At 39.0% G+C, this 57671-nt stretch carries 47 protein-coding genes (2 of these 47 running past the window's edge); 32 read left to right on the plus strand and 15 right to left on the minus strand.

What is annotated here, in order from left to right:
- The 16 genes from H8692_RS04350 to tyrS all read left to right on the plus strand — a co-directional run.
- Window positions 1-6212: the 3' portion of a Spy0128 family protein gene (locus H8692_RS04350; protein WP_187525057.1), read on the plus strand. The gene continues 901 nt to the left of window position 1, outside the view; only the last 6212 of its 7113 coding nucleotides appear in the window; the start codon falls outside the window, past its left edge; its stop codon occupies window positions 6210-6212.
- A 90-nt stretch (window positions 6213-6302) separates the two neighbouring features.
- Window positions 6303-6557, plus strand: a complete 255-nt coding sequence (locus H8692_RS04355) for an HTH domain-containing protein (protein ID WP_187525058.1) — start codon at window positions 6303-6305, stop codon at window positions 6555-6557.
- 102 nt (window positions 6558-6659) lie between these two features.
- The gene (locus tag H8692_RS04360) at window positions 6660-7610 is read left to right on the plus strand and encodes a helix-turn-helix domain-containing protein (protein ID WP_177267538.1); all 951 of its coding nucleotides are present in this window, start codon (window positions 6660-6662) and stop codon (window positions 7608-7610) included.
- A 238-nt stretch (window positions 7611-7848) separates the two neighbouring features.
- Window positions 7849-9606, plus strand: coding sequence for an ABC transporter ATP-binding protein (locus H8692_RS04365; protein ID WP_187525059.1), 1758 nt, complete (start codon window positions 7849-7851; stop codon window positions 9604-9606).
- A complete protein-coding gene (locus tag H8692_RS04370; RefSeq protein WP_465250886.1) occupies window positions 9554-11347 on the plus strand; it encodes an ABC transporter ATP-binding protein in 1794 nt (597 codons plus the stop codon). The genes H8692_RS04365 and H8692_RS04370 overlap by 53 nt, the downstream gene beginning before the upstream one ends.
- 164 nt (window positions 11348-11511) lie before the next feature.
- Window positions 11512-12588, plus strand: coding sequence for a bifunctional glycosyltransferase family 2/GtrA family protein (locus H8692_RS04375; RefSeq protein ID WP_187525060.1), 1077 nt, complete (start codon window positions 11512-11514; stop codon window positions 12586-12588).
- On the plus strand, window positions 12585-13250 hold the full coding sequence (locus H8692_RS04380; RefSeq protein ID WP_187525061.1) for a zinc dependent phospholipase C family protein: 666 nt from the start codon (window positions 12585-12587) through the stop codon (window positions 13248-13250). Before H8692_RS04375 ends, H8692_RS04380 begins: the two co-directional genes overlap by 4 nt.
- Complete coding sequence (locus tag H8692_RS04385) at window positions 13162-15492, plus strand: HAD-IC family P-type ATPase (RefSeq protein WP_187525062.1); 2331 nt, start codon at window positions 13162-13164, stop codon at window positions 15490-15492. Before H8692_RS04380 ends, H8692_RS04385 begins: the two co-directional genes overlap by 89 nt.
- Window positions 15443-15994: a phosphatase PAP2 family protein gene (locus tag H8692_RS04390; RefSeq protein ID WP_187525063.1), complete on the plus strand. Its 552-nt coding sequence runs from the start codon at window positions 15443-15445 to the stop codon at window positions 15992-15994. The genes H8692_RS04385 and H8692_RS04390 overlap by 50 nt, the downstream gene beginning before the upstream one ends.
- 29 nt (window positions 15995-16023) lie before the next feature.
- Entirely contained in the window at window positions 16024-17448 is a 1425-nt protein-coding gene (locus H8692_RS04395) for a sensor histidine kinase (RefSeq protein ID WP_187525064.1), read from the plus strand.
- On the plus strand, window positions 17441-18145 hold the full coding sequence (locus H8692_RS04400) for a response regulator transcription factor (RefSeq protein WP_177267531.1): 705 nt from the start codon (window positions 17441-17443) through the stop codon (window positions 18143-18145). Before H8692_RS04395 ends, H8692_RS04400 begins: the two co-directional genes overlap by 8 nt.
- Before the next feature lie 273 nt (window positions 18146-18418).
- On the plus strand, window positions 18419-19480 hold the full coding sequence (prfA, locus tag H8692_RS04405) for a peptide chain release factor 1 (protein ID WP_177267530.1): 1062 nt from the start codon (window positions 18419-18421) through the stop codon (window positions 19478-19480).
- Window positions 19481-19491: 11 nt separating this feature from the next.
- Window positions 19492-20532: an L-threonylcarbamoyladenylate synthase gene (locus H8692_RS04410; protein ID WP_177267529.1), complete on the plus strand. Its 1041-nt coding sequence runs from the start codon at window positions 19492-19494 to the stop codon at window positions 20530-20532.
- A 58-nt stretch (window positions 20533-20590) separates the two neighbouring features.
- Window positions 20591-21022 carry a ribose 5-phosphate isomerase B gene (gene rpiB / locus H8692_RS04415; protein WP_177267528.1) on the plus strand — a complete coding sequence of 144 codons (432 nt, stop codon included), beginning with the start codon at window positions 20591-20593 and terminating at the stop codon, window positions 21020-21022.
- Between the two features lie 44 nt (window positions 21023-21066).
- Window positions 21067-21696, plus strand: a complete 630-nt coding sequence (upp, locus tag H8692_RS04420) for a uracil phosphoribosyltransferase (protein ID WP_177267527.1) — start codon at window positions 21067-21069, stop codon at window positions 21694-21696.
- Between the two features lie 115 nt (window positions 21697-21811).
- Window positions 21812-23149, plus strand: a complete 1338-nt coding sequence (gene tyrS / locus H8692_RS04425; protein WP_187525065.1) for a tyrosine--tRNA ligase — start codon at window positions 21812-21814, stop codon at window positions 23147-23149.
- A gap of 166 nt (window positions 23150-23315) precedes the next feature.
- Here the strand turns inward: tyrS and H8692_RS04430 are convergent, their stop codons facing one another.
- The 3 genes from H8692_RS04430 to H8692_RS04440 all read right to left on the minus strand — a co-directional run bounded on the left by H8692_RS04430 (window position 23316) and on the right by H8692_RS04440 (window position 25929).
- Window positions 23316-24509 carry a site-specific integrase gene (locus H8692_RS04430; protein ID WP_021361840.1) on the minus strand — a complete coding sequence of 398 codons (1194 nt, stop codon included), beginning with the start codon at window positions 24507-24509 and terminating at the stop codon, window positions 23316-23318.
- A gap of 78 nt (window positions 24510-24587) precedes the next feature.
- On the minus strand, window positions 24588-24794 hold the full coding sequence (locus H8692_RS04435) for an excisionase (protein ID WP_002341493.1): 207 nt from the start codon (window positions 24792-24794) through the stop codon (window positions 24588-24590).
- Window positions 24787-25929, minus strand: a complete 1143-nt coding sequence (locus H8692_RS04440) for an XRE family transcriptional regulator (protein ID WP_021361841.1) — start codon at window positions 25927-25929, stop codon at window positions 24787-24789. Before H8692_RS04440 ends, H8692_RS04435 begins: the two co-directional genes overlap by 8 nt.
- Before the next feature lie 511 nt (window positions 25930-26440).
- Between H8692_RS04440 and H8692_RS04450 the strand changes: the two genes are divergently transcribed.
- The 3 genes from H8692_RS04450 (at window position 26441) to H8692_RS04460 (ending at window position 30817) form a co-directional block, all read left to right on the plus strand.
- On the plus strand, window positions 26441-27076 hold the full coding sequence (locus tag H8692_RS04450) for a helix-turn-helix domain-containing protein (protein ID WP_004610984.1): 636 nt from the start codon (window positions 26441-26443) through the stop codon (window positions 27074-27076).
- A gap of 458 nt (window positions 27077-27534) precedes the next feature.
- Window positions 27535-29697 (plus strand): immunoglobulin-like domain-containing protein, encoded by a 2163-nt coding sequence (locus H8692_RS04455; protein ID WP_021361842.1) that lies wholly within the window; start codon window positions 27535-27537, stop codon window positions 29695-29697.
- A complete protein-coding gene (locus tag H8692_RS04460; RefSeq protein WP_000195429.1) occupies window positions 29645-30817 on the plus strand; it encodes an IS256-like element IS256 family transposase in 1173 nt (390 codons plus the stop codon). Before H8692_RS04455 ends, H8692_RS04460 begins: the two co-directional genes overlap by 53 nt.
- A 129-nt stretch (window positions 30818-30946) precedes the next feature.
- Here the strand turns inward: H8692_RS04460 and H8692_RS04465 are convergent, their stop codons facing one another.
- The 8 genes from H8692_RS04465 to H8692_RS10745 form a co-directional block, all read right to left on the minus strand.
- On the minus strand, window positions 30947-32386 hold the full coding sequence (locus H8692_RS04465; RefSeq protein WP_001028144.1) for a bifunctional aminoglycoside N-acetyltransferase AAC(6')-Ie/aminoglycoside O-phosphotransferase APH(2'')-Ia: 1440 nt from the start codon (window positions 32384-32386) through the stop codon (window positions 30947-30949).
- Window positions 32387-32779: a GNAT family N-acetyltransferase gene (locus H8692_RS04470; RefSeq protein ID WP_000393259.1), complete on the minus strand. Its 393-nt coding sequence runs from the start codon at window positions 32777-32779 to the stop codon at window positions 32387-32389.
- A 2-nt stretch (window positions 32780-32781) separates the two neighbouring features.
- The gene (locus H8692_RS04475; RefSeq protein WP_002380753.1) at window positions 32782-34272 is read right to left on the minus strand and encodes a primase C-terminal domain-containing protein; all 1491 of its coding nucleotides are present in this window, start codon (window positions 34270-34272) and stop codon (window positions 32782-32784) included.
- Between the two features lie 394 nt (window positions 34273-34666).
- A complete protein-coding gene (locus H8692_RS04480; RefSeq protein ID WP_002380754.1) occupies window positions 34667-34906 on the minus strand; it encodes a helix-turn-helix transcriptional regulator in 240 nt (79 codons plus the stop codon).
- Window positions 34907-35267: 361 nt separating this feature from the next.
- The gene (erm(B), locus tag H8692_RS04490) at window positions 35268-36005 is read right to left on the minus strand and encodes a 23S rRNA (adenine(2058)-N(6))-methyltransferase Erm(B) (protein WP_001038790.1); all 738 of its coding nucleotides are present in this window, start codon (window positions 36003-36005) and stop codon (window positions 35268-35270) included.
- A 124-nt stretch (window positions 36006-36129) separates the two neighbouring features.
- A complete protein-coding gene (locus tag H8692_RS04495) occupies window positions 36130-36213 on the minus strand; it encodes a 23S rRNA methyltransferase attenuation leader peptide (protein WP_001814874.1) in 84 nt (27 codons plus the stop codon).
- A 151-nt stretch (window positions 36214-36364) separates the two neighbouring features.
- Window positions 36365-37225 carry an IS3 family transposase gene (locus H8692_RS04500; RefSeq protein WP_009246074.1) on the minus strand — a complete coding sequence of 287 codons (861 nt, stop codon included), beginning with the start codon at window positions 37223-37225 and terminating at the stop codon, window positions 36365-36367.
- Window positions 37176-37523 carry a transposase gene (locus H8692_RS10745; RefSeq protein WP_004615306.1) on the minus strand — a complete coding sequence of 116 codons (348 nt, stop codon included), beginning with the start codon at window positions 37521-37523 and terminating at the stop codon, window positions 37176-37178. Before H8692_RS10745 ends, H8692_RS04500 begins: the two co-directional genes overlap by 50 nt.
- Before the next feature lie 750 nt (window positions 37524-38273).
- On the opposite strand from H8692_RS10745, the gene H8692_RS04505 reads away from it, so the two are divergent.
- From H8692_RS04505 to H8692_RS04535, 7 genes are all read left to right on the plus strand, one after another.
- Window positions 38274-38864, plus strand: a complete 591-nt coding sequence (locus H8692_RS04505) for an MptD family putative ECF transporter S component (protein WP_177267525.1) — start codon at window positions 38274-38276, stop codon at window positions 38862-38864.
- Window positions 38864-39577 (plus strand): energy-coupling factor transporter transmembrane component T family protein, encoded by a 714-nt coding sequence (locus H8692_RS04510; protein ID WP_177267524.1) that lies wholly within the window; start codon window positions 38864-38866, stop codon window positions 39575-39577. Before H8692_RS04505 ends, H8692_RS04510 begins: the two co-directional genes overlap by 1 nt.
- Window positions 39574-41043: an ABC transporter ATP-binding protein gene (locus tag H8692_RS04515; RefSeq protein ID WP_187525066.1), complete on the plus strand. Its 1470-nt coding sequence runs from the start codon at window positions 39574-39576 to the stop codon at window positions 41041-41043. The genes H8692_RS04510 and H8692_RS04515 overlap by 4 nt, the downstream gene beginning before the upstream one ends.
- A gap of 21 nt (window positions 41044-41064) precedes the next feature.
- Complete coding sequence (locus tag H8692_RS04520; RefSeq protein ID WP_412265464.1) at window positions 41065-42873, plus strand: ABC transporter ATP-binding protein; 1809 nt, start codon at window positions 41065-41067, stop codon at window positions 42871-42873.
- Window positions 42866-44620, plus strand: a complete 1755-nt coding sequence (locus tag H8692_RS04525; RefSeq protein ID WP_177267521.1) for an ABC transporter ATP-binding protein — start codon at window positions 42866-42868, stop codon at window positions 44618-44620. The genes H8692_RS04520 and H8692_RS04525 overlap by 8 nt, the downstream gene beginning before the upstream one ends.
- 142 nt (window positions 44621-44762) lie before the next feature.
- On the plus strand, window positions 44763-46418 hold the full coding sequence (locus tag H8692_RS04530) for a class I adenylate-forming enzyme family protein (RefSeq protein ID WP_207722942.1): 1656 nt from the start codon (window positions 44763-44765) through the stop codon (window positions 46416-46418).
- Window positions 46419-46432: 14 nt separating this feature from the next.
- Window positions 46433-46846 (plus strand): acyl-CoA thioesterase, encoded by a 414-nt coding sequence (locus H8692_RS04535; protein WP_187525067.1) that lies wholly within the window; start codon window positions 46433-46435, stop codon window positions 46844-46846.
- A gap of 57 nt (window positions 46847-46903) precedes the next feature.
- Here H8692_RS04535 and ftsH read toward each other — a convergent pair whose 3' ends face one another.
- Both ftsH and H8692_RS04545 read right to left on the minus strand, forming a co-directional pair.
- Complete coding sequence (ftsH, locus tag H8692_RS04540) at window positions 46904-48745, minus strand: ATP-dependent zinc metalloprotease FtsH (RefSeq protein WP_187525068.1); 1842 nt, start codon at window positions 48743-48745, stop codon at window positions 46904-46906.
- 64 nt (window positions 48746-48809) lie between these two features.
- On the minus strand, window positions 48810-49694 hold the full coding sequence (locus H8692_RS04545) for a LysR family transcriptional regulator (RefSeq protein WP_187525069.1): 885 nt from the start codon (window positions 49692-49694) through the stop codon (window positions 48810-48812).
- A 155-nt stretch (window positions 49695-49849) separates the two neighbouring features.
- Here H8692_RS04545 and H8692_RS04550 point away from each other — a divergent pair, with 155 nt between their 5' ends.
- The 3 genes from H8692_RS04550 (at window position 49850) to rpsI (ending at window position 52192) form a co-directional block, all read left to right on the plus strand.
- Window positions 49850-51076 (plus strand): beta-ketoacyl-[acyl-carrier-protein] synthase family protein, encoded by a 1227-nt coding sequence (locus H8692_RS04550; RefSeq protein ID WP_177267517.1) that lies wholly within the window; start codon window positions 49850-49852, stop codon window positions 51074-51076.
- Window positions 51077-51348: 272 nt separating this feature from the next.
- The gene (gene rplM / locus H8692_RS04555; protein ID WP_177267516.1) at window positions 51349-51777 is read left to right on the plus strand and encodes a 50S ribosomal protein L13; all 429 of its coding nucleotides are present in this window, start codon (window positions 51349-51351) and stop codon (window positions 51775-51777) included.
- A 19-nt stretch (window positions 51778-51796) separates the two neighbouring features.
- Complete coding sequence (gene rpsI / locus H8692_RS04560; protein WP_177267515.1) at window positions 51797-52192, plus strand: 30S ribosomal protein S9; 396 nt, start codon at window positions 51797-51799, stop codon at window positions 52190-52192.
- Between the two features lie 181 nt (window positions 52193-52373).
- Here rpsI and H8692_RS04565 read toward each other — a convergent pair whose 3' ends face one another.
- Window positions 52374-53135, minus strand: coding sequence for a helix-turn-helix domain-containing protein (locus H8692_RS04565; protein WP_187525070.1), 762 nt, complete (start codon window positions 53133-53135; stop codon window positions 52374-52376).
- A 218-nt stretch (window positions 53136-53353) separates the two neighbouring features.
- Between H8692_RS04565 and H8692_RS04570 the strand changes: the two genes are divergently transcribed.
- Window positions 53354-54646: an MFS transporter gene (locus H8692_RS04570; protein ID WP_177267513.1), complete on the plus strand. Its 1293-nt coding sequence runs from the start codon at window positions 53354-53356 to the stop codon at window positions 54644-54646.
- Window positions 54647-54662: 16 nt separating this feature from the next.
- Window positions 54663-56195: an amidohydrolase gene (locus H8692_RS04575; RefSeq protein WP_187525071.1), complete on the plus strand. Its 1533-nt coding sequence runs from the start codon at window positions 54663-54665 to the stop codon at window positions 56193-56195.
- A 25-nt stretch (window positions 56196-56220) separates the two neighbouring features.
- On the opposite strand, the gene H8692_RS04580 is transcribed toward H8692_RS04575, so the two are convergent.
- Window positions 56221-57042, minus strand: coding sequence for a MerR family transcriptional regulator (locus H8692_RS04580; protein ID WP_177267511.1), 822 nt, complete (start codon window positions 57040-57042; stop codon window positions 56221-56223).
- A gap of 78 nt (window positions 57043-57120) precedes the next feature.
- Here H8692_RS04580 and speB point away from each other — a divergent pair, with 78 nt between their 5' ends.
- On the plus strand, window positions 57121-57671 hold the 5' portion of the coding sequence (speB, locus tag H8692_RS04585) for an agmatinase (RefSeq protein WP_187525072.1). Its footprint extends 361 nt past the window's final position; the window shows 551 of its 912 coding nt (coding positions 1-551); it begins with the start codon at window positions 57121-57123; its stop codon lies off the right edge, out of view.

The raw sequence follows: 57671 nt of genomic DNA on the forward strand, positions 1-57671 counted from the left end.
CTCGCGCCGATGCTCAGCAGATCGTGATATTTTTTACTGACGGAGAACCGGGCGGAGGAAACGGCGTGGATGCAGGGACAGCCAATGCTACTATCAGTGCCGCAGGGGACCTGAAGACAGAAAATAATGCTTTTATATATTCCGTGGGAATATTTTCCGGAGCAGATGAGGATGATTTAACTATGGACACTAACCGTTTTATGCAGGCTGTGTCCAGCAATTATCCGGATGCTACCGGATATAACATAGGGAACATGGGAAATCCGGTTGAAGAAAGCAAAAGAAATTATTATAAGACCACTAAAGAGAGTGGTTCACTTGAAGATGTCTTCAATTCTATTTTTGCAGAAATTACTGAAGGGACAGGCTTCCCTACACAGGTAAAGGGAGATGATCCGGCAGAGGATGGCTATGTGACTTTTACAGATAAGCTGGGGAATTATATGCAGGTAGATGATTTTAATACTATCATTTACGCTGATCAGGTATTTGAGCAAGTAAGCGATTCTCAGAGCGGAGATACTGTCACTTATGTGTTTAGAGGAGAGAATACACATGGAGTGGGTAATCCTCTTTATCCGGAAGCTGATCTGTCCGATATTAAAATTACGGTGACCAAAGGTGACGGTATAGAAGGCGATACGGTGGAGGTTAAGATTCCTGCTGCGCTTATTCCTCTTCGTCAGTTTAATGTAGAGGAAAATGATGAAGACGGTACGATTTCCACTGAGGTGACTAATGCGTGGCCAATGCGTATTTTTTACGATGTAAGTGTGAAGCAGGAGGCGCTGGACAATCTTGCAGATCCGGACAGTGATTTGCAAGGATATATTGATGCTAATAGCAATGATGAAGGCAAAGTCAGCTTTTATTCCAACGATTATACAAAGGGTGAGGCATCAGGTAATACGACTGTTAACTTTACGCCGGCATCTACCAACAGATTTTACTTCTATACAGAAGATACATATCTGTATACAGATAGAGACTGCAAGACTAAACTTGACAAAGAACCGCTGAGCGGAGAAACATATTGGTATCAGAGAACTTATTATGACAGTACGAAGGATACTTTGCAGACAGAAGCAATTCAGGTGTCGGGAGCAAATCTTACAAAGTATTCGGAGGCAGTGAAATCAGATATCTCAGGAAAATATTATATTGAAAAAGGCACGCCGAGAATTCACGAAGCGACAGATACGGTTCTTGATAAAACAGCTGTAGGCGGAAATAAGACAAATACCGCCACCCAGATCATAAATCCTAAATGGGATAAAGACGATGTGCTGAATGCCGAAGATATTAACGTGTATCTCGGAAATAACGGGCGTCTGGATGTAGAGCTTCCTGGACAGCTTACAGTAAAAAAAGAAGTGACTGCAGATGACGGACTTACTGCCCCGGAGGATGCGGAATTCACCTTCAAGCTGGAGTTTACAGGCGGAGATTCCGATAAAGAATATGCGGCGAAGATCTTTGACAGTAAAGGTCAGCAAACAGCAGGCTCACTTAATAAGATTAAATCAGGAGAAACCTTTAAGCTAAAGGCAGGAGAAAGCCTGAGCGTATATGGTCTTGATAAAGGCATGGGTTATACGGTTGAAGAGGTAAAAGGGGAGATTCCGGAAGGATTTACCCAAGTATCTCCGGTAAATGACAGCGGAGCGGCGTCTTCCGCAGCAGGAACTATAGCTGCCGGTGATAATAATGAGGCAGTATTTGTAAATAATTATTCTGTGGAAGAAAAGACCGTCAGACTGATAGATTTAGGTCTGACAGGAACAAAAACTTTAAACGGACGTCTTTTTAAAGAGGGAGACAGCTTTACGTTTAAACTGCAGCAGCAGGATAAGGATGATTCTTTGATAGGCAAACCTTTGGAATGCGAGATCAAAGGCGAGGATCATCTGGGAAAAAATAAAGCCAATATTTCTTTCGGAACTGACATAGAGCTTACCTTTACAGAAGAAGGAAGTTATAAATATATGGCTTATGAGGAGCTGCCAAGCAGCTTGCAGCCGGGGATTACCTATGACAATACTAACTACCGGCTGACCTTTGATGTCAAAGATGACGGTAGCGGTCATCTTCAGATAAGAAATCTGAAGATTGAAAAGGGTCATGAAGGAAAAGACTGGGAGACAATGTATTTTAAAGAAGATGGTACATATCCCGGGGCAGAGGAGCATTTTCTGAATTTTACCAATACTTATGCTGCCGGCGAACAGTCAATCACAATAGCCGGACAGAAAAACATGAACAATAAGAACCTTCAGGATTACACAGAAAGCGAACAGTTTGCATTTTCCATAGAAGCGGCAGGAGTGCGTGATATAGATACACAGGGTGCTTTTGATACATCTGATTTAGGTAAGCAGCCGATGCCGGCAGAGGGCGCAGGAGGAAAGTATATATACCGCAACCTGACAAACGGCGATATTACGATACCCGGAACTACATTTAAAACAGAAAATATAGATAAAGAATATAAATATGTGATTCGTGAGCTGCAGCCGACAAAGGATGGAACTTATGAAGGCGAAGGTTTGACGAATGCTGATAAGAACAGTAATGGAGAATGGGTATACAACGGTGTTACATTTGATAAATCAGAAAAAATAGTTATAGTGAAGGTAAAAGCCGAAACAGATCCTGAAGATTCTGCTAAGCTGTTAATTAAGACAGAGCTGGTGGATGAAAATGGAGATTTATACCAGTATTTCCGATTTAATAATACATATAATGCTTCCACCGCGCTTAGTCTTGAAGGCGAAAAGAATATTACAGGACGTGATTTCAAAACCGGAGACAGCTTCACTTTCGAAGTGGAAGGCGTAAACGGAGCGCCGCTTCCTTCGGGAGTAACGAAAACATCGGGCAACAAGGGAACGATTTCCATTGATCCGTCAGCCGGAAAGAGCGAAGATATTATTTTCGGCGATATAACCTTCACCCAGAAAGACGTTGCGGATGGAACCCGTAAAGAGGAAATAAAAGACGGCAAAAAAATCTATACCTTTACAAAAACTTTCACGTACAAAGTGAAAGAGTTGGGAACGGATGCTAACGGTATGACTTATGATAAGAGTGAGAAGACTGTGAAAATCACCGTTACTGATGATTCCCACGGAAATATGGAGGCTAAGCTTTCGGACGATTCTCAGGAGCTTCAGTGGACCAATGAATACAGATCTTCCATGGATTACGGAAATGAGGCAGGAGGTCTGGAGGTGACAAAGACGCTGACCGGACGAAGTATGAAGGCAGGAGAATTTGGATTTGCCATAACAGCGTCGGATTCCCAGGATGGCAATGTGAGCAAAGAAGATGCAGACAAACTGCTGTCAAACTCGGATAAAATATTCAATAATACCAGTGATCGCAATTCCGGAGTTTCGGAAACTATGAAAAAGCTCAGCGGCATTAAATTTACCCATGAAAATGCAGGAAAGACATATAAGTTTACCGTTAAGGAGAGCATAGGAGATAGCGGCGGAGTTAAATATGATAAGTCTGAGTTTGAAGTGGCAATAGCAGTAAAAGACGATGGCGACGGATCTATGCATACTATAACCACCGTTACTAAAGTCAAGGATGCAGACGGAAACGAGATCCAGAATCCTAAAGGAACAGAATATGATAGCTCCAAAGATCAAACACCTCGTGTGGATTTCAATAACAGTTACAGTGTAGACCCTGTATCTTTAAATCTTGATACAAGATTTACGAAGTCTTTATTAGGACGAGACTGGACCGATACAGACAGTTTCAATTTTAAACTGGAGGGAGCGACCGGAAACGAGCCGATGCCGCAGAAGAGCAGCGTAACGGTGGATTATCAGATGGCGAAAGATCAGGATAAAACAGAAGCTGAGGATAGGGTAAGTTTTGGTTTCGGAGAAATAGAGTTTACGACTGCCGGGACCTATACTTATAAGGTGACTGAGGATCAGACGGGTTCGGGAACAAACGGACTGACATATGATTCAAAAGAAGCCACTATTACAGTTAACGTATCGGATAAAGATGGAATCGGAAAACTGACTGCTACTCCGCAGGTTACACACAGTAATTTTGAGAATATTTATAGTGCAAACATGGATTATGCAGCTGTCGGCGGTATTCAGGTAACCAAGACTTTGAATAATCAGCCTCTTGAAGCAGATAAATTTGAATTTACAATTACTGCGGAAGACAATGCGACTATGAAGAAGCTTGGGATGAAAGAGATGACCGGTTCATTTGCAAACGAAGCAGGCGCAGATGCAGGTGTCCCTGCAGTGGTTGCGCAGTTCAGCAATCTTACTTTTGATGAATCGGATATAGATGAAACATACAGCTTCTCAGTTAAGGAAAATACCCCAGAGGGCAGTGGTTATGAGGATTACGACAAGGCTGAATATAATGTAAGTATCACTGTTTCTGACAATAAGGATGGTACGCTGAAAACAGTCACTATTGTAGAAAAAGACGCAGCGGTAGTAAAGACGGTTGAGTGGGACAGCAATACTCAGGTTGGTCAGGAACCTATTAAACTGGCATTTACCAATAAATATAATGCGAAAACACCGGACGATAACGCTGTGAGTCTATCCGGAACGAAGACGCTGAACGGCAGAAAGATGGCTGATAAAGAGTTCAGCTTCCGGGTTCGCTATCAGGGAACTTCCGGGGATGATGGTATCGTAGCCAAAGGCACTAATAATGCTGAAGGAAAAATAACATTTGACAAATCCTTGAGTTATTCCAGCGAACAGCTTACAAAGCTAACCCAAGAGGGAAGAGCAACATTTAACCCGACTGATGATACGTATACTGTAAGCTATACAGCAGAAGAGCTCACAGAGGGACTTTCAGATAAGAAGATTACAGTAAATAAAGGAAGCGTTGATTTTACAGTAAAAGTCAAAGATAATAAAGACGGTACTCTGACGGCGACTGCTTATGGAGCGGATAAGCTTGATTTCGAAAACACTTACGGAGCCAATGCAGACAAGATATCTGTAAATATCAACGGAAGCAAAATATTGGATGCTGATGCAGCGCTTACAAAACCGGATATCAAAGAGGCCTTTACATTTACCCTCAAAGGAGAGGATGGAGCGCCGATGCCTGAAGATACAACAGTCAAAAATGATAAAAACGGCAACGTGGACTTTGGTACTGTGAACTTTGAGGCAGATGATCTGGAGGAAGTTGAACCGGATTCAGACGGTGCAAGAAGTAAAACCTTCACTTATACAGTGAGTGAATCGGGCAAGGTTGATGGTGTTACTAATGACAGTCAAAGCAAAACTTTAAAAATAACGTTGAAGGATGATGGAAAGGGAGGTCTGACTGCAGAAAGAGAACCGAAAGACGGCGCAGCCTTTACTTTTACCAATATCTATAGTGTGACTCCAACTGATTCCAGTCTTACAGGTGATGGGGGAATCAAAATTACCAAAAATATTGATGGAAGAGACCTTAATAAAGGAGAATTTATCTTTGAATTGGTAGATGCAAATAATAAAGTTGTTGCAAAGGCGGTAAACGATGAGAATGGCAATGTGTCATTCCCTAAAATCACTTATGACAGGCCGGGAGACATTTCATACACTGTCAGAGAGCAGAATAATAATCTCGGAGGCGTGTCTTATGATGATAAGATAGTTACTGTTATAGCGCATGTAAAGGATGACGCGAAGGGAGGCTTGTCCGTAACCTTTGAAACCGCAGATGGGGAAAATAAAATAGAATTCAATAATACCTATGAGGCCAAGGGAACGTCAGCTGCATTTGGAGCTTCCAAACAGTTTGTCAACGGAACACTTCAGGACGGACAGTTTGAATTTGTTCTGAAAGATAAAGAAGGCAATATTGTTTCAAGCGCTAAAAATGACAGCAATGGACAGATCTTATTCGAGGCGATCGACTATGACAAGGCTGATACGTATGAATACACTATCGCGGAGATAAAAGGTGATGAAGAAAATGTTCAGTACGATGATACGGTATATAATATAAAAGCAGAGGTCACTGATAATAAAAACGGAAGTCTGGAAGTAAAAGTAACGGGTGCAGATGAAGCTGTGTTTGTTAATACTTATGATAAGACAAGCGGTTCAGGGACTAAAACCGGGGACGATATGCCTATAGCAGTAATTGGAGCGGTGATGATAGCGGCTGCGGGAGCAGGAGTTGTCACCATCAGAAGAAAGATAAGACGTTAATTCAGTAAGAAAATGAACATCAGCGGGAATCGATCATTGCGACGATCCCGCTTTGTTCATTGTAAAAAATATTGAGAACGGGAGAATGTTATGGGACGAAGAGAATTCACAGAAGCCGAAATTCAAGAATTAGAAAAGAATCCATATGTAGATGATGTTAATTCCGTACGAATTATATATTCTGAAGGATTCAAGCAACATTTTGTCAGGGAATATATGAAAGGAATCAAACCCACGCAGATATTCAGAGAGGCAGGATTTGATGTGGAACTTATAGGGTATAAAAGAATAGAAAGAGCTACGGCCAGATGGAAGCCATATGGTGATAAAAACACTTTGAAGTAAAACTTCAAGTGCTTTTTATTTTACCATAAAATAACAGCACTTGTTTGAGGTGGTTGACATGTGCATCTGGTTAGTATATTCTTACTAAATAAGGAGGAAATCATGGCAATATCAAATCCCGACAAGTATATAAATGAGATGTTTGAAAAAACAGGCGGAGAACCGATACAGAAATTTATAAACAAAATTCCTGCTGAGTTGGGAGAGTTTTCTGTCAGAGAACAGAAATCGAGACAAGGAATATCTTTTACTGACTGGAGAATGAAATGGACACATGATATACGTGTGAAAAAAAACTCAGGCAGAGGAACAGATACAATACAGATTGTATTTTTTATTAACAATGGCATGGACTGGCAAATGGAGGGAGAGAAACATGTATATATGAAGCAGGGAGAGCTTTGTATGTATAGAGATAAGTCTGCGGTCAGTGAAGGCAACTATGAGGGTGGCAGAGAACTGAGATTTAAGAGTATTCAGATACCTACTTGCAGATTTATGCGCATCATGGAAGACTGTATGGATGAGAGAATAAAATCTGAAGTGAAATGTTTGCTGAGATCCACGTCAAAATTACAGGCCACTGCTTATACGAAACGTTTGCTGACTGAAATCGAGGAAACGAAAAAATATAATGGAGTTCTTGCAGATCTTCACATGGAAGGTAAGGTTTGGGAGCTGGTCGCTGTATGCTTTGAAGAAGTAATGAACGGACAGAGAAATAATATTATATCAAGAACTGACAAAGCAGCAGCGCTTCAAGTGAGGCAGAGAATTATAGAAGATTGCGTAAATGTGCCTGATGGAGAAGGACTGGCTAAGGAAGCAGGAATAAGTCTTTCAAAACTAAGCAGAGATTTTAAAGAAATAACAGGAATGTCAGTCCATTCTTTTGTAATAGAACAGAGGCTGGAACATGCAGCATATCTTTTGGCAGGAAACAGACTGAATGTGACTCAGACAGCTGCTTTGTGCGGTTATTCAAATATGAGTCATTTTTCATCAGCCTTCAAAAAAAAATACGGAGTTCTTCCTAAGGACTACAGGCCTTGATTGCAAAAAGTATAGAGAAGTTTACTTAAAATTATTAAAAACAAACAGAATTTTGGTAGAAACCAGTATAATATGGAATTAAAATATAACGCATAAAGTTAGCTACGCATAACTATATGCGTTTTTTTATGCCTGCCTGTATCTCATGCTCTGAATTGAGGGTATGATTGTGTGAAGAAAGTGAGGCGTAAATTTTCAGATAACCGATATAGTAATTTGGATGGAAGGAGAAATACAGATGTTCAATAAAGTTTTAGAATATGCGGGATCGTACAGAAACAGGACTATATTGTCCGGGATAGTTATACTTTTGGCTGTGTTGCTGCAGGTTCTGCCATTTTTATTTGTATACAGGATCATAAAGCCGTTGATAATGGGGGAGGCAATAAGCTTTGGATATATAACAGTATGTATTGCAGGTGTATGTATATGTCTTGTTTTACATGCTTTACTTTATGTGAAAGGGCTCTCTATGTCTCACGATGCTGCCTATAATATACTTATGCGTCTCAGAATCTATCTTCAGAGACGCTTGGAAAATTTGCCGATGGGCAGGATACAGGAAAAAGGAACTGGCAGTCTTAAGCGTATGTTTGTTGATGATGTCGATAGTATAGAGATGCTGTTAGCGCATGCTCTGCCGGAAGGTTTGGGCAATGTAGCTGTTCCTGTTATGGTATATATAAGCCTTTTTGCAGTAGATTGGAAGCTGGCTTTGCTGTCTATGGCGTCGCTTCCAATTGGTATGGCGGCTATGTGCGTCATGTATGCTATAGGCAGCAAGGACATGAGTAATTATTACAAAGCCGGCAAAGTGATGAATAATACTATCATTGAATACATCAATGGTATGGAAGTTGTAAAAGTTTTCAATAAGGATGGTGATTCATATAAGCGATATGAAAAAGATATAAAGAATTACAGAGATTTTACCTTAGGGTGGTATAAGGCGTGCTGGCCGTGGATGGCTGTATATAATAGTGTACTCCCGTCTACGCTGATACTTACGCTGCCATTAGGCTCGTGGTTCGTACTCAGAGGATATTCAGCGCTTCCCGATCTTATTCTTGTAATGTGTCTTTCACTAAGCATAGGTATTCCTCTGTTGAAAGCGCTGAGTTTTATTCCTTCTCTGCCACAAATAAATTATAAGATATCGGCACTGGAGAATCTGATGAATGAGGAACCGCTAAAGCAAACTGACAGGGATTTTAATGGGGATGGGCTGACTATAAGGTTCACTGATGTGGCTTTTTCATATGAGAAGAAACTTGTGGCAGATCATATAAACATGGTTATAAAAGAAGGGCAGAAAGTTGCTCTTGTGGGAGAGTCAGGATCAGGTAAAAGCACGCTTGCCAAGCTGCTGGTTCATTATTATGATCCTGATCGGGGAGCTATAACTATAGGAGGGCAGGATCTTAGAAATATGAGCTTGGAAGCTCTCACTCAAATTATTTCATATGTAGATCAGGATCAGTATTTGTTTAATACATCTATTTTTGAAAATATAAAGATAGGATGCCCATCGGCATCTCGAGAGCAAGTTATTGAAGCTGCCGAGAAAGCGCAGTGTATGGAATTTATAGATAAGTTTCCTCAAGGGATAGACACTTTATCAGGAAGTGGAGGCAGGAAGCTTTCTGGAGGCCAGCGACAGAGAATAGCTTTGGCAAGAGCCATTCTTAAAAATGCGCCTATAGTTGTTCTTGATGAGGCCATGGCCTTCGCCGATCCGGAAAATGAAGATAAACTTGAAAAAGCTATTTCTGAAGCAGTAAAAGGCAAGACTCTCATAGTTATCGCGCACAGACTGCAATCAGTAAAAAATGCAGATATGATATATATGATGGAGAAAGGTTATATAGCAGGTGCAGGGACACATGATCAGCTTATAAGGGAATGCCCTTCGTATGAGAAACTATGGCAGGCAGCTTTAGAAAGTGCAGACTGGAAGACCACCACAGCAGGAAAGGATGGTAAGAGAAATGCTTAAACTTTTAAAACGTATTCTTAGATTATCGGGGAAATACAGCAAGAAAATAAAAGCAGCATTTTTATTTTCATTTTTTAAGTCAATACTGTCTAAAATGCCTATTTTTCTGGCGTTTCTGATATTAGAGAAGTTTTATACTGAAAGTCTGACAGGGATCTATTGCCTAAAAGTAGGAATAGCTTTAGCTTTAATTGTGATAGCGGAATCAGTTTGCCAGTTTGCTGGTGATAAACTGCAGAGTGCATCAGGATACATGATGTTTGCGGAAAAACGGCTTGAGCTGGGTTCCCATTTGAGAAAGCTACCCATGGGATATTTTACAGCAGGCAATATAGGAAAAATCAGTTCTGTGCTAAGTACTGATATGGTTTTTGTCGAAGAAATAGTAATGAGCTCTCTCGCCAACATGATGAATTATATGTTTACAGCAGCGATAATGGGTGTTTTTATTTTATTCTTTGATATAAGACTGGGGATAGTAGCCGTGGCTGTAAGTGTTTTAGCTGTACTGACAGCTAAAAATATGAATCGTATATCTCTTGATGAAGCAGCTGTCCGCCAACAGCAGAGCGAAAAACTTACAGATGCGGTATTATCATTTATAGAAGGTATAGGAATAATAAAAAGTTATAATCTTTTGGGAGAAAAATCAGAGGAATTGTCAGATAATTTCAGAAGATCAAAGGATACAAGCATAAAATTCGAGGAATCTTTGACCCCTTGGCACAGGCGTTTAAATGTACTTTATGCATTGGGAATGACAATTATTTTTGCTTATTCTATATATCTTTATCAGTTAGGGGAGCTCATATTGCCGTATCTTATGGGGTTACTACTGTTCATATTTGATCTTTTCGGGCCTCTTAAAGCATTATATGGAGAAGCAAGTCGGCTTACAGTAATGAATAGTTGCCTTGACAGAATAGAAGAAGTATTAGATGAAAAAGAACTCCCTGATAAAGGAAAGCATCATATTCCTAAAAAATCGGACAATAACATACCTGAAATTGAATTTCGCAATGTATCGTTTGCGTACGGAAAGGAGGAAGTTCTCCGTCATATAAATTTTAGCATGGCTCCCCAGAAAATGACAGCTCTTGTAGGACCTTCAGGAGGAGGCAAATCTACTATTGCTAATCTCATCACAAGATTTTGGGATGTAAAGGACGGGCAGATTCTTGTTCGGGGACAGGATATCAGGAACATACCAATATCGGAGTTGATGAACGACATAAGTGTGGTATTTCAGAGAGTATATCTGTTTCAGGATACAGTATATAACAATATAAGCATGGGTAAACCTCATGCTTCAAAAGAAGAAGTATATGAAGCGGCGAAAAAAGCCAGATGTTATGATTTTATCATGCAGCTGCCTGACGGATTCGATACGGTGATAGGAGAAGGAGGCGCTTCTCTTTCAGGCGGAGAAAAACAGAGAGTCTCTATTGCCCGTTGTATATTGAAAGATGCTCCCGTGATAATATTGGATGAAGCTACAGCAAGCGTAGATGTGGACAATGAAATATATATACAGGAAGCTATTTCCCAGCTCGTAAAGGGGAAAACACTATTGGTGATAGCTCACAGACTTAATACAATAAAAGAAGCTGATCAGATTTTAGTTATTGCTGACGGTTTAATAACCCAGAGGGGAAACCACGATAGTCTTATGAAAAAAGACGGTATATATAAAGATTACGTAGAGCTTAGAGAGAAGACAAGCGGCTGGGAATTGATGTAGCTTTCCATTAATAGTATTGCTGAATTAAAGAATTCTGATGATATAAGAAAGTATCATCGGAATTCTTTTTTTAAAGTTTAAACTTTGTTTAAAAAATATGCGTTGAATCCTTAAACTTTGGGATTAATTTATATGCATAACAAAGATAAGGAGGACGTATGGACATGAAAAATATAGTAATAATACCGGCGCTGAATCCAGATGATAATCTTGAAAAATTGGCGGAAAAAAATATTGCTTTAGGGCAAGAGGTAATAGTAGTAAACGACGGGAGTCTCAGCAGGTATAATGCTGTGTTTGAGAGACTGAAAGACAAATGTACTGTGCTTGAACACGCTATGAACCTTGGAAAAGGAGAAGCGATCAAAACTGCTCTGAGATATATAAAAGATGAGAACCAGCGGTGTGATTATATAGGTATAATGGATGCGGATGGTCAGCATCTTCCCGAGGATATGGCTGCACTTTTGAAAGCTGCGGCTCGATATGGCAGCTCGCTGATATTGGGGAGCAGAACTATAAATAATGACGTTCCATGGAAATCAAGAATGGGAAATATAATAACAAGAAAAATGTTTCACATGGTGTCAGGACAGTTCATTTCGGATACTCAGACGGGACTGAGAGCTTTTCCGGCCGGAATGCTGGAATTGATGTCAGAGGTGAAAGGCAGCAGATACGAATATGAGATGAATGTTCTTATAATATGCGCCCAGCGCGGGATAAGTATGAAAGAAGTGCCTATAAAAACCATATACCATGATAAGGAAAACAGCTGTTCTCATTTCCACAAAATTAAAGATTCTTTCCGTATATACCGTGACCTTTTTAAATTTTCCGCCTCGTCTTTCAGCAGTTTTATACTGGATTATGGATTGTTTGTAGTATTCTCTGTCATTTTGCCGTCCTCTTCATGGGGCGTAATGACTGCAAATATAGCTGCCAGAGTTATCAGTGCGGGATATAATTATTCTATGAACTGCCGTTTTGTATTTTATGAAAAAAAGACGTTAAAAACTGCGCTTGATTATCTGGCTCTGGCAGCTTTTATCTTGGTGATTAACAGTTTGGCACTTGAAGCCTTTACGGCAGGGCTGGGAATTCCAGTATATACGGCCAAGATAATGACGGAGTGTGTGTTGTTTATAACGAGCTGGATAGTGCAGAAATACATGATTTTCAGAAAAGCGGGCCAAAAGGGCGGCAGTGGTTCCGGTCAGAGAAAAGAGGCGCTGTCATGAAAAATATAGATCACAGAATGCTTGGAAGAACTTTGATGGAAATTCACAGAAAACAGGTTCCGTATTTGTGCAGAAAAGCGTTTGTGCTGGGAAGCATAGAGCCTGACAAGAATCCTTTGACATATCTCCACGGTCAGATAAGGGGTAAATTTCTGTGCGGACATAATTATGAGAATGTGATGCCTTCAATACGAAAATTGTATGAAAAACTTAAACAAGGCGGTTACAGTGAGGTGAAGAGATATTATCTTATGGGGAAACTTACTCATTATATAGCTGATATATTTACCTTTCCACATAATGCGGCTTTTCGGGGAAACATTAAAGCTCACGGCTTATATGAAAGAAAGCTGCATGGCTATATGAAAGAAAACCTTCAGTCTTTTGAGAGAGTTGACGAAGAGATAAATATCAAAGATCCGGACGATCTGGAAGAGCTTCATAAAGAATATATCCAACAGGCGGGGACATGTGAGAAGGATTACAGATATATCATTCAGGCCGTAGGGTTTGTAGAGGCGGTAAAGGATTTGGGCAGCGGAGGGAATTTTAAGAGAAGGGAGATCTTAAATTATGAAAAAATGTTCAGCATCATATGTAGGATCAGGGATAATGAAAAGCGGACTGAGGATAGTATACGAAAACGTATTCACACTGTTTAACTTTTTGAATTTTTCTATAGCGGCGCTGCTGCTTGCCGTAGGCGCCTATTCCAATATCCTGTTCATATTAATAGTGCTGGCCAACATAGTAATAGGAACGGCTCAGGAACTTAAAGCCAAGAGACTTGTAGAAAAACTTACGCTGCTCAACAGGCCTTTGGTAAGAATTTGCCGTGACGGGAAAGAATATGAAGTTTCGGCGGAAGAAATAACTGAGGGTGACGTTATGGTTCTGAGAAGCGGAGATCAAGTCTGTAATGACGCAATTGTTTCAGAGGGAATGCTTGAAGTAAATGAATCGCTGCTTACAGGCGAATGTGATGCTGTTGTAAAAGAAGAGGGAAGCAGTCTTTTGTCGGGAAGCTCTGTAATTTCGGGGAAAGCTTACGCAGAGGTGGTTCATGTGGGCGAGGAAAATTATGTCCGGAGAATCTCTGCTGAGGTGAAGAAGAGTAAGAAACCTGAATCAGAATTATTGGATTCCATGAATAAGGTAACTCGTCTCACCGGTTTTCTTATCTTTCCTCTTGGCATTCTTTTGTTTCTTGAATCTTTCGTTTTCAGAGGAGATGCAGTGAATTTGTCCGTGATCTCGTCGTCTGCGGCTCTTTTGGGGATGCTGCCTAAAGGGCTTGTGCTTCTTATCTCTGTATCTCTTGCGGCTGGGGTGATACGCCTTGCCAAGATGAAGATCCTGATACAGGATATTTACTCTCTTGAATCTCTTTCTCATGTGGATGTCTTATGTTTTGACAAGACGGGAACGCTTACAGATGGAACTTTGAGAGTAGTTTCTGTTATACCATATTCGCAGGTCTCTGAGGGAGAAATGGCAGCGCTGATAAAATCATACTTTTTCGCCGCCGATGACAATAATACGACTTTTCAAGCTTTGAGGAAAGTTTTTGGCGAAGAGCAGATATACAGATCAGTGAAAAAAATACCGTTTTCGTCAAAGAGAAAGTGGGGATCGGTAAGTTTTGCTGATGAGGGCAGTGTGTTTATAGGGGCACCGGAAAAACTGCTGCCGGAAATTCCGGACAATGTAAGAAGCGAGCTTGAAGCTGGACGCAGAGTCGTGAGCATAGGATATTATGGGGATAAGTGGGAAGATGAAAAAATACTTCCTGCCGAGATCAGACCTCTTTATTTTGTATCTATGGAAGACTCCATAAGGAGAGGAGTTGAGAATACCATGGCTTTCTTTCAAAGGGAAGGCATAAATATAAAGGTCATTTCGGGAGATCATGTGAAGACGGCTTCAGTGGCTGCCAAAAAAGCTGGAATCTCGGGATGGAAGAATGCTGTAGACATGTCTCTTTTGGAAAGGGATGAAGATTTAAAACAAATATGCGACAAATATACTGTCTTTGCCAGAGTATCGCCGGATCAGAAGAAAGCCCTAATTAAAGCGTTTAAAAACAAAGGTCATCGAGTTGCCATGACAGGAGACGGAGTTAATGATTTGCTGGCGATGAGGGAGTCAGATTGTTCTATAGCTGTGTGTGATGGAAGTGATGCCAGCAGACAAATTGCTCAGGTAGTAATGCTTGGTTCGGACTTTACAGGATTACCTTATGTGGTAATGGAAGGCCGCAGGGTAGTGAATAATGTTACGAGAACGGCGGGAGTATTTTTTATAAAGACTGTATATTCTCTTATCGTATCGTTGTTCTGCATAGCTGTCAATATTCCGTTTCCTTTTATTCCGCTGCAGATAACTCTTGTAGATGCTTTTATGGAGGCATATCCATCATTTTTGACTGTTTTCGAGTCGGATACACGAAAAATAGAAGGCAGTTTTTTAAGGAAAGTAATAATTGAGGCATTTCCTTTTGGTATGGCTGTAGCCATGATGATAGCCGTTGTAAGCCAAACAGCGCCTTTTTCTCAGGGGCAGATATCCACTGTGACATATATCATGCTCATAAGCATTTCATATATGGCTGTTCTAAAAAGCTGTGTACCTTTCAATAAGCTGAGAGCATTTATATGTGTTACAATAGTCGTGGGAATATCCGGCATTCTTACGACAGCGCCATGGATGTTTAACATAGGAACTGTAAATATTCATATGGCATTGTACATGATGACGGCGCTTATCATTGCAGCAGTTTTAATCTTTGCGATCAGGGTAGTCATTAAAAAGATGAATAAATATATTTTGGGCAATATGAAAAAGGAGGGTGACCATGACAGGAACAGAAATAATAGTTTTAAACATGATACAAGATCATCTTAGAAGTGCAGCGGCAGATGTCGTAATGCCGGCTATTACGAAGTTGGGAAATGCAGGAATTATATGGATAGTTATGGGAGTAACTCTTTTGGCAACAAAGAAATACAGAAGAGCGGGAATACTTGTTTTGATGGCGCTTGTTGTGGATTTGGTGTGTTGTAATTTGATTTTAAAAAATTTGATAGCAAGACCCAGACCCTTTGATGTGAATCCAATGGTGAAGCTTTTGGTAGCAGCTCCTGGAGATTTTTCCTTTCCTTCGGGGCATACTGCCGCTTCATTTGCAGCGGTTACTGCTTTGTTTTTGGAAAAAGCAAAATTTTGGTGGGCTGCGCTCATATTGGCTTTGTTGATTACTTTTTCCAGGCTTTATTTATATCTGCACTACCCTACAGATATATTGGGAGGTATATTGACAGGCGTTATAAGTGGAATTATAGCTATGGTTGTGTTTAGAAGGCTTGAGAAGATATATGGAAAAAATCATATTGATACAGTATTATAAATTATCATTAACAATAAGGAGATGAGCTGATGAAATTGGAAAGAAAGACGTTTCGTTCAAACATTATGATATTGGCGGCAGCGTTTTTGTCTTTTCTCATGTTTTGCGTAATTATTGCGGTGTTTTTTGAAGATCCTATTGAAAAAAATTTGGATATTATATTTCAGGGGAAAATTGACGAATATGTCACAGATGTCACAGATGCTATAAAGAAGACTGAAGACGGATCATGGGAAAATCTTAAAGGGTCCCTTAGTGAATATGGATATGATATGCTGGTTTTGAATGGGGACAGTATAATATATGGAAACAGCAGCAGACAGTGGAAAGATATTAGTGACGATATAGGTGGCAGAGTACAAGTTTCTGAAAGTCCTCAGATATTTTTTTACAGGGGAATTACGGTAGTTGAAATGAAGCATGGGGAAAGCGGGAATGTGATATTGGCGGCTAAGTTCAGTGATAACAGTCAGATATCATATATGAAGCAGTTTGATTTTATGTTGTTGTTTATTGCTCTTTTGACAGGGATATCTCTTATAATTGTATTACTGACAGTTTCATATTTTTTTATGAAGCGAACCAATAAAATGATAATGAGGCCTATGAACGAACTTATGAAGGCAGCTGAGAGAATAAAGAATGGTAATTTGAAAGAAGAGATTTATTACAAAGGAGAAGCGGAATTCGAAGATGTATGTACCATTTTTAACAAAATGCAGGTCAGGATACTTGAAGACCGGGAGCAGAGATTGAGAAATGAAAAGGCTCGCACAGATATGATTACAGGGATATCTCATGATTTAAGGACTCCTTTGACGTCCATACAGGGTTATATAAAGGGTATACAGGATGGAGTGGCTGATACCCATGAAAAAAAAGAAGCATATTTAAGAACAGCATATGAGTCAACTGAGGAGATGAATATACTTCTCCAGAAACTTTTTGACTTTTCCAGAATAGAGAGCGGCCAGATGCCTTTTCATATGGTCAAAGCAGATCTGGCTGAGTATGTGTCGGTATATATAGCTCAGAAAGAAAGTGTGACAGAACGGACCGATGTAGTATTTGAGATATTGTGGGACAGCTGTCAGATTATGCCTGATATATGGATGGATGTAGATCAGGTAAGGCGTATTCTTGATAATCTTTTTGAAAACAGTATTAAATATTCATATTCGCACCCTGTTATTATAAGTGTGCGGATATATAGTGATGATGAAGATATGGTGCTGGAGTGGCAAGATAACGGGCCGGGAGTCCCGGAAGATAAGATTGATAATATATTCGATCGCTTTTATCGCTGTGATGATGCAAGGAATGTGAAGGGCAGTGGAGTAGGGCTTTATGTAGTTAAATATATAATAGAAAGACACGGAGGATGGGCAAAGGCTGAAAATAATGGAGGCCTGAAAATAAGTCTTTGTTTCCATGGAGGGAGGTATAATGGGTAAAATAATGATAGCAGAAGATGATGTGAAAATAGCTCAGTTGGAGCAGGATTATCTCGAAAGCAACGGATATGAGACAAAGATTGTTGGAGATGGAGCCATGGTTATTGCGGAGCTCAAAAAGGGAGGATATGATCTGATTTTACTTGATATAATGCTTCCTAACTGCAGTGGGTATGATATATGCAGATCTGTACGAGAGGATATAGACATACCGATATTGATGGTGACGGCTCGTACAGAAGGGATAGATGTGATAAGGGGGCTGGGATTGGGTGCTGACGATTATATAACAAAGCCTTTTGATCCATCCCAGTTGGTTGCAAGAGTTCGTTCTCATTTGAGAAGATATCAGAGACTTACAGGGGGCGGTTCCGGAAAAAATACAGTAGAGCATACTGACAAAATTGTCGCAGGAAATGTAATAATAGAACCGAAGACATGGCGGGTATGGAAAGATGGGCAGGAAATAAAGCTCCCTAACAGAGAATTTGAGCTTCTTTGTTTTATGGCTCAAAATCCTAATATTGTATTTTCAAAAGAGACTCTTTTTGAAAAAATATGGGGATATGATTATGTTTCTGATGCAGCGACAGTTTCAGTGCATATAAACAGAATTAGAGAGAAAATAGAGAATGATCTGCGGAATCCTAAAATAATAGAAACGATATGGGGAGCCGGATATCGTTTTAATTTGTAAAATAGTAAAAAAGGCGGTTTTATTTTTCATTCCGTCATTTTCACTTTTTTATAATTCATTTAATTTTATTAAAACATTGTGGCTGAGCAGAATCAGCCAAGAAAGATTTGTTATATCGGTAGGAATACTGGGGATGTTTATTATTTTTGCGGATTAGCAGCCTTTCTAATTAACGGTTTTCTTTATATAAAACTTCTGATATAATATAGAGTTAGAAAAAGAGCGGTTTTTTCATGTGAAAATCGCGCATAATCAGAAAAACAGGAGTTAAAAATGTTTGATAAATTAGATTTTATAACGGAAAAATACGATGAGCTCGCTCAAAAAGTCTCAGACCCTGAGATAATAAATAACCAGCCTGTGTGGCAGAAACATGTTAAGGAAATGGGTGAGATGGAGCCTATTGTGAAAAAATACAAAGAATATAAGAAAGCTAAAGCGGATCTGACAGAAGCCAAAGAGATTCTTGAAGACGGAGACGAGGAGATGCGGGAGCTGGCTAAGATGGAAATTTCCGAGCTTGAGGATGTCATAGAACAACAGGAAGAAGAACTCAGAATATTACTGTTGCCAAAAGATCCTAATGATGAAAAGAATGTAATTTTGGAAATAAGAGCAGGAACGGGCGGTGAGGAAGCTGCTTTGTTTGGGGCTGATCTCTTGAGAATGTATACCAGATATGCGGAAAGAAACCGATGGAAGACTGAGCTTATAGAACTTAATGATACAGGTTTGGGCGGAATTAAGGAAGCAGTACTTCTCATAAAAGGAAAAGGCGCTTATTCGAGACTTAAATATGAGAGCGGAGCCCATAGAGTACAGAGGGTACCTGAGACGGAATCAAGCGGAAGGATCCATACGTCGGCTGCCACGGTCGCGGTGCTTCCCGAAGTAGATGATGTAGAAGTAGATCTTAATCCTAATGATGTGAGGGTGGACGTTTACAGAGCTTCGGGAAACGGAGGGCAGTGTGTAAATACAACAGATTCAGCTGTAAGGCTTACTCACGAACCTACGGGTCTTGTAGTTACATGTCAGGATGAAAAATCTCAAATAAAGAATAAGGAAAAGGCTTTTAAAGTATTGAAATCAAGACTTTATGATCTCAAGATGCAGGAACAGAACAAAGAGATTGCCGACCAGAGAAAAAGTATGGTTGGTTCCGGGGACAGAAGTGAAAGGATCAGGACATATAATTTCCCTCAGGGAAGGGTTTCAGATCACAGAATAGGAGTTACGCTTTACAAACTGGATAATTTTCTTGACGGAGATCTTGATGAGATAATAGACGGTCTGATTACAAACGATCAGGCTGAGAAGATGAAAAACTTCTAAGGTGTTGTGATATGCAGACAAAGATATTTACCACAAGTGAATGGGATATAAGACAGGCTGCCGTTATCATAAAAAACGGAGGCCTTGTGGCTTTCCCCACGGAAACAGTATATGGACTGGGAGCTGATGCTTTTGATGAAGAAGCTGTTGCTCGAATATATGCGGCAAAAGGAAGACCCAGTGATAATCCAATGATAGTTCATATAGCCAGAGCAAGTGATATAGGCCAGCTGACTCCTATGCTCAGTGCTGATATCGTAGCTTTGATAGATAATTTTTGGCCGGGACCGCTTACTATGGTACTGAAAAAAAAAGAGTGCGTCCCTGACAGAACTACAGGCGGCCTTGACACAGTAGCTGTCAGAATGCCTGACAGTGAAGCGGCTTTGTCTCTTATAAATATGGCAGGGTGTCCGATAGCAGCACCCAGCGCTAATATATCAGGCAGCCCAAGCCCAACGAGAGCAAAAGATGTTATTGCTGATATGAACGGTAGAATAGATGCGGTTATTTCAGGGGAAGACTGTCGGGTTGGCATAGAATCCACCGTTGTAGACATGACAGGAGATAATCCAATTATACTGAGGCCCGGAATAATAACAGCAGAGAACATAGAAGCAGCAATAGGAAAAAAAGTAAGATATGACGAGGCTTTGCTTAAAGACGTTGACATTGGAACGCTGGACCCGGCAGACGGAGCAGATATAAACGGGGCAAATAATTATAAACCCAAATCTCCGGGAATGAAGTACAAGCATTATGCTCCGAAGGCACAGATGACTGTTATCGAAGGCAGGCGGGAAAAAGTAAAGAGTGAGATAGAACGTTTGAAGATCCTTAATGAACGACTGGGATTAAAAGTAGGCGTGATACTTTTTGAGGAAAAGGCTTTTATCGAAGCTGCTCATGATTTTTTCTCAAAGCTGAGAGATCTGGACAGTGAGGGTGTCGATTTAATATTGGCAGGAGCTATGAGCGACAGAGACGGGGTCGGATTTGCAGTTATGAACAGAATGCTCAAATCGGCCGGATACAATATAGCAAGAGTGTAGTGAAGATAAGAAAAAACAGAAGACCACAAAGCCGCATCAGCGGAGAAAGGGTGCAGACATGAAAATTGCCATCGCCAGCGATCACGGCGGATACAGCTTGAAGGAAGCTATAAAGAAATATTTACAGTTCAGAAATATAGAGATTATAGATCTGGGGACCGATTCTGAGAAATCAGTAGATTATCCTGTTTTCGGCAGGGCGTGTGCAGAAGCTGTCGCCAAAGGCGAGGCAGAGCGCGGAATAGTATGCTGCGGTACCGGTATAGGTATATCCATAGCGGCAAATAAAGTAAAGGGTATAAGATGCGCTCTATGTACGGATGTTCATATGGCTGAAATGGCGAAAAAACATAATAATGCTAATATTCTGGCCTTGGGAGGGCGTACAACAGAAGAAAAAAAAGCTCTTGATATTATAGCTGCGTGGCTTGATACAGAATTTGAAGGGGGAAGACATCAAAGAAGAGTTAATATGCTTGATGAAATGTGAAAATAAATGTTTTTATATGAGAAGAAAGGTAGGTACTATTTATTATGGGCAATGTATATGTATTCGATCATCCGTTGATCCAGCATAAGACTGCGATGCTGAGAAAAGAAGAAACAAGTGTTAAAGATTTCAGAGAATTAGTAAGAGAAATCTCTATGCTCATGGGATATGAAGCAACGAGGAAGCTTCCGCTGGAAGAAGTGGAAATAACTACTCCTATGCAGAAGACTACAGTAAAAATGCTTCAGGGTGAGGATATAGCTATAGTGCCTATTTTGAGAGCAGGGCTTGGAATGGTTGACGGAATGCTGGCTCTTGTGCCTAATGCCAAAGTAGGGCATGTAGGGCTTTACAGAGATCCCGAAACTCATGAGCCTGTTGAATATTACTGCAAACTGCCTAATGATATAGAAAAAAGAGAGATTTTCGTGGTGGATCCTATGCTGGCCACCGGAGGAAGTGCTGCGGCAGCTATTGATTTTATTAAAGCCAGAGGCGGAAGAAAAATCATCTTTATGTGCCTTATTGCAGCTCCTGAAGGTATTGAAGTGTTGCAGAAAGCACATCCTGACGTAGATATATTTATAGCGGCCAAAGATGAATGTCTCAATGATCATGCATATATACTGCCCGGACTTGGTGATGCCGGAGACAGACTTTACGGTACGAAGTAATGATGATTCTCCGTGAGGACCCGGATCTGCTTGTGAATCGTCCCCGTGATGTCAGCTGGGATGAGGCGGAGTCAAAAGGGTAAGATAAGATGAGTAACTTGGAGGAAAAACATAGATGAAATATGATTTTATACCTGACAGCGTAAGTAAACATGATAACGTATATGATGTTCTTAAGGAAAGAGGATTTATAGAACAGTCAACAGACGAAGAAAGAGTTCGTGAACTTCTGCAGAATGAAAAAGTAAAATTTTATATCGGGTTCGATCCTACTGCAGATTGTCTTCATGTGGGGCATTTCATGCAGGTCATAATAATGATGTATATGCAGAAATACGGGCATACACCGGTAGTTCTGATAGGTGGTGGAACGGGATTCGTAGGAGATCCGTCCGGCAGAAGTGACATGCGTCAGATGATGACCCCGGAAACCATAGAGAATAATTGTGTGGCTTTTAAGAAACTGTTTGATAAATTCCTGGACTTTGATGAGGAATGGCAGTATGAAGGGAATAACGGTGTCTTTTCTCCGGGACATGAAAACAAGGTTCCGGAACCGGGCAAAGCGATTTCCGTAAACAATGCAAGATGGCTGCTGCCGCTGAATTATATAGACTTTATAAGAGATATCGGATCATGCTTTAATGTCAATACTATGCTGAGGGCTGAATGCTTTAAACAGAGAATGGACCGTGAGGGCGGATTGACGATGTTTGAGCTTAACTATATGTTGATGCAGAGCTATGATTTCATGGTGATGGCAAGAGATTTTGATGTAAAGATACAGTTTGGAGGAAATGACCAGTGGTCTAATATTATTGGCGGAGTGGATCTTACGAGAAAGAAAACAGGCAAAGAGGTTTATGGTATGACATTTTCTCTTTTAACTAATTCTGAGGGTAAGAAAATGGGGAAGACTCAAAAGGGCGCTCTTTGGCTTGATGCGGAAAAAACTTCACCGTATGAATTTTATCAGTATTGGAGAAACGTAGCAGATGCAGATGTGGAAAAGTGCCTCAGAATGCTTACTTTCCTTCCTATGGATGAGGTAATGAGGCTGTCTTCGCTTAAAGACAAGGAAATAAACAACGCTAAAGAGATTCTTGCTTTCGAAGTTACAAAGTTGGTTCATGGTGAGGCGGAAGCTGTCAAAGCCCAAGAAGCTGCCAGAGCCGCTTTTGGAGGAGGCGCAGACCTTTCCAGTATGCCTTCTGTAAAATTTGAAGCTGCTAAGCTTAAGGGAGATGGCATGGGTGTTGTCAGCTTTATTAAAGAGTTGGGCCTTGTTCCAAGTAACAGAGAAGGTTTCATGACCATAGAGCAGGGAGGCCTTAAGCTGGATAGCGAAAAGGTGACAGATAAAAAGATGATGATAACATCAGATCTTTTTAAAGATGGCAAAATGCTTATTGAAAAAGGCAAAAAGAAAAAAATTGTTGTAGAGTTAAAATAAAATTATATATGTCTTTTTGACTATCTTTTTATATCTCCTTAAATGTCCGCAAAGCCTTATTTTATAGGCTCTACGGGCATTTTGCTTTTGTGGTAAACCTCACATATCTAGGTCTATCTTCTTATATTTTCGCTATCAAGCGTGGTTAAAATCGTGGTAAATACTTCTATGCGATTAGACGCTGAACCTCTGATTTTGCGGTATCTATGGACGCATGAGCGTACCAGTTCATTGTGATACTAATGTTTGAATGTCCCATGATATACTGTAAATCTTTTGGGTTCATGTTCTTGCTTGCCAGTCTTGTGCAGAATGTATGGCGTAGCGTATGCGGTGTGATATGTGGCAAGGGATTGTCCTTGTGGTGCTTGTTATATTTCTTTACCATACGGACAAATAAGGCGTTGTAATCAATCGCAACTTTGGGCTTGCCTTTATGATTGACAAATAAGAAATTGCTCTGTCCGTCTATCACAAATGGTTCTGCCTTTGGGCGTTTCTTCATAACCCGTTGAAATGCCTGTATTGTTTCTCTACTTAATGGCACTTGTCTTATTCCGCTTTTCGTCTTAGGCGTTTCAATATAATAGCCCTGTTCCTTGCTCTTTAGTAACTGGTGGTCGATAATTACAACTTCATTCTTGAAATCAATATCAGCTACTGTCAGTCCGCACAGTTCCGAGATACGAAGTCCAGTCTTTAACAGTATCAGCACATCATCATAATGCTTGTGATACACATTGTCTGTCTTGATAAATGAGAGTAAGGCTTGTTCCTGTTCCTCTGTCAATGCGACTTTCTCTTTGGTATCATTTTCTAGGACTTCACTTAACTTAAAATCAAAAGGGTTCTTCCTTACACAATCGTCTTGTATGGCGATATAGAATGACGCTTTTAACGAGCGTTTATGGTTGTTAATGGTGTTATAGGAAAAGCCTTTATCTTTCATGCGTAACGCCCATTCCTTAGCGTCAGAGGGTTTTATCGCATCAATGCTCCTAGCACCCAACTTGTCCTCTTTCAATAACCGCATGAGTTGTTCCCGTTGTTTTTGTGTGCTTTTCTTCACATTCGCCCTCTGTAAGTTCTGTTTGGCATAGAGTTGGCAAAGCGTCATTTTCTTGCCTGTGCTGTCGATACCGTCCTCAATATCCCGTCTTATCTGCTGTTCCAGTTCACGAAGTGAGGGTTTTTCCCGTTTTTCCTTTGGTGTCGGGTCTGTGGGTGTCAATCTCCAAGCATACACATATTTTGTGTTTCCAAATGCGTCTACATATTTATATAAGTATTTCCCGTCTGTTCGTTGGCTCTCTCCAGTATGCAGGATACGTCCTTTACTATCCCGTCTTTTTTCTTTCATGGTGTCTGCTCCTTTCCTTGTTGGAAAGAGCCTTGATATGACTTGTGTTCATCATAACACATACAAGGCTCATTTGCATTAGATTGCGTCCAATTTGTCAATAACCTGTTCAAACTGTCGGCGTTTAATCTGTATGCGGTTGCCATTCATAATGAGCCAGCCAGCGTCCTTGTTTTCCTCTGCTAAGCGTCTTAACTTGTTTTCTCCGATACGGAAATACTTTGACGCTTCTTCAATGGTAAGGGTATATTTTTCCCATACGGGAATATCCTGTGCATTACTCATAAAACACCCCCTCACTTTCGATTACATCTGCTATATCCGTACACATCTGTTCTACAAGCATTTCCTGTTTTTCGGAAAGGTTGGTACATTCATCAATCATTTTCATGTAGTTTGAGCCTGTCAGCCTGTCGATTTCCTCTATCATCACGATTGACGGCATGACCTGTCTTTCCAGCCATTGCAGAGTGCGTTCCATATTGACAGGTACGGGGTTCATTTCAAAAGGTAAACTGTCATGGGAAATGAATATCTCCCACAGCGGATAATCGGGAAATTGCACAAAATCAGTAATAAGGTAAAACACCAACCCATGAGGGTTATATGTCAATAACAATTCCTCAACTGCCTGTACTGCCTTTTTATCACGCAGACGAATTTCAAAACGGTTGATAATATCCGTATGTTTCTTTTTGGTTGCCTGTTCCTTTTGTTTTTCATACAGGCAGAAATATTTTGTGCTTGCCTTTGAGCCGATATAAAGGGTACTTGCTAAATTACGGTTTTTTCCGCTTAGTTTTCCACCTTGTACATTTTCATAGTTTTTACAGCGACAATCCGCACCGCCATTTTTGTATTTTTCAGACAAAACGGGAATATCCAGCAGACCGCACATATCATTGATTGCCAAGTCAAAACGTCGGATAACACCGCCACAGTCAAGACAGCGGTTTAAAAATGAATACCAATCCCTGTTCTGTGCCTGTAAGACATATTCCATGTTGCGTGAGCCTGCCCCTTTTAATTCTAAAAATACACCCATGTGTTCATCATCAGAAGCCATGACCTTGATTTCCCCGTAGGCATAATGCTCCTTATAGCCATAATACCCATAGTCATAATGGATAAAATAGTCCGCTTTCATGCCAAGCACCTTTCGGATAACTTCTAATGCGTCAGTCGTTGGAAAACGGACAGACAGATAATCAACGAGCAGATAAAAAGGCTTATCACAGACATAGTAATTCAGACAACGCAGGATAATGTTCTGTGTTTCTTTACTTGCGTTGGCTTTTCCGTTCTCAAAGCGGTTGATACTATATCTTGATACATGGGTAAGACTTGCAAGTTCTCCTTGTGAAAGACCGCTTGCAAGACGTTTGTTCTTCATTTCAAGTGCAAATTCTAAATTGTTCATTGTATTCCTCCAATCCCACAACAGCCTTGAAATACCTGTAAACCACTATTCAAAAGAATGTGAAATTACTATCTTCTTAAAACTTCTCATTACTACTCACAGGTTTGGGGTTGTATGGTTTTTGACTTGTCTTTTGTGAAATAGTGCCCCCCTGTTAGATAACGGGGGCACAGTCAAGGCTCGCAGGCTCGCCAGCCGACAAAGCATTTCTTCCCCTTGACACAAGGTGTCATGGCGGTAAGCCTGAGAGGCTTCCGCCACCGTGTCAGAAATACTTTGTCAGCAAGTCCTGTTTTGCCTTTTCTAACAAGTTCCATTTCAACCAATATTCATATCTACGGGTTTAATCAGATGGGTATTTCTTTTTGAATGTTTTTGTATTTCATGCTATTGTGCTTATTCACTCACAATAGCATAGTAATTCTTATATGCTTATTTGTCAATATCTTTTTTTGTCTTTACAAATCATATTAAGCATGATAGACTTATAACAGTGAAGATATAACGAGATATGGAGGGTTGTGCAATGAAAATAAGCCATTTAGGAAATAATATACAGACCATAAGAAAATTTAGGGGAATGAAACAACAGGAACTTGCGGACAAAATCGGTATCAATATGCAGAGCCTTTCCAAGATTGAAAGAGGGTTGAACTATCCTGCTTATGAAACGCTGGAAAAGATAATGGAAGTGCTGGACGTAACGCCGAATGAATTATTATCGGGAGAATGGAAGTATGTCAATCAGTCTGAAAAAGAAGTCTGTCAGTTTTTAAGAACAGAAGAACGTCTAAATGCAGAACTGAAACACGGACACTATGATAACTTCTTTGACAGCGAGGAAGAATGGCTGGAATATGAGTTGGAAAAGTTACGGGAATACATTACAGACTATATCAACGGGAAAAGCATTGAAGCGTCCGACCTTTACCCAATCAAAGAATTTATCCAGCATTTGAAGTTTCAAAAATTACTAGACCGCTATGATGATTTATACAGTATGGATATGTTTGGGGAAAGCATAGAGGGACATAAATATAGGACACCTTATCAAGTCGTGAAAATGATAAATCCGAACTCAAAAGAGGATATGGAACTGTTACGGGAAGTATTAAGGAATAACCATTTTGATGATGAGGACGAGTAATCTTTTTCCTCTTGCGAGAAGATACAGCAAACAAAAAGCCCGATCAAGAGTGCAAAGCACCACCAATGGTGGCAAGCTCTTGACAGGGCTTTTTCTTTTCTGTTGTGGGTACTCAAGAGGAAAAAAGGAAAAGTGTGATGTCTCAATTTTTTTATCTTGCACGCATAAAAAGATTGAAAGAGGTGTTTGTTTCCAGTATAATGTTTTTTGTATAGAAGCAAGGATTGAATTTTTTTGAAAGAAAGGGTTGACAGTCATGTTCACACATTGTTACGCTTGCGACAGACAGACAGACAGACAGACAGACAGACAGACAGACAGACAGACAGACAAGTAAATTCTGCCCTTTTTTCAATTCTATCAATAATAAACAGAACGCACAGATTATCCAGTTATAAGGGGGAGTTTGTGCGTTTTTCTATGCAAAGAATTTATGAAAAATAAGGAGTGAACAAACTATGAAGAAAAAACAAGTCCTTGCAGTAAGTTCCGCATTGATGATTGGAACAACAACTGCACTTACAGGGCTTCCTACTCCTGTCATGGCACAGGAAAACACAGAAGTTGTGCAGGAAGCCGTTGTAGAAGAAAACAAGACAGAGCAAGTTCCTGTGGAACAGAAAACAGAAAACGCAGAAGTACAAGAGAATATAACAGACAAGGAACAGGAAGAAACTGCTGAAAATGCAGAAACTTTAAAAGAAGAAAGTACAAAACAGGAAACACCTGCAACACCAGAAAAAGAAGTGGTTACCGAAGATAAGACCGTTGAAGCAAGCAAAAATACAGAAGTAAAAGCTGGAAGCATTGCTATTGATGAAGCACATTTTCCAGACAAAGTATTTAGAGAACAAATCATTGCAGAATTTGATAAAGACGGCGATAGTGTGTTATCTGTTGATGAAATATCAAAAGCCCAATTCTTAAACTTGCATGATATGAAAACGATATCTTCATTAGAGGGTATTCAATATCTAACAAATTTGCAGTCTTTAGATGTTTCTACGACTTCTGTTTCAGACTTAAGTCCGGTTAAAAACTCATCTTTAAAAAGATTAGATTGTCGTTCTTCAAAAGTAAGAAGCGTTGATTTAACACGTTATCCGAATTTGGAAGCTTTCGTTTGCGATAATACATCAATTAACAGTCTTGATGTATCTAAGAATGAAAAATTGAATACGTTATTTGCAGATAGTACCTCTATTTCCAATTTAGATGTAACAAACAATCCTAACTTAGAACAACTATCTTGTAGCAATACAGGATTAATGGAACTTGATGTCACACATAATCCGCAATTAGTCACTTTAGATATAGGAGATACAAAAGTAAAAACACTTGATATAAGTAAGAACCCTAATTTGAAACAACTATCATGTTATATGACAAATATAGCTGAATTAGATGTAACAAAAAACACAAAACTGACACGCCTTTTTTGTCATGATACAACTATTAAAAAATTAGATTTAAGCAATAATTTAGAACTTGAAATGCTACGTTGCGGTGAAATTTTTGAACAAGGGATAAGAGGTCTTGATATAAGTAAAAACACAAAAATTAAAAAATTAATTTGCGATGATTTATACTGGTTAAATGTCGGAGAGAATAAAGTTCTTGAAAATAATCATGCTTTTGTAGGCAACGGTTATATTGATATTAAAGGGAATAAAATCGACTTAAAAAAAGATGTTGAACAAGGAATAGATATTTCAAAAGTAAAAGTTACTGCAAATGGAACTTTAGATAAAGATACAGGAATTATAACGGTAGATGATGTAAAAAAACCAGTTACTTATGAGTATGATTGCGGTACTTATAAAGACGGAAACGTTGTTTTAAAAGTAGAATTATCGTTAAACTCACAAGGAGAAGATAATACAGCACCAACTATTTCTGCAAATGATGTTACATTGAATGTAGGCGATACTTTCGACCCATTGGCAAATGTAACAGCAACAGATAAAGAGGACGGAACTATCACTTTGACAAAAGATAATATTGTTGCAAATGATGTAGATACTTCTAAGGCTGGTACTTACCATGTGACTTATAAAGTAACAGATAAAAACGGAGCTTCTGCTAAAAAAACGATTACTGTAACTGTGAAACAAAATACAGGCGACCTTAACTCTGCTCCAATCATTTCAGCAAATGATGTTACATTGAATGTAGGCGATACGTTCGACCCATTGGCAAATGTGACAGCAACAGATAAAGAGGACGGAACGATTATTTTAACAAAAGATAACATTATTGCAAATGATGTAGATACTTCTAAGGCTGGCACTTATCATGTAACTTTCCGTGTAGTAGATAAAAATGGTGCAATTACTGAAAAAACAATTACAGTTACCGTAAAAGAAAAAGTAACAAATAAACCTGTAAGTCCACAACAGCCACAGAAACCGAGCAAGCCAACTACTCCAACAAAGCCTAGCGGACAAAAGAACCCTGTAAAAACAGGTGATATGACAAACGTAGGATTGTTTACTTCTATGTTTGCTGGTTCAACCGGTGTATTAGCTGTTTTATTAACGACAAAAACATACCCAGGAGGACTTTTACATGACCCAAGTACATTTTACACTGAAAAGCGAAGAGATTCAAAGCATTATTGAATATTCTGTAAAGGATGACGTTTCTAAAAATATTTTAACAACGGTATTTAATCAACTAATGGAAAATCAACGAACAGAATATATTCAAGCAAAAGAATATGAACGAACAGAAAACCGACAAAGTCAACGAAATGGCTATTATGAGCGCAGCTTTACGACACGTGTAGGCACGCTAGAATTAAAAGTACCCAGAACACGTGATGGCCATTTTTCACCCACAGTGTTTGAACGTTATCAACGAAACGAAAAAGCCCTCATGGCTTCAATGTTGGAAATGTATGTATCAGGCGTTTCAACTCGTAAAGTATCAAAAATTGTGGAAGAACTTTGTGGTAAATCCGTCTCTAAGTCCTTCGTTTCTAGCTTAACAGAACAGCTAGAACCTATGGTTAACGAGTGGCAGAATCGTTTATTATCAGAAAAAAATTATCCTTACTTAATGACCGATGTACTCTATATAAAAGTACGAGAAGAAAATCGAGTACTCTCAAAAAGCTGTCATATAGCGATTGGAATAACCAAAGATGGCGACCGTGAAATTATCGGCTTCATGATTCAAAGTGGCGAAAGCGAAGAGACCTGGACAACATTTTTTGAATACCTAAAAGAACGCGGTTTACAAGGTACGGAACTCGTTATTTCTGATGCGCACAAAGGATTAGTCTCTGCCATTAGAAAATCCTTCACCAACGTAAGTTGGCAAAGATGCCAAGTTCACTTCCTAAGAAATATCTTTACCACCATTCCTAAAAAAAATTCAAAATCTTTCAGAGAAGCTGTTAAAGGAATTTTTAAGTTCACAGATATTAACTTAGCGCGTGAGGCTAAAAATCGATTGATTCATGATTATATCGATCAACCAAAATATTCAAAAGCTTGCGCATCATTGGATGATGGATTCGAAGACGCCTTTCAATATACCGTACAAGGAAATTCCCACAATCGACTAAAGAGTACCAATCTAATTGAACGACTGAATCAAGAAGTACGCAGAAGAGAAAAGATTATTCGCATCTTCCCCAATCAAACATCAGCCAATCGCTTAATTGGAGCCGTTCTTATGGACCTACATGATGAATGGATTTATTCTTCAAGAAAATACATCAATTTTGATAAGTAGAAATGGTAAAAACATTGTATAGCATTTTACACAGGAGTCTGGACTTGACTCACTTCCTTTATTATTTTTCATTTTTTTAAACTATTTAATACTAATGTCTTTTATAATAGCTTTTCATATATTATATAATCAATCTTTATAAGTCCTTTTATAAATTTCTTTTCTACCATTTTCGATAAATTCCTGTTTAATATTTTTAATTCCATAAACAATAGTTTCAATAGGATAATATTCTTCAACTATATCTTGATATTCTTTTGCTTTCTCAATATCTATATTTCCATACATTCTTAATATATCTTCTCCAAAATTTGTTCCTATTTCTTCTTCACTATCTTCAAGTAAGTATATAAAATCACAATATTCATCTATAATTCCAGAATCTCCAAAATCAATTATTCCAGTTAATCTATTATTGCCATCTAACAATAGATGATTACAACTAAAATCATTATGGCATAAACACTTTTTACCCTCAAAAACTGTTGTTGCATTTAGTCTTTCCATAAAACTTTCTATATAATCTTTTTCTATATCAGTTAAATCATTATAAATAGTTTCACGCAACAATATATACTCTTCTAATACATTTTGTTTATTATCAATAGTACATTCACTAATATCTGTATAATCTAAACCGTGCATTTGTCTTAAAAAACTGGCAATATCTCGTTTTAACAAATTTTGTTCTTCTTCTGACATAGTAGAATAAATTTCTGGTGTTAAAAAAGTTCCTTTAATTTCTTTATAACCTAGTATAGATAATTCATCACTAATATACGAATATTCAATATTAGGAATTTTTACATTAGTTTCTAAATTTGTATTTAAAAAATTATATATTGCTTTTTCTTTTGCATAACCTTTTTTCTTATTAGTACTAAATTTTGTTTTAAAAATGTATTCATTATTAACTAAATATGCCACACTATCATAACCACTACCGATTATTTCAATACTATCTACTTTGAAATTATCAAAGTAATGCTCAATTAAATATTTCATTGCCTTAACATTTGTGGCATTATCATCATATCTATATTCCATTAAATAACAATCTTCTTTTTTGCCCTCGTGTAATTCATGTTCTGGCAAATCTTCAATAATTCTAAAACCAGATTTTTGGTATGCCCTTATTGCTCTTGGATTATTTTTATGAGGGTCTAAAATAACTGCATTAGCATTTCTTTCTTTTTTCAAAAATTCAAAAATCAATTTAATATATCTTGTACCAATTCCTTTACTCCAATAATTTGGCTCTCCTATAAATTGATCCATACCATAGACTATCTCATCAGTTTTTGGATAATGATAATCAGTATATAACTCATCATACATTTTATATATTTGTCCATATCCAATAGGAACATTGTTATATTCAATAATTACTCTAAAAACTTCATCTTCCCAAGGCTCTGTATAATGTTTTTTTAATGATTCTAATGTATATTTTTTATCTCTACCACCATAAAATTCTAATACTCTTTCATCAGTTAACCATTTTAACATCAAAGGAAAATCATCATCTATTAAAGTTCTTATACATATTTCATTTTCAACTATATTCATTTATTTATCACCTTTTTCATAATCATATACATATACTATTTCATCTTTATAATCATTTTTACCACCTAATTTTTCATATACATGGCAAGCTCTAGGATTACCTTTATCAGTTATTAAAAACATTTCAGAACAACCAATCTCTTTAGAATATTCCTTAATAAAAGATAATAATTTTGAACCATAACCTTTGTCTTGATAGTTAGGTAACATTCCTATTGAGTGTAAATAAAACATTGTTTTTCCATCAGGTCTTAAAAGTGTATAGCAATATGCAAATCCTATAATTTTATTATTTTCTTTAGCTATAAACCCAAATGAACTGGTATCATTAAGAAATCCTTTTAAATTATCAATATCAAAAACCATATTATCATCAATTAAAACTTCTTCCATTTTCAGCCTGTATCATAGCTAAACAAATCGAGTTGTGTGTCCGTTTTTGGGCGTTCTGCTAGCTTGTTTAAAGTCTCTTGAATGAATGTATGTTCTAAGTCAAAAAACTCTGACAGCGCCTTTATATAGCTTTCTTTTTCTTCTTTTTTTACTTTAATGATCGATAGCAACAATGATTTAACACTAGCAAGTTGAATGCCACCATTTCTTCCTGGTTTAATCTTAAAGAAAATTTCCTGATTCGCCTTCAGTACCTTCAGCAATTTATCTAATGTCCGCTCAGGAATGCCTAGCGCTTCTCTAATCTCTTTTTTAGTCGTCACCAAATAAGGCTTGTATACATCACTTTTTTCGCTAATATAAGCCATTAAATCTTCTTTCCATTCTGACAAATGAACACGTTGACGTTCACTTCTTTTTTTCTTGAATTTAAACCACCCTTGACGGACAAATAAATCTTTACTGGTTAAATCACTTGATACCCAAGCTTTGCAAAGAATGGTAATGTATTCCCTATTAGCCCCTTGATAGTTTTCTGAATAGGCACTTCTAACAAGTTTAATCACTTCTTTTTCTTCTAAGGGTTGATCTAATCGATTATTAAACTCAAACATATTATATTCGCACGTTTCGATTGAATAGCCTGAACTAAAGTAGGCTAAAGAGAGGGTAAACATGACGTTATTACGCCCTATTAAACCCTTTTCTCCTGAAAATTTCGTTTCGTGCAATAAGAGATTAAACCAGGGTTCATCTACTTGTTTTTTGCCTTCTGTACCGCTTAAAACCGTTAGACTTGAACGAGTAAAGCCCTTATTATCTGTTTGTTTGAAAGACCAATCTTGCCATTCTTTGAAAGAATAACGGTAATTGGGATCAAAAAATTCTACATTGTCCGTTCTTGGTATACGAGCAATCCCAAAATGATTGCACGTTAGATCAACTGGCAAAGACTTTCCAAAATATTCTCGGATATTTTGCGAGATTATTTTGGCTGCTTTGACAGATTTAAATTCTGATTTTGAAGTCACATAAACTGGCGTTTCTAAAACAAAATATGCTTGATAACCTTTATCAGATTTGATAATTAACGTAGGCATAAAACCTAAATCAATAGCTGTTGTTAAAATATCGCTTGCTGAAATAGTTTCTTTTGCCGTGTGAATATCAAAATCAATAAAGAAGGTATTGATTTGTCTTAAATTGTTTTCAGAATGTCCTTTCGTGTATGAACGGTTTTCGTCTGCATACGTACCATAACGATAAACGTTTGGTGTCCAATGCGTAAATGTATCTTGATTTTCGTGAATCGCTTCTTCGGAAGTCAGAACAACGCCACGTCCGCCAATCATGCTTTTTTTTGAGCGATACGCAAAAATAGCCCCTTTGCTTTTACCTGGCTTGGTAGTGATTGAGCGAATTTTACTATTTTTAAATTTGTACTTTAACAAGCCGTCATGAAGCACAGTTTCTACAACAAAAGGGATATTCATTCAGCTGTTCTCCTTTCTTACGAAAATTAATTAGTTAGAAGCTACGATCAAAGTTGAATCACAACAAAAAAGGCAATCAACTAAGTTTTTCTTAATTGATTGCCTGGTATCTTCTTAAAGACTTGAAATTCCCTCAAAAACCCGATATAATGGGTTTACAGATATTTAAGTATCTGATTAATAAAGTAATTAAATACTTTACCAAATTTCGGGTCTCGACTTCTTTAATTGATTGGTGGTAATCAATTAAGGCTCGCAACTTATTTTCTTGGCGGAAAATAAGTTGGTCGTGGCTCTTTTTTTGTATTCTTTATTCAGTTCGTTGTTTCGTTATATCTAGTATACCGCTTTTAAAAAAAATAAGCAACAATTTCGTTAAATATATTAACGACAATCATTGCTTCTCTTCTTCTATTTGCAACTCTACTTGTTCTAATTCATTAGGAATTAAGTCAATAACTAAGGTTGAGTTTGTCAATTCTGCAATTCGTTCCAATGTTTTTAATGTCGGATCTGATTTTCCTGATTCAATCAATGAATAATTTGATCTACTCATTTCTAATTCTTGGGAGAATTTTTCTTTTGATTTGGTACCTCTCATCTTTTTTAAGCTTTCTCTAAATGCTAGTTCCAAGTTTCTCCCTCCTGTTTATGTAAATATTTTGCACGTTTTCCATTTAATTATATCGTTACACCTTGTAAATCACAAGTGATTAATCACAAATCACTTGTGATTAGTGATTGTTATTGGTGTTGCCTAGAACGATTCTAAGCACATGTTTAATTTTAAAGTGGGCAATTATCTTTAAAATGTCCTACAATGATTCAATAAAAGCATGGCTGCTAGTGAAACTTGCGACCATGCTTTTAAAAATACTTAATGGGGTCCCGAGCGCTTTAGCTCCTTGGAAGCTGTCAGTAGTATACCTAATAATTTATCTACATTCCCTTTAGTAACGTGTAACTTTCCAAATTTACAAAAGCGACTCATAGAATTATTTCCTCCCGTTAAATAATAGATAACTATTAAAAATAGACAATACTTGCTCATAAGTAACGGTACTTAAATTGTTTACTTTGGCGTGTTTCATTGCTTGATGAAACTGATTTTTAGTAAACAGTTGACGATATTCTCGATTGACCCATTTTGAAACAAAGTACGTATATAGCTTCCAATATTTATCTGGAACATCTGTGGTATGGCGGGTAAGTTTTATTAAGACACTGTTTACTTTTGGTTTAGGATGAAAGCATTCCGCTGGCAGCTTAAGCAATTGCTGAATCGAGACTTGAGTGTGCAAGAGCAACCCTAGTGTTCGGTGAATATCCAAGGTACGCTTGTAGAATCCTTCTTCAACAATCAGATAGATGTCAGACGCATGGCTTTCAAAAACCACTTTTTTAATAATTTGTGTGCTTAAATGGTAAGGAATATTCCCAACAATTTTATACCTCTGTTTGTTAGGGAATTGAAACTGTAGAATATCTTGGTGAATTAAAGTGACACGAATGTTCAGTTTTAATTTTTCTGACGATAAGTTGAATAGATGACTGTCTAATTCAATAGACGTTACCTGTTTACTTATTTTAGCCAGTTTCGTCGTTAAATGCCCTTTACCTGTTCCAATTTCGTAAACGGTATCGGTTTCTTTTAAATTCAATTGTTTTATTATTTGGTTGAGTACTTTTTCACTCGTTAAAAAGTTTTGAGAATATTTTATATTTTTGTTCATGTAATCACTCCTGAAGTGATTACATCTATAAATAAATACAGAAGTTAAACGATTTGTTTGTAATTTTAGTTATCTGTTTAAAAAGTCATAAGATTAGTCACTGGTAGGAATTAATCTAACGTATTTATTTATCTGCGTAATCACTGTTTTTAGTCTGTTTCAAAACAGTAGATGTTTTATCTACATTACGCATTTGGAATACCAACATGACGAATCCCTCCTTCTTAATTACAAATTTTTAGCATCTAATTTAACTTCAATTCCTATTATACAATATAGTGGTTCAGTTGTCAAGACAAAAATCTAAGCTTTTTATAATGAACTGATATATGTAACTGGGTAGGGGAGAAAATCCCCCCTTAGGCTGCATGATCATCCAGTAACAGAATCGGATAATAGCAGGATGCCGGTGTTTGATTATTGAGTGCAGAATGACAACGTTCAAAGTTGTAAGTGTGCACATATTTACCGATTGCCTTCCGTGCTTCTCTGATATTGTTATATTGGGTCAGATATGCTTCCTCGTACTTGAAGCTTCGGAACCATCGTTCAATCATGATATTGTCAGCCCACCGGCTTTTACCATCCATGCTTTGACGGATCTGGTTCTCTTTGAGGAAATTCATGTACTCATTGCTTGTAAACTGACAGCCCTGATCTGAATTCAGGATAACAGGTTTTGCCACTATAAACGCCTTTTTTAACGCAGTTATGACCATTCTGGTATCCAGAGTATCATCGACTTCCCAGCCAACGATACAGCGGCTGTACCAGTCAATCACAGCGGTCAGATACAGAAATCCACGCTTAATGGGGATGTATGTAATGTCGATTGACCATGCCTGATTTGGACGGTCGATAACGGCGTTACGTAGCAGATACGGGCAGACTTTAGCCTGTCGCATACGTTTAGAAAGGTTCATTTTTGGATAAATTGGATCAATCCCCATTTCATTCATATAACGGCGCGTTTTCCGGCGACCAACCTGATGCCCACGCTTCTTCAGTTGAGCAGACAGTTGTCGTGCTCCCCAGGCCGGATTATCCGTGTGTAATCGATCTATGATCGATTTGCAATCCAACTCCTCCTGAGATATGGGCATGCCCTTGTAATAAACACTGGTACGATTGATATCAAGAAGTGTAGCTCCTGTTTTAACTGGAAGTTCTTTAGTCTTCAAAAGGTTTTGGACTAAATTTACTCTCGTAGTCAGGTCCAAGTGTTTCTTCAGATTTTTTTTTCAACCAATCCACCTGCATAGTGAGCTGGCCAACTTTTTTCGCATATTCAGCTTTTTCCTTGCGTTCTAAAGCGAGTTTTTCTTTCAGATTATCCTCTCGTGTGTCATTAAAAACCACGGATGCTTTATCGAGGAACTCCTTCTTCCAGTTGCGGAGAAGATTCGGCTGAATATTGTTTTCGGTTGCGATTGTATTTAAGTCTTTTTCTCCTTTGAGCAGTTCAATCACTAATTCTGATTTGAATTTGGCAGAGAAATTTCTTCTTGTTCGAGACATAATAATAATCCTTCTTTCTGTAGTGTTTACAGTATATCAGATTCATTAAGAAATGTCTCTTGAAGTGTCTTAAATTACGATACCATTATACAAAATTTTAAGATAATGCACTATCAACACACTCTTAAGTTTGCTTCTAAGTCTTATTTCCATAACTTTAGGGTTAACCATACGCAAGACCAATCACTCTCGGACAATACTCATGATTTTCGGTAAAAAACGTAAAAGAAATAAGAACAATTAACAAAATGTATAATAACAATCAATAGCGACTAATGATTTTCATGTAAAAGGACACCAAACTATACGGTGTCCTTTTCAAATTCTTACGTCATATCAAGGCTCATTCAATCGTGGTAAATTCGTGGTAAAATGAGTGCTTTCCTATATTTCAAAATGCTTGAAAGTATAGTGTTTATGCGGATAATCAAAAATCAGATATAAAATTTAAAATAAAATCTATAAGGAAAAGATAATTCGCCGCATTGGCTAAACGATATGTTTGGGGTCCGATGTGGTGATTTTTTTTGTAAGAATCGGATCTGGTATTTTTAAGTTTCCGGTTAATGATATGGGCAAGTGGTTATGAAAATTTTGAGTAGTCCCCTTGCATTGAAGTTGACAATTTTTATCATGAAAAGGGAAAAGCATTGACCATAAAAATAAGGATGATATAATTTTAATTAGTTAGTTAACACTAACGAAAGTACAAATTTCGTTTGTTTAAAGATTTTATCATCAGGAGGAAAAATGAATTCAAAAACAATGAAGCTTAAGACAAAAGATTTGATAGTAGCGGGCGCTTTTGCAGCTCTTTATGTAGTAGTACTGTTTTCTGTCGTATCTGTGATGGGATTTGTTCCTATTCTTTATCTAATAGCCCCTTTTGTTAATTCTGTTATTTTAGGAAGTATTTATATGATGTATGTTTCGAAGGTACCTAAATTTGGTGTCATATTGATCCTTTCGGCGGTAGTGGGGCTGTTAACATCTTCCGGAGGAGTGTGGATGGCTCTGATTTGGTGCCTTGCTGTGGGGATAGCAGCGGAATTTATAGCGCGGGCAGGAGGATATTGCTCAAAAAATTTTTATATTGCCAGTTACACTGTATTTGCATGCACAAGTATGGCTCCTTTCTGGATGTTGGTATTTGCAAAGCCTGCTTTTATAGAATCGTGCGAAGCGTATTATGGGGCGGATTATGCTGCAGCTATAGATAAGTTTACCCCGGAGTGGATTATTTTGATATTGATTGCAATTGCCTTGATCGGGGGATTAATTGGAGGTATTGTCGGCTCTAAACTCCTTAAAAAACATTTTAAAAAGGCAGGAGTAGTTTAATGGGGGTTGGCGAAATTACTCAGCAGATAAAGTTAAAGTTGGATCCTCGCACCAAGTTTGTACTTCTTTTCGGAGTCGGCAGTTCATGCTTGATGCTTCCTCCTTTCTGGCTGGAAATAGCTACATTTATTTTATTGAGTCTGCTTTTAATTGCCAGCGGACGTTTCAGAAGTGTTGTTAAATTTGCCGTGATTTTGTCCGCCATGATTTCTCTCGATATAATAGTGGTTCCTAATATAAGCGGGGGAGGAGTTAGCTTGTTTCTTTCAGTAGCGAGGATGGCGAGGCTGATATTGCCTATATTTATGGCTGCAATGTTACTGCTGAAAACGACTTCGGTCAGTGAGTTTATAATATCTTTTGAACGTATGCGCCTTCCGGTAAAGGTCATTATACCTTTCTCGGTTATGTTTAGATTTATTCCCACAATTTCAGAAGAGTGGAAGAGTATACGGGATGCCATGCGTTTTCGAGGAATAGGTATTTCGGTAAAATCAGTCTTGACGAAGCCTATGATGACGTTGGAATATACTATGGTTCCTCTGCTTATGTCTACAGCTACTATTGCGGATGAACTTGCAGCAGCATCCCTGTCAAGAGGGCTGGATGCTGATACGAAGCGTAGCTGTATTGGCGATATCAGACTTCATGGGAGTGATTATCTGCTGATGCTCTTTTCTGTAGGTTCTGTTATTTACGGAGGATTGACATGATAAGGCTTAAAGGTGTGAGCTTTCGATATGAAAATGCCGGTGAGGGTGTATATAACCTAAAAGATATAGATTTAAATGTTGAGAAAGGAGAGTGTGTAGTTTTATGCGGAAAGAGTGGCTGCGGGAAAACCACGGTGACTCGGCTGATAAACGGCCTTATTCCTCATTATTATGAGGGGCAATTAAAGGGTAGTGTTTTTGTTGACAAGACAGAGATCGCAGATCAGCCTCTGGCAAAAATATCACAACATGTAGGATCTGTTTTTCAGAATCCGAGAAGTCAGTTCTTTAATGTGGATACGACGGGAGAAATTGCTTTTGGCTGTGAGAATCAGGGTTTGGCGAGGGCGGAAATCGCAGGCAGAATAGAAAAAGCTGCTGAGTTGTTTTCTCTTAGAGATCTTTTGGGGCGCAGTATTTTTGATCTTTCAGGAGGAGAAAAGCAGCGCATTGCTTGTGCGAGTGTATATGCTGTCCAGCCTGATATTTTTGTATTGGATGAACCATCCTCCAACCTTGATCAGGCGGCAGTAATAAAGCTGAAAGAGATTCTGGTAAAGCTTAAGGATTCAGGACATACTATTGTGATTTCGGAGCATCGTCTGTATTATCTTATGGATCTGGCGGATCGTTTTATTTATCTTGAAGATGGGAAAGTGAAAACGCAGTATACGAGAGATTCGTTGATGAAGTTGTCTCCGCAGGCTATATCATCCATGGGATTAAGAACGTTGGACCTTCGTCAGATAAATGATCAAAGTGGCGGAAAGAAAAATGATATGGTATCAGGAGTGTTCAGGATAGAAAATCTTTTATGTAAGATGTCAGGAAGAACTGTCCTTGATATAGATTCTTTGTGTATACCGGCGGGTGAAACGGTAGCAGTCATAGGGCATAACGGCGCAGGAAAATCAACCTTTGCGAGATGCTTTTGTGGCATAGGAAAGCATAGAGGAAAATTTTATCTTGAAGAGCAAGAAATAAAAGCTAAGAGACGTCTGAAGAAAAGTTACATGGTCATGCAGGATGTTAACCATCAGTTGTTTACGGAGAGTGTGCGGGATGAAGTGACCTTAAATGTTTCTGATTCCGGCAAAGGTGATTTAGAAACTGTCTTTGAGAAAATGGGTATAGTATCTATTGCTGATAATCATCCTCTGGCGCTTTCGGGGGGTCAGAAACAGCGGGTTGCCATAACAAGCGCAGTGTATGCAGGAAAAAAGTTTTTAATATATGATGAGCCCACGAGTGGACTTGATTATGAGAGTATGTGTCGTGCTTGTACCCTTATTAACGAGGCGGCAAGAAATGCGGAATTGTCGCTTGTTATTACTCATGATCTGGAATTTATTATGAAGTGCTGTACGGCAGTTCTTCATATTGAAAATGGCACAGTAAAAGCCTTTTTTCTTCTTGATGATAAAGGAAGAGAACGGTTAAAGGAAGAGTTTTTAAATATAAAATAAATGAAAAGTAAGGAGGATTTTATGAAAAAGCAAAGCCCTAAGACAGGTATGTCAAGGCTTATACAGTTGGCTATGACAAAGAAAACACTTGTCATAAGTTCTGTGGCGCTGTCTTGTTTGGCCGCCGTAGCCAGTTTTATCCCTTATCTGGCAATTTACAATATTGTACGCCAGATACTGGAAGTATATCCGGACTTGAATGAACTGGGACATACAGATTTATTTTATTATGGCTGGCTTGCCATAGCAGGTGTTGTGGCTAATGTTGTGCTTTATTTTAGCGCTCTTGTATGCTCGCATCTGGCAGCATTTGGAACATTATACGAGTTGAAGGTAAATTTTCTTACACATTTAGCCAGAGTGCCTCTTGGATTTCATGTATTGATAGGCAGCGGCAAATTAAGAAAAATTACGGATGAGAATATAGAAAAAATTGAAACATTTATTGCACATCAAATACCTGATATAGTTGCCGCTTTTGTATCACCTGTCGTGATGATTGTGATATTGCTTAGTATCGACTGGCGTTTAGGTCTGGCTGCTATTGCAGGCATTATTGTGGCTTTTATTCTGCAAAGTGCAGCTTATGGCAGAGAGGGTGCCAAAAAGATGATGGATCAGTATCAGCGATCTCTTGAGAATATGAATAATGCAGCTGTAGAATATATAAGGGGTATTTCGGTGGTAAAAGCTTTCAAACAGACTGTGTATTCTTTCAGAAGGCTTCATGAAACCATTAAAGAATATACGGCTATGGTCATACCTTATACTTTGAGTTGGGAAAATCTTATGTCAGTATTTTTGACGCTGATAAATAATATCTATCTCTTTGTCTTGCCGGTGGGAATATTCATAGGAATGAATACAGGTGATTTTAAGGGATTTGCTTCTCAGTTTATTTTTTATCTTATATTTGTTCCTGCCATAGCAGGAATCTTATCCAAGATAATGTATGTTAATTCTGACGCTATGCGTATAATAAATGGCGTTGAAACGATGGATTCAATACTGGCAGAACCTGAGCTGAAGCAGCCAAAAAATCCGGAACATACGAAAAATCATGATGTTTCTTTCAGTAATGTTTATTTTTCTTATGATAAAGACAAGGAAATGTATGCTCTTGAAAATGTCAGTTTTACAGCAAAACAGGGTGAGATAACGGCTATCGTAGGACCGTCCGGAGGGGGAAAAAGTACCATTGCACACTTAATACCGCGTTTTTTTGATGTAGATGAGGGAAGCATATCTATCGGCTCTGCGGATATAAGACAGATGGAGAGTCCATATCTGATGAGTCAGGTGAGCTTTGTATTTCAGGATGTTTTTCTGTTTAAGCAAAGCATTAAAGAAAATATCCGTCTGGGGAACAAAAATGCTGATATGAAGCAGATAACAGATGCTGCCAAGGCAGCGCAGTGCCATGATTTCATCATGTCTCTGCCTGATGGATATGATACTGTTATAGGGGAGAAGGGCGTTCATCTCAGCGGGGGAGAGAGTCAGCGTATTGCTATCGCTCGGGCGATTGTAAAAGATGCTCCTATAGTTGTTCTTGATGAAGCCACAGCCTTTGCTGATCCAGAGAATGAACATCTGATCCAGAAAGCTTTTGAAAAGCTTATGAATAAAAAAACCGTTATCATTATTGCTCATCGCCTTTCTACTATTCAAAGTGCTAATAATATAATTGTTATGGATAACGGGCATGTTGCTGAAAACGGAACTCATGATCAACTGCTGAAGAAAAAGGGAAAGTATGCAGCTATGTGGCAGACATATAATAAAACTGTCAGCTGGAAGATGAAAAAGGAGGCGAATATAAATGGATGAAAGAAAACCGAAGATGCAGAAAACTCTAATGCTGACAGATAAAGGATATAAGGACCTCAAAAAGGCTGTAGCAGCATGCACTGTTACAAACTTTTCAATGTTTATTCCGTCCATGATTATGCTTCTGGTAATTATGGAGCTTATGAAGCCATTCACCGGAGGAAATGTTTCATGGATTAACATGTGGCTTTATTTTGCCGGGGGAATTGCAGGTGCAGTGCTTGTGTTTTTGTGCAGCAAAAATGATTATAAAAAAACGTATGTAGTATCTTATATGGAAAGTGAAAATGCAAGGACGTCTCTTGCAGAACATATAAGAAAACTTCCTATGAGCGTATTTAATTCAAAGAATCTGTCTGAACTTACTACAAATATGATGGGGGACGTGGCAACTACGGAACATGTCTTGAGCCACATATATCCTCAGATGATATCAAATATGATAACTATTACTGTGGTGTGCGTGATGTTCGCTTTTTATGACTGGCGTATGGCTCTTGCGATATTCATTTCTGTTCCTGTGGCTTTTCTAATCATATTTGCCAGCAAACGTATTCAGGAAAAACTGGGAAGAAAACATGATAAAGCTAAATTGGAAGCTTCGCAGCAGGTTCAGGAGTACATAGAAGGGATTAAGGTGATCAAGGCATGCAATTTGGACGGTGAACAGTTTGAGGCGTTGGAAAATGCCCTCAGGACTATGAAAAAACTGGCAATAAAAATGGAATTTGGATCCGGTGTCTTTGTAACAGGAGCACAGATGATTCTTCAATCAGGCATAGGAATAACAGTTTTTACGGGTACATCTCTTTTGATGAGCGGAAAAATAGAACTCGTACCTATGCTGCTTTGTCTTACCATAGTTACGAGAATATACGGGCCAATATTGACAGAACTGACTCTTCTTCCTGAACTGTTTTATCATAAAATAGCAATAAAGAGAATGCGTACGCTTATGAGTATTAAACCTATGGAAGGGGATGAGCAGAAGCCGGTAAAAGAATATGACATCACACTTAATAATGTTAGCTTCCGGTATAATGATCAAGGGGAAGATACAATAAAGAGTGTGGATATAACAGTTCCTGCAGGAGGAGTTACAGCTCTGGTTGGTCCAAGTGGAAGCGGGAAGAGCACCGTATCGCGGCTGATAGCCAGATTCTGGGATGTAGATGAAGGAAGTGTAAAGATTGGAGGTATAGATGTTAAAGAGCTTGATCCTGAACATTTGATGGAATATATGTCTTTTGTGTTTCAGGACGTAGTACTTTTTAATGATACGGTTTATAATAATATAAAAATCGGCAATATGGATGCCTCTGAAGAACAGGTGCTTGAAGCTGCCAGAGCAGCGCGCTGTGATGAATTTGCCAATAAAATGCCTAATGGATATAATACCATGCTGGGGGAAAACGGAAGTACTCTTTCCGGAGGAGAGAGGCAGAGGATCTCCATAGCAAGAGCTCTTCTCAAAGATGCTCCTATAGTACTTCTGGATGAAGCTACAGCAAGTCTTGATCCGGAAAGTGAGGCATATATTCAGGAGGCAATAAGCAGGCTGATAATGAATAAAACGGTATTAGTAATAGCCCACAGACTGCGAACTATAGAAACAGCGGATAAAATTATTGTTCTTGATGAAGGAAAGGTTGTAGAACAAGGTACGCATAAGGATCTGATGAAAAAGGAAGGTCTTTATAGGAGACTGTATAGTATTCAGCAGGAAAGTTTAGGCTGGAGTGTATAAAAAGCTTTGAATATCTCTGATCACGCAATTGTGATCAGAGATATTCTTTTTTAATGTGTATTTTTGCCAATATCATTGACAATGCTAAAATGCTATTATATAATGCAAAATATGATTAATATGATTGAAGGAGAATAAAATAATGAGAACATATAATGATAAGATGTTTACTGAAACGTTTGAACGAGAGTATACATGGCTTAATGGATTTATGAGAAATGTAAGACGTTACGGCAGTCATACAGCTCTGATAGATCCGCTGACTGAACGTCAGTGGGATTACAGTCAGCTTAATTCGGAGGCGAACAGACTTGCTGATGCTTTGAAAAAAGACGGTGTGGGCAAGAATGATGTAGTTATGTCAGTTCTGGTCAACTGCCCTGAATTTTGTTTTTCTTATATAGGACCGAGAAAGATAGGCGCCATTTTAAATCTTGCCAATTTTAAGCTTTCATCGGGAGAGCTGTCTTTGCTTATAGACCATAATCGGCCTAAAGTGGTGATATACGCAGCGGAAGTCTGCGAAATGGTCACAGAAGCGTTGGAAATGGCAAACTATAAACCTGTCAGCGCAGTAATGGCTGATAATCTTGATAATACTATACTTCCTGAGGGGCATATATCGTATGATGATTATGTGGAAGGAAAATCAAGAGAAAATCCGGAGAAAGATTTTGAGCCTCATATTTACGATGAAGTGGTGAGAATGTGTACAAGTGGGACATCGTCGCTGCCTAAAAGTGTACCTATCAATGATATAAATGAAGTTTTGTCAGCTCACGATGCTATTATGCATTATCCTCTTAATTTTAAGGATGTTTGCATGAACATGACCCCTTTGTTTCACAGAGGGGGAAGCCATTCAGGCGGAACATGCCCGACTTTTTATGTAGGTGCAACATTGGTGCTGATGAGGACGTTTTCACCGAGAACAACTTTGCAGTATGTAGAAAAGTACGGAATAACATATCTTACAGGGTCTCCTGCTACGCTGGAAATGTTGGCTCATGTACAGGAAAAAACTCCATTTGATCTTTCCAGACTGAGAGGCCTTGTCACTATGGGAGCCCCTCTTGAAAAGGCCGCCTGCAAGAGATATCTTGAAATCCTTACTCCTAATATACTGAATGGATACGGAACTACTGAAACTTTCTGGAATTCATTCCTTAGACCTTACGATCTGCCTGACTATGCAGGAACTGTAGGGGGGAGTTGTATAGATGATGAAGTAAGAGTAGTAAAGATATATGAGGATAGAAAAGCCGAACCTGATGATATAGTGCCTATGGATAATGAAACAGTTGGTGAGATTATTCTCTGTTCACCTGCTAAGAGCAGCTACAGTTATTATAATAATCCTGAAGAAGAAGAAAAGAAATTTTATAAGGGCTGGATGTATACCGCTGATGTAGGCTGCTGGGATGAGAATCTGTATGTAACTGTCAACGGCAGAAAGGATGATATGATAGTATGCTCTGCCGAAAATATTTATCCTACACAGATAGAGGAAATTTTAAATGAGTTTGACAAAGTATCTGATTCCATAGTTACTTCCGTACCGGATAAAGCAAGAGGGCAGGCTGTGGTTGCTTACGTAGTGGCTAAAGATGAATCTCTGACTGTTGCTGAGCTGTCTGAATTCTGCACAGCTCATCCTATGCTTTCAGCTTATAAAAAACCAAGATGGTTTAGGATCGTGGACAGTCTTCCTCATACAGCTACAGGAAAGAAGATACATTATCTTATGAAACAGCAGGCAGAAGAGGATCTTAAAAACGGACTTTTAAAGAGAAAATAGAGAGGGTGTTATAAATGTGGGAATATAGACGGAGAGTCAGGTATTATGAAACCGATAAGATGGGTGTAGTGCATCATTCAAACTATCTGAGACTTATAGAGGACGCCCGCATGGACTGGATTGGGGATCATGTAATGAATTATAATGATATGGAGAAGATGGGTGTGATAATACCCGTAGTCAATGCTTCAGGAAATTTCAGAGCATTTCTCCGGTATGATGATCTTTTCTCTGTGAAAATGGAGCTAACTAAGTTTACGGGAGTCAGAATGAGATTTCAATATAAAGTGCATAATGCCAAAACCGGTGAACTTTGTTATGATGGTGACAGTGAACATTATTTTGCTGAGGATAAAAATTACAGACCGATTTCACTAAAACGTAAATTCCCTAAACTTTATGGGGCTTTTGAAAGTTTATTGAAATAGAATTGCTGATTAAAAATACGGTGCAGATTATTTGCACCGTATTTTTAATTTTTATATTTATTTCTTGTGATCCTTTTCTTCTTTTTCTTCTTTCTTCAGGAGATTCATAAACTCTTCTCCGGTAATGGTCTCCTTTTCAAATAAGAATTGGGCTAATTTATCAAGTTTATTGCGGTTTTCCATCAAAATCTTTTTAGCCTTTTCATGTTGTTGCTTAATGATACTTACTACTTTTTTATCTATTTCATTCTGGGTATCTGCGGAGCATACTAATGAGGTGTCTCCTCCAAGATATTGATTGTTTACGGTTTCCAAGGCTACCATGTCGAAGTCATCACTCATGCCATATCTGGTTATCATGGCTCTGGCGAGCTTGGTGGCCTGTTCTATATCGTTTGCTGCTCCTGTAGTTATTTCACTGAAAATTATTTCTTCTGCAGCGCGCCCGCCTGTAAGCGTGGCAATTTTATTTTCGATTTCCTGTTTGGTCAGCAGATATCTGTCATCTTCCTCCACCTGAAGTGTGTAGCCTAAAGCTCCGGATGTACGGGGGATAATAGTGATTTTTTGGACAGGCGCTGTATGAGTTTGCATAGCAGCTACGAGAGCATGTCCTATTTCATGATAGGCAACTACTTTTCTTTCCTTATCGGATAATACCGAATTTTTCTTCTGATATCCGGCGATAACAGTTTCTATACTTTCTTCGAGGTCATCCTGATGAACGACCTTTCGTCCGTTCCTAACTGCTCGGAGAGCAGCTTCGTTGATTATATTGGCAAGCTCTGCGCCGGATGCGCCGGAAGCCATACGGGCAATAGTGTGGAAGTCCACATCATCTGCGGCCTTTATTTTTTTCGCATGAACTTTGAGGATAGCTTCTCTTCCTATGATATCAGGCAGCTCAACCGGTATGCGTCTGTCAAAGCGGCCGGGTCTTGTAAGAGCCGGATCAAGAGATTCCGGTCTGTTGGTGGCAGATAGTATGATTACCCCTGCATTTTCCTGAAAGCCGTCCATTTCAGTCAAAAGCTGATTTAATGTCTGTTCGCGTTCATCATTTCCTGCTACTCGGTCATCTCTTTTTTTCCCGATAGCATCTATCTCATCTATAAAGACGATACATGGAGATTTTTCCTTGGCCTGCTTAAAAAGATCTCGGACCTTGGAGGCGCCCATTCCTACAAACATTTCCACAAATTCAGAACCTGAAATGGAAAAAAACGGGACGTTTGATTCTCCTGCCACGGCTTTTGCCAGCATGGTTTTACCTGTACCCGGAGGGCCTACTAATAATATGCCTTTAGGCATTGAGGCACCTACTTCCGTATATTTTTCAGGATTATGAAGATAATCGACGATCTCCGAAAGGCTTTCTTTTGCTTCGTCTTCTCCTGCTACATCGCTGAATCGAATACCTTCGGTAGACTGCACATATATTTTCGCATTGCTTTTTCCCATTCCGAAGGACATGGCTCCTTTTCCGCCGGCTTGATCCACCATTTTCTTTCTGAGATACTCTCCAAAGCCGATGAAAATAATAAGCGGCAATACAGCGGAAAGCAACAGAGAAAGCATGGGAGATGTATTTCTTTGGATGTCTTTAGTAAACTTAGCTCCGGATTCATAAAGGCGTTCTGTGAGCGTAGGATCTTCCATGGGGCCTGTTTTGTAGATCTTCTTTTCTTTTTTATCAGTGAATATGATTTCGCCGTCTTTTATTTCGACATCACCTATATTCTTTTTTTCTATCATACTCATAAACTTGCCGTAATCAACTTCGGCAGCCTGCTGACGCGTCATCATAGGCATTACAAACACGTTGAAAAGCAGCAGTAGGAGAAGGATGCCGATGTAATAGTAGGCCATTGGTCTTTTAGGTGATTTTACTTCTTTCATAAAGATCTCCTTTCATTTTTTTGAGCTGCAGACAGTTATATACATCCGAGAGATGTGCTTAACTTTATATGGAGCTTTTGAATTTCTTGATAATATCAAGGAAGAGCGAAGCTGCCGGATTCAAAAGTGATTTTTTCCATGCTACGGCACAGCCGAGACAATAATTATCATCAATAGGAACTATTTCGAGGTCGCAGTATGAAGGATCGTCCGGAAGCATTCTGGGAAGTATCGAGATTCCTAATCCTGCGCTTACAGACAGTATTACAGATCTGATATCATTAAACTGATTTATGATTGAGGGAGAAAATCTGTGGGTTCTGCAGAAATTCATTATCTGCATATAAAGTATAGGATTTTCTTCTTCGGAAAGAATTATGAATTTTTGCTTCCGAAGGGATTGAATATCAGTATTGTTTTTTTTGCTGAAATCGGCCGGCAGTATAAAATTGAGCTGATCAGTGTGTATTTCGAGCATATCGAATTCATCACTGTCCGGAAGCATATCTGTATAAAGAAAGTGAAAATCATATGGGTCGTCATTTTCATCTATGAGTACATCTCCTCCGGAAACATATGTGATATCCACTACGATATTGGGATATGCAAGACCGAATGTTTTGAGACATTCTTTTAAAAATGTGTCAGATGTGGTAACTGTAGCTATGGAAAGGCGCCCTTCAGCGCCGTCGTGAAGCTGTTTGACTGCATAGGAGCCTTTTCGCGCAGCTTCCAGAATTTCCTGAGCATAGGGGATAAAGGTGCGGCCTTCTGCAGTAAGTTGTACGTCACGTTTAGTTCTGTAAAAAAGTTTGACGCCAAGCTGCTGCTCCAGATCATTTATGTGCCTGCTTATAGTAGACTGGGGCACTCCGTTTTGACGGGCGGCATTTGTGAAATTCAGCATTTTGCTTACAGAAAGAAAGCTTTTTATTTGATTAAGATGCATTCTTTATACCTCGTTTGTTGACACTGATTTTTGATGATGGTATCATCAAATCAGCAGAGAACACTTATCCGAAAAAACAGTGTTTTTCAAATATTTATCCGATTTTGCTATTATATAATATGTTGGCGGATATGTAAAGGTCGCAGGGAGGATTTATGGACACAAAAGGAGAAAAGATAGTAGTCACAGGAATGGGCGCAGTCACTCCTATAGGATGCGGTGTGGAAGAGTACTGGAATAATCTGATAAATGGAGTATGCGGTATAAACAGAATTACGAGATTTAATGCTGATGATCTGGCTGTTAAAATAGCAGCGGAAGTTACAGATTTTGATATTGAAGCATATATGCCAAAGAAGGTCATCCACGAAACTGATGCCTTCACTCAGTATGCTTATGTGGCGGCCAAGGAAGCGCTTGGCGAGAATCTTCCGGCAGCTCCAGAAAGAACAGGCATCGTAATGGGTACTGCCATGGCAGGTGTGGCTACTACGGCAGCTACACAGGAAGTTCTGACCAATGCAGTTCATAAAAATGTGGGGCCAAGATTTGTTCCGCGTATACTGGGAAATATTGCAGCGGCACAGATTGCAATATCTTACGGAATATGTGGACCAAGCTCAACCCTGTCAACGGCCTGCGCTTCGGGGTGTGATGCTGTATCCATGGCAGCTATGCTGCTTCTTGCAGATGAAGCGGATGCGGTATTGGCAGTAGGCTCGGAAAGTATCCTCTGCCCTCTGGTTATATATTCTCTTGCCAATGCTCATACTCTGTCAAGAGCAAATGATGATCCGGCGCATGCCTGCAGACCTTTTGATGTTAACAGAAACGGCTTTGTCATAGGAGAAGGCGGAGGCGCATTGGTGCTGGAAAAAGAAGCTCATGCGAGAAATCGCGGCGCTGTCATTTATGCAGAGCTTGCCGGATGGGCAAACAACAATGATGCGTTTCATGTCACAAAGTCCGATCCTGAGGGGAAAATGTCTGCGGAATGTATGAGGAAAGCTTTGTCGAGAGCAGGAATGAAGCCTGAGGATGTGGATTACATAAACGCTCACGGAACAGGAACGAAGCTGGGTGATCAGGCAGAGATGGCTGCTCTTAAGGCAGTTTTCGGAGATTGCCGTCCTGCGGTAAGTTCTACTAAGGGCGCTACGGGACATGTAATGGGAGGAGGCGGACTCACTGAGTCCATAGCTTGTATTCAGGCAATGAGGTATGGTATTATACCGCCTACATTAAATCTGGATGAACCTGAGGAGGATTTTGACTTTGTTGCCGGGGTTTGCCGAAAACAGAAGGTGGATATCGCCATGACCACAGCGTTCGGATTCGGAGGTCAGAATGCCGGACTGGTTTTCAGGAAATATGAGGGATAAATCTGCAAAAAAACTTTGACAAGATAGCCTTATGCGTGTAAAATGAATCTGTGTCGCATGCCGACACAGATTTTTCGTGTGAGCAGGATGGATATCCGTCCGGGCCAGCACGGCTAAACAAAATAAGTTTTAGTAACGCCGAAAAAATTTTACGAAAGAGAATTTGCAGCCCTTTCATAAAATTCAGTAGGCAGGGCCGAAAAAGATTAAATTCCGGCAAACGCTGATAAGCTCACGGAGTTTTGATCCCAGTAGGTAGAAAGGAAAAGAAGATGAGTTCATTTATCGCAAAGCCTGCAGAAGTAGAACGTAAATGGTACGTTGTGGATGCTGAAGGCAAGAACTTGGGAAGAATGGCTTCGCAGATTGCCGCTGTTCTCAGAGGTAAGAATAAGCCGACTTACACGCCTCACGTTGATTGCGGGGATTACGTTATCGTTATCAATGCAGAGAAGGTAGAGGTAACAGGCAAAAAGAGAAAAGAAAAGATTTACAAGAGACATACCGGCTATCCGGGCGGTCTCAGAGAGCTGACTTTTGAAAAGATGATGGAAAAGCATCCTACAGAAGTTGTGAGACACGCTGTAAAGGGCATGATGCCTAACGGAAAACTGGGCAGACAGATGTACAAGAAGTTAAAGGTATATGCAGGTCCTGAGCATGATCACGCTGCTCAGAAACCGGAAGTTTTGGATATTTAAGGAAGGGAGGAATTAAACGATGGCAAAAACACAGTATTACGGAACAGGAAGAAGAAAATCCTCAGTTGCTAGAGTTAGATTAATCCCTGGTAACGGAAATATCACAGTTAACAAGAAGCCTCTGGATGATTACCTTGCACAGGAAATCGTAAAGAGAGAAGTTAAGAGACCTTTTGAAATCGCAGGCTGCGAAGGTAAGTTCGATGTTATCGCAACAGTTCACGGCGGCGGCTACACAGGTCAGGCAGGAGCTTTAAGACACGGTATTTCAAGAGCCCTCTGTGAAGCAGACAGAGAAGCTTACAGACCGGCCCTCAAAGCGGCAGGATTCCTTACAAGAGACTCAAGAATGAAGGAAAGAAAGAAATACGGACTCAAGAAAGCAAGAAGAGCAAGTCAGTTCTCCAAACGTTAGGGAGATCTATCCCAACGAAGAACGAGTTGCCAGAAGGTCCCCCGTCAGGATTGCCCGAAGCGAAGCAAGGTTGCAATCTACGGCGCAGACAACCAATCATTTTGGCAACAGCTCACATCACATTCGTGTGGAACCCCCCGAATTCCAACCCTTGGAATCGGGGGATTTTTTCGTATTTATTTTATAAGAAATATAATTGCCATCGTTCTTGTATGCCTAATTTACTGAAGAGGTTATAGATGTGTCGTCTTAAGGTGTTTTCGGAAATAAATAACTTTTGTACGATTTGATCATTTGAAAGACCATTAAACAAAAGAACCAGAATTTCATATTCTCTTGGAGTCAGATCATATTTTTGGCGATATCCTTCATGGCCTGCGTGATATGGATCTTTTGGCATGCGCGCATTGTAAAGACGTACTGATAGATGATCTTTCAGACAGTCCAGCTGAAAAATCTCTTTATCGGTAAAGTTGGGTGCGGGTTTACATCTGAATAAACCTAAAAGGCCGACAAGATCTCCGTTTTTTACCAGTGTTGTCTGTGCTCCGAAATGGAGATTAAAAGGGACGAAAAGTTCTTTGTAATAATCAGTGGCAGTAAAAATATCTTCTGATATTAAATCTGTAAGGCGATAGGCACTGGATTTTTTAGTATCATAAAGCCAGTGCATATTATCTATTTCAAATCCTGTCTTCATATGCTTTTGAAGTACATCGTCAACATTAGGATTTTTTAATGTATTTTCATTTATGAGACTCTTGAATGTATGAACACCGTCGGAATCTGATTCTATCAGATAGAAATTAGCAGTATCGAAGGGAATAAGGTGTTTAAGGAGCTTTAAAAAATCCATACGCATGTCATCAATATTCTCTACATTATAGATAGTATAAATAATATGATTCATAAGGCTTACATCATTTCCTTCAAATTTATACATATCATCCTACCTCCGTATCAAATAAACAACAGTTATTTTCTATATAATAACATACACATTTTGAGCGAAACAATACTCCGTATGTTGAAAAAAATTACAAAATCAGGAAGATAGGCCCTTTCTGTGAATAAAAATGAAAATTCGTACTATTTCAATAATGGCGAATCAAACCTAAAATGATATCAATAGATAATCAAGATTTAGGAGGGATTTAAAAAATGAAAGAAAGCAAAATTTTCGATACCAGCGGAAAAGTTTATTTCGGATGGTGGGCAACATTGGCAGGATTTATACTTATAGTATTTGGTTATTCCTGTATCATATCTATTACAGGTGTTTTTTTCCTGCCTGTGACTTCTGACTTGGGATTCAGTATAGGTCAGTTTTCTGTATATGTTACAATTCAGTGTCTTTCAAGTGTTCTTGCTTTGTTTATATTTCAGAGCAGAATGACTGGTCAGTATATCAGAAAAATCATGATTTTCGGAGCTGTCTGTGGCGCTGTATCTTTTGCAGGGTTTGCAGCAGCGCAGGAATTGTGGCACTTTTATTTACTGGCTATACCTCAGGGTTTTTGTTTTTCTCTTTTAACAAGTACTCCGTGTACAGTAATAATAAGTAACTGGTTTGGTCTTAAACTAAGGGGGATTGCTTTGGGAATCCTGTTTTCTCCTCTCGGTGCAATGGTGATGTCATGGCTGATGAATATAGTGGTACAAAATATGGGGTGGAGATGGGGATATCTCATAATAGCGGCTTGTTTGGCAGTCATATGTATCCCATGCGTGTTAGTATTCATGAAGTGGTCCCCTGAGGAAAAGGGGCTTACACGAAAAGGCGATTTGGAAGAAGTAAAGTCAGAGAATGGTGAAGCGACAGGAGCTACATTTAAAAGGGCGATAAAGAGGCCTTCTACTTGGATCGTTCTTTTATCGGCAACAACTATTACCATTGCTTCCGGAACTGTTTTGAGTCATACTATGCCGTTTTTGCAGCTTGGCGGCCTATCAAATTCCACCGCTTCATCTGTATTTTCTCTCATGTTTGGGGCGCTTGCAATAGGTCAGATAGTTGTTGGAGCGTATGTGGACAGATTTAAACTCATCGGCGGAGCAGTTGTTGTTTCCATTATTTTTGGGATAGCTTTCATAGCGACTATTGCAATACCAAGCTGTCCATGGCTTGTAACGGTCCTTATCTTAGGATATGGTTTTGGATGCCCTGCAGTAAATGTTATCTCGCCGCTGATTATGAATCATATGTTCGGTGAAAAAGAGATAGGGAAATTCATAGCATATTTAAATATATTTATAGCTTTGGGTGTGGCGTTCGGATCTACGATAGTTGGAATGATATATGATTTGACAGGTTCATATACGCCGGCATTTGTGCTGATGGCAAGCTTTTTGTTTATTTCTGCAATATTGCGGGGGATATTCTGTTCAAAGAAATTCTACTTTAAAAACAGAATCAGCCGGGAAGAACTGCATGAGAGATCAGATTTAATGTAAGAGAGGAGAGTTTTATATGAGATATGACTTAATAATCGAGAATGCCAATATTATTTCTATGGCTCAAAAACAGGAAAACTGCAGCTGGATAGCTGTAAAAGATGGCATGATTGCTGAAATGGGCAGCGGAAGGCACGAAGGAAATGCTGACAAAATCATCGATGCCGCCGGGAATACCGTTTTGCCGGGTCTTACTGATTGTCATGTGCATGTATTGAATGCCGGCATTAATCTAAATGGTGTTGATCTGCAAGAGTGCAGTACGATAAAGGAAGTTCTTAAAGTCTTGCAAAAGAGGTGTACGCAGGAGCCGGGAGATGGATGGGTGTATGGTGTGAATTATGTTCCTCAGAATATAAAGGAAGATAGGTATCCCACAAGGTGGGAGCTGGATGAGATCTGCGGCGAACATAAAGTTGTAATATTTGCAGCAACACTTCATGGCTGCGCAGTTAATTCCAAAGGAAAGGATGTAGCGCAAGTTCCGGGACATCTTCCTGGAGTAGAGAGAGAAGGAAATAAGATCAGTGGAGTTTATTCATCAGATGAATCTTCATTTCTTGCTACGGCCAATATTTTAGGCTCTCTTTCAGATGATGAGCTGTGGAAATTCATAGAAGACTGCGCGAATCATGCCGCAAAAAAAGGTGTGACCACAATACATGGTTTGTTTGGTCAGTTTGTAAGAAATGACAGAGACATGGATCTTATATTAGATCGCCGGGATTCACTTTGTATTGATATCGTGCCGTTTTATCAGACGTGGGAAGTCCAAAAGGCGGTAGATCTGAATCTGCCGCGAGTGGGCGGTTGCCTTACATTAGACGGAGCTTTATTTGAATATACTATGGCAAATTTTGAACCTTATGTTACTGCTCCCGAACTGAGGGGGGTTTTGTATCATACAGATGATGAGGTATATCAAGTAATATCGAAAGCTCATGAAGCGGGGCTTCAGTGTTCCATGCATGCTGTGGGAACGAGAGCTATAGATCAGCTTATATATACTTATCGCCGAGTGATTATGGAGCAGGGCGAAAAAGATCTGAGGCACAGGATAGAACACTTTTGCCTTCCTACAGAGCAACAGATAAAAATGGCCAAAGATCTGAAGCTGATTCTATCGATGCAGCCGGGATTTACATATTTATGGGATAAAAAAGAAGGCGGAGAGTTTGAGATGATTCTGGGACGTGAGCGGGCTGACGGCTGGGATCCGTTTAACAGAATAATAGATGAAGGAAATATCGTGTGTGGGGGATCAGACTGCCCTGTGACAGCTATTGAACCGCTGACGGATATTGCATCGTGTGTTAATGGAAATAATCCGGTAAGAAATATATCCGTTACAGATGCGTTGAAAATGTATACAGTTAATGCAGCCTATGCCATAAATGAGGAAAAAGTAAACGGAAGCCTTGAAGTGGGAAAAAAGGCGGATATTACAGTGATAGATAAGAATCCTTATGAACATGCAGATAAAGAGTCTATATATGAGATGAATGTGGTCTATACGATAAAAGAAGGACAAATAATATTTGAAGGATAGTGATATTTAAATATTGCAGGGGGGCTCATTGACAGCTCCCCTTAACATTTATCGTAATTTTTGTAACATATTCTTCTTCATTTGCTGAAGCAGTCTCCGCTATGAGATATTCTTCATAAGCATCTCCTACAGGTATATAACCAAGCTCATTTATTTGCCGAAACATATTACTGTAGGCGTGTTTCATGTGACTGTATAATCCTTTGTGGTAGTATACGGCATATGTACCGCCTTTTCGCAGTCTTCCGGTATGACAAGTGCCTTCGGTAAAAAGCCTGTTGATGTGGTTGTAGACTTTATTCTTCAGATCATTTTCTGAAAGAACTGAGCCTACGTTGGAACTTCCCGGGATATTGGAGCTCATAATAAAATCATTATGTATATCAGCCCACTGTTCTTCTGATGTTTCAGGATCAGTAACTGTCTGCTTGCTGTAAAGGAGATAAGTATCAGACAGTGAGACTATGAGGACTTTTCCGTACTCTGCATTTAAGCCTTCGTTTACGGAGTCTGTTAATTGTTTAAGAAGCAATTGTATTTGGGTAAGTTTTGAGATTTCTTCATCTATTTTAGTAAGCTGTGAAGTTGTCAAATCGGACAGTTTTTTTGCAGAAGGATTTTGAAAGTAAGGTAAAAGTTTATTAATCGGGACATTAAGCTCTCGCATGGATAAAAGTGTGCGGAAAGGGGCAATCTGGGAAGCAGTGTAATATCGATATCCATTGCTGCGGATTCCTGCAGGCCGGAAGAGATTGATTTTATCGTAATAGAGGAGTGTGTCTTTCTTGATTCCAAAATATGCAGCGAATTCACCGGTTGAATAAATGATTTTATCATTAAATTTCATATAAGATCTCCTTGACTATAGAGTTACTCCATAGTATATGCTGTGGTTAAAGTAAAATCAACAGTGGAGGTTTATATTATGCTTAAATATTCGAAATTAATGAATGATTCGTGGCTGAGATGGAGTGCGGATTCTGTTGAAAAAGCAAAACTGTGTATTATGGGAGTTCCTTTTGATAATGCGGTAAGCTTGGGAAGAGGTGCGGCCAAGGGGCCTGAAACAATTCGAAATCTCTCTTCGGAGATGTCGGATGTAACAGAAGATGATGTGATAATAAAGGATGGGATTCTGTTTGATATCGGGGATATCCCTCAGGACCTTGATTGGAAGAATTATTATGAAACGGTAGAGGAAGAAGCGTATGAGCTTATGGCATCAGATAAGATGTGTCTTTTTTTGGGTGGAGATCATTCGGTCACTATTCCTCTGCATAAGGCGTTTTCAAAGTATCATAAAGGCAAAAAAGAGGGTGCGAGGATAGGCGTCATTCACTTTGATGCTCACTATGATCTGTGTGATGAATATGATGGCCATAAATGGTCGCATGCCTGTACCGAAGCACGCGCCTTAGATGAAATGATTACGGGGGAAGACCTGTTTTTTGTCGGTATTCGAGTTGCAGAGAAGGC

The sequence above is a fragment of the Lentihominibacter hominis genome (genome assembly GCF_014385065.1).
Lineage (GTDB): Bacteria > Bacillota > Clostridia > Peptostreptococcales > Anaerovoracaceae > Lentihominibacter > Lentihominibacter hominis.

What these genes read in the sequence shown, in the direction of transcription:
- H8692_RS04355 (WP_187525058.1), top strand. Translation starts at nt 6,303, where the DNA reads ATGGGACGAAGAGAATTCACAGAAGCCGAAATTCAAGAATTAGAAAAG.
- H8692_RS04360 (WP_177267538.1), top strand. Translation starts at nt 6,660, where the DNA reads ATGGCAATATCAAATCCCGACAAGTATATAAATGAGATGTTTGAAAAA.
- H8692_RS04365 (WP_187525059.1), top strand. Translation starts at nt 7,849, where the DNA reads ATGTTCAATAAAGTTTTAGAATATGCGGGATCGTACAGAAACAGGACT.
- H8692_RS04375 (WP_187525060.1), top strand. Translation starts at nt 11,512, where the DNA reads ATGAAAAATATAGTAATAATACCGGCGCTGAATCCAGATGATAATCTT.
- H8692_RS04380 (WP_187525061.1), top strand. Translation starts at nt 12,585, where the DNA reads ATGAAAAATATAGATCACAGAATGCTTGGAAGAACTTTGATGGAAATT.
- H8692_RS04385 (WP_187525062.1), top strand. Translation starts at nt 13,162, where the DNA reads ATGAAAAAATGTTCAGCATCATATGTAGGATCAGGGATAATGAAAAGC.
- H8692_RS04390 (WP_187525063.1), top strand. Translation starts at nt 15,443, where the DNA reads ATGACAGGAACAGAAATAATAGTTTTAAACATGATACAAGATCATCTT.
- H8692_RS04395 (WP_187525064.1), top strand. Translation starts at nt 16,024, where the DNA reads ATGAAATTGGAAAGAAAGACGTTTCGTTCAAACATTATGATATTGGCG.
- H8692_RS04400 (WP_177267531.1), top strand. Translation starts at nt 17,441, where the DNA reads ATGGGTAAAATAATGATAGCAGAAGATGATGTGAAAATAGCTCAGTTG.
- prfA (WP_177267530.1), top strand. Translation starts at nt 18,419, where the DNA reads ATGTTTGATAAATTAGATTTTATAACGGAAAAATACGATGAGCTCGCT.
- H8692_RS04410 (WP_177267529.1), top strand. Translation starts at nt 19,492, where the DNA reads ATGCAGACAAAGATATTTACCACAAGTGAATGGGATATAAGACAGGCT.
- rpiB (WP_177267528.1), top strand. Translation starts at nt 20,591, where the DNA reads ATGAAAATTGCCATCGCCAGCGATCACGGCGGATACAGCTTGAAGGAA.
- upp (WP_177267527.1), top strand. Translation starts at nt 21,067, where the DNA reads ATGGGCAATGTATATGTATTCGATCATCCGTTGATCCAGCATAAGACT.
- tyrS (WP_187525065.1), top strand. Translation starts at nt 21,812, where the DNA reads ATGAAATATGATTTTATACCTGACAGCGTAAGTAAACATGATAACGTA.
- H8692_RS04430 (WP_021361840.1), bottom strand. Translation starts at nt 24,509, where the DNA reads ATGAAAGAAAAAAGACGGGATAGTAAAGGACGTATCCTGCATACTGGA.
- H8692_RS04435 (WP_002341493.1), bottom strand. Translation starts at nt 24,794, where the DNA reads ATGAGTAATGCACAGGATATTCCCGTATGGGAAAAATATACCCTTACC.
- H8692_RS04440 (WP_021361841.1), bottom strand. Translation starts at nt 25,929, where the DNA reads ATGAACAATTTAGAATTTGCACTTGAAATGAAGAACAAACGTCTTGCA.
- H8692_RS04450 (WP_004610984.1), top strand. Translation starts at nt 26,441, where the DNA reads ATGGAGGGTTGTGCAATGAAAATAAGCCATTTAGGAAATAATATACAG.
- H8692_RS04455 (WP_021361842.1), top strand. Translation starts at nt 27,535, where the DNA reads ATGAAGAAAAAACAAGTCCTTGCAGTAAGTTCCGCATTGATGATTGGA.
- H8692_RS04460 (WP_000195429.1), top strand. Translation starts at nt 29,645, where the DNA reads ATGACCCAAGTACATTTTACACTGAAAAGCGAAGAGATTCAAAGCATT.
- H8692_RS04465 (WP_001028144.1), bottom strand. Translation starts at nt 32,386, where the DNA reads ATGAATATAGTTGAAAATGAAATATGTATAAGAACTTTAATAGATGAT.
- H8692_RS04470 (WP_000393259.1), bottom strand. Translation starts at nt 32,779, where the DNA reads ATGGAAGAAGTTTTAATTGATGATAATATGGTTTTTGATATTGATAAT.
- H8692_RS04475 (WP_002380753.1), bottom strand. Translation starts at nt 34,272, where the DNA reads ATGAATATCCCTTTTGTTGTAGAAACTGTGCTTCATGACGGCTTGTTA.
- H8692_RS04495 (WP_001814874.1), bottom strand. Translation starts at nt 36,213, where the DNA reads ATGTTGGTATTCCAAATGCGTAATGTAGATAAAACATCTACTGTTTTG.
- H8692_RS10745 (WP_004615306.1), bottom strand. Translation starts at nt 37,523, where the DNA reads ATGTCTCGAACAAGAAGAAATTTCTCTGCCAAATTCAAATCAGAATTA.
- H8692_RS04505 (WP_177267525.1), top strand. Translation starts at nt 38,274, where the DNA reads ATGAATTCAAAAACAATGAAGCTTAAGACAAAAGATTTGATAGTAGCG.
- H8692_RS04510 (WP_177267524.1), top strand. Translation starts at nt 38,864, where the DNA reads ATGGGGGTTGGCGAAATTACTCAGCAGATAAAGTTAAAGTTGGATCCT.
- H8692_RS04515 (WP_187525066.1), top strand. Translation starts at nt 39,574, where the DNA reads ATGATAAGGCTTAAAGGTGTGAGCTTTCGATATGAAAATGCCGGTGAG.
- H8692_RS04520 (WP_412265464.1), top strand. Translation starts at nt 41,065, where the DNA reads ATGAAAAAGCAAAGCCCTAAGACAGGTATGTCAAGGCTTATACAGTTG.
- H8692_RS04525 (WP_177267521.1), top strand. Translation starts at nt 42,866, where the DNA reads ATGGATGAAAGAAAACCGAAGATGCAGAAAACTCTAATGCTGACAGAT.
- H8692_RS04530 (WP_207722942.1), top strand. Translation starts at nt 44,763, where the DNA reads ATGAGAACATATAATGATAAGATGTTTACTGAAACGTTTGAACGAGAG.
- H8692_RS04535 (WP_187525067.1), top strand. Translation starts at nt 46,433, where the DNA reads ATGTGGGAATATAGACGGAGAGTCAGGTATTATGAAACCGATAAGATG.
- ftsH (WP_187525068.1), bottom strand. Translation starts at nt 48,745, where the DNA reads ATGAAAGAAGTAAAATCACCTAAAAGACCAATGGCCTACTATTACATC.
- H8692_RS04545 (WP_187525069.1), bottom strand. Translation starts at nt 49,694, where the DNA reads ATGCATCTTAATCAAATAAAAAGCTTTCTTTCTGTAAGCAAAATGCTG.
- H8692_RS04550 (WP_177267517.1), top strand. Translation starts at nt 49,850, where the DNA reads ATGGACACAAAAGGAGAAAAGATAGTAGTCACAGGAATGGGCGCAGTC.
- rplM (WP_177267516.1), top strand. Translation starts at nt 51,349, where the DNA reads ATGAGTTCATTTATCGCAAAGCCTGCAGAAGTAGAACGTAAATGGTAC.
- rpsI (WP_177267515.1), top strand. Translation starts at nt 51,797, where the DNA reads ATGGCAAAAACACAGTATTACGGAACAGGAAGAAGAAAATCCTCAGTT.
- H8692_RS04565 (WP_187525070.1), bottom strand. Translation starts at nt 53,135, where the DNA reads ATGTATAAATTTGAAGGAAATGATGTAAGCCTTATGAATCATATTATT.
- H8692_RS04570 (WP_177267513.1), top strand. Translation starts at nt 53,354, where the DNA reads ATGAAAGAAAGCAAAATTTTCGATACCAGCGGAAAAGTTTATTTCGGA.
- H8692_RS04575 (WP_187525071.1), top strand. Translation starts at nt 54,663, where the DNA reads ATGAGATATGACTTAATAATCGAGAATGCCAATATTATTTCTATGGCT.
- H8692_RS04580 (WP_177267511.1), bottom strand. Translation starts at nt 57,042, where the DNA reads ATGAAATTTAATGATAAAATCATTTATTCAACCGGTGAATTCGCTGCA.